The organism is Streptomyces sp. NPDC046915, from assembly GCF_040644935.1.
Lineage (GTDB): Bacteria > Actinomycetota > Actinomycetes > Streptomycetales > Streptomycetaceae > Streptomyces.
Genome location: NZ_JBEYXB010000006.1, coordinates 1 through 57,671, shown reverse-complemented (window position 1 = coordinate 57,671; position 57,671 = coordinate 1). Strand labels below are relative to the sequence as shown.

Genomic DNA, 57,671 nt, shown 5'->3' with positions numbered 1-57,671 from the left:
GTCCGCTCTTCTGGTCGATCTCGTGCGCGCCGAGCCGGCGGAAGCGGGGCAGGATCTCGGCGGCGGCCGCCTCGCGGATCGCCTCCTCCACGTCGGCCGCGCGGCGGGTGAGGAACGTGCCGAGAAACTCGTCGATGGTTTCCGTGTGTCCGATCATGCCTCCATGAGAGCACGTGGCACTGACAATCCCCGCCGGGGTGGTGGACACCAGGTGGAATCGGGTTGAAGAAGCGGGGCGTCCTCTCGGGGAGGAGGCGGTGTCACCGCCCCACCGCGTACCCCTGCATGCCCCGCGGATTGGCCGCCGCCGACAGGATCCCGCTCTGCGGATCCCGGGCCACCGCGCACAGACGGCCCTCCGACCAGGCGGGACCGACCGTGACCTCGTGGCCGCGGCGCCGGAGCTCCTCGACGGTCCCGGGGGCGAGGCGGGACTCGACGGTCACGCTGCCGGGGCGTCTGCCGCGCGGGTAGAAGGAGCTGGGGAAGCTGTCGTTGTGCCAGTTCGGGGCGTCGATGGCGCCTTGGAGGTCGAGGCCGCCGCGGACGGGGGCGCACAGGGCGACGGCCAGGAAGAAGTGCAGCTGCCACTGGTCCTGCTGGTCGCCGCCGGGGGTGCCGAAGGCCATGACGGGCACGCCGTCGCGCAGCGCGAGGGAGGGGGTGAGGGTGCTGCGGGGGCGGCGGCCGGGGGTGAGGGTGTTCGGCAGGCCCTCCTCCAGCCAGGTCATCTGGAGCCGGGTGCCGAGGGGGAAGCCGAGTTCGGGGACGACCGGGTTGGACTGGAGCCAGCCGCCGCTGGGCGTGGCGGCGATCATGTTGCCCCAGCGGTCGACGACGTCGAGGTGGCAGGTGTCGCCGCGGGTGCCGCCGTGGGCGGTGATCTCGGGCTCGCCCGGGATCTTCATCACGGTGGGCTCGCCGACGCCCATCGGGTCGAAGCCGGGTTCCGTGCCGGCCGTCACGCGCGCGTGGACGGGCAGCCGGGGCACCCGTCCGTCAGGGTTGCCGGGCCGCAGCTCGTGCGAGGCCCGCGGGCCGACGAGGCGTCGCCGCTCGGCGTTGTACGCCTGCGACAGCAGTGTGCCGAGCGGCACCTCGGCGGCGTCCCCGTACCAGGCCTCCCGGTCGGCCATGGCGAGCTTGCAGCCCTCGACGAGCAGGTGGACGTAGTCGGCGGAGCCGTACGGGGGCAGCTCGGGCGGGAGCAGGGCGAGCTGCTGGAGGAGGGCGGGGCCCTGGCTCCAGGGGCCGGCCTTGCACACGGTCCAGCCGTTCCAGTCGTACGTCACCGGCCTCTCGTAGCGCGCGGACCAGCCGGCGAGGTCGGTGGCGGTGAGCGTGCCGGTGTGCCGCTCGCCGCTGGTGTCCAGGGTGGGGCGGGCGGCCTGCCGGACGAGCGCCTCGGCGATGAAGCCCGTGCGCCACACCTCGCGCGCGGCCTCGATGCGCGCCTCGCGGTCCCCGGCCCCGGCGGTCTCGGCGAGCAGCCGTTTCCAGGTGGCGGCGAGGGCTGGGTTGCGCAGCAGCTCGCCGGTCCGGGGTGCCCGGCCGCCGGGGAGGTACAGCTCCGCCGACGAGGTCCACTCCGTCTCGAACAGTTCCCGTACGGTCTCCACGGTGGCGCCGACGTTCTCCACGGGCGGGTGCCCGTGCTCGGCGTATCCGACGGCGTACTTCAGGACGTCGTCGAGGGACTTGGTGCCGTGGTCGCGCAGGAGCAGCATCCAGGCGTCGAACGCGCCGGGGACGGCCGCCGCGAGCGGTCCCGTGCCGGGTACGAGATCCAGACCGAGGCCCCTGTAGTGCGCGGCCGTCGCCCCCGCCGGCGCCACGCCCTGCCCGCACAGCACGCGCACCCCGCCGCCCGCCGGGGCGAGCAGGATCGGCACCTCGCCGGCGGGCCCGTTGAGGTGCGGCTCGACGACATGGAGCACGAAGGCGCCCGCCACGGCCGCGTCGTAGGCGTTGCCGCCGTCCTCCAGCACGGCCATCGCCGTCTGCGAGGCCAGCCAGTGCGTGGACGACACCATGCCGAAGGTGCCCTGGAGGGTGGGCCGGGTGGTGAACATACGGCGCAGGCTACCCAGTTGCCCCGCGAGATCGCCGGAGGCGACGGCAGGGACACCGGGGCAGACAGGGTCATGTCCGTAAGAGTCACAGCCCGTCAACAGCACTCCACCGTCACCGCGCAGGCACGGAGAGAGTTCGCACTTCCGCCCCACAGGGAGTCGTGTGACACTGGCGTCCCGTCCGCGGTGCGGACCCCCCATCCGCACATCCCTCCCCCACGAGAAGTGCGCCGTGCCCCCTCTTTCTCTGCCGCTCGCCCTGACCGCACGCCTGTCGCCGGTGGCCGTACTGGCCACGGCCGGCTGGGCGCTGGCGTCGGGTCCGTTCGCCCCGGCCCCGACCGCGACCGCCGGGCACCAGTCGGCCCAGAAGACGGCCGCCCAGTCGCCCTCGGCGCCGTCCTCGACGGCCGCGTCGACGACGTACGCCGGTGCGCCCGCCCCCTGCGGCAGCGTGACGGCGGCGACGGTCAAGTCGCTGGTGCCGGGTGCCAAGACGGCCGGGAAGGAGATCCCGTCCACCGACACGAAGCTGCGCCGCACCTGCTCCTGGAACGCGCTGAAGGGGTACGACTACCGCTGGCTCGACGTGTCCTTCGAGATAGCCGCCTCGGATCAGGCGGCACAGAAGGAGTACAAGGACCGTATAACGGAGAAAAGCGGCGGCGGGGATGTTCCGGGCGTCGGTGACGCCGGGTACTCCGTGGTGAACCTCACCACCGAGGACAAGCAGCAGACGCGCGAGGGCACGGTGCTGGTGCGCGTCTCCAACGCGCTGGTGGTGGTCACGTACAACGGCAGCGACTTCGAGACGAAGAAGGCGCCCGGTACGGACGAGATCAACAAGGGGGCCATCAAGGCCACCAAGGACGCGGTGCGGGCCCTGGAGGGCGGTCGGGCCGGCTGACCGCCCTCCGGGTCGCTCCGGTCGCTGCTCAGAACCCGGAGTGCGCGGTGGCTTCCTTCCGCCCGGTCAGCAGCATCAGCGCCAGGTAGAGCACGAACGAGGTGCCGAGGCCCACCGCCCAGCCGTAGTCGGCCAGCGAGGACAGGGCCGGGACGGGCCGGCCGTCGATCAGCGGCTTGAAGCTGGCACCGCCGACGGCCAGCACACCGCCCGCCACGAAGGCGACGACCGCCCGCCAGTTCCAGCCGCCCTCGTACCAGTACCGGCCGCCCGTGCGGTAGAGGTCGGTCAGGTCCAGCCGGGTGCGGCGCAGGAACCAGTAGTCGGCGATGAGGATGCCGGCGACCGTGCCCAGCAGACCGCCCACCAGGCCGAGCCAGGTGAAGATGTAGCCCTGCGGGTCGGAGTACAGCTTCCAGGGGAAGATCAGCACGCCGAGCACACAGGTGGCGAGGGCGCCGGTACGGAAACTGATCCTGCGGGGCGCGATGTTGGAGAAGTCGAAGGCCGGCGAGACCAGGTTGGCCGCGATGTTGACGGACAGGGTCGCCACCAGGACCGTCACCAGGGCGTACAGCAGACCCACCACGCTGTCGGTCTGCGCGGCCAGCTGTACCGGGTCCCAGATCGGCTTGCCGTACACCGCCTGCGAGCCCGAGGTCACCAGCACGGAGAGGAACGCGAAGAGGGTCATCGTGGTCGGCAGGCCGAGCGCCTGGCCCCAGGTCTGCGCCTTCTGGCTCTTTCCGTAGCGGGTGAAGTCCGGGATGTTCAGGGACAGCGTGGACCAGAAGCCGATCATGCCCATGAGGGAGGGCCAGAACAGCTTCCAGAAGTCGCCGCCCCAGCCCAGCTTGGAGGGCTGGTCGAACAGCGGGCCGAGGCCGCCGGCCTTGTCGCTCATCCACCACAGCATCACGAAGGCACCGACCAGCACGAAGGGCGCGGCCCAGTTCTCGAAGCGGCGGATCGTCTCCATGCCCCGGTAGATGATCGCGACCTGGATCGCCCAGAAGATCGCGAACGACAGCCACATCGTCCAGGCGTAGCCGCCGATGTGCGAGGCGTTCGACCAGCTGTCGCCGATCAGCTTCCCGGCGAGGAAGTAGATGGCCTCGCCGCCGATCCAGGTCTGGATGCCGAACCAGCCGCAGGCCACCAACGCCCTTACCACGGCGGGCAGGTTGGCGCCGCGCACACCGAAGGAGGCGCGGGCGAAGACCGGGAAGGGGATGCCGTACTTGGGTCCGGCGTGCCCGGTGAGCAGCATCGGCACGAGCACGATCAGGTTGGCCAGGGCGATGGTGAACACCGCCTGCTTCCAGTCCATGCCCACGGCGATGAGCCCGGAGGCGAGGGTCCAGGAGGCCGTGTTGTGGGCCATGCCGACCCAGAGCGCGGAGAAGTTGTAGGTGGTCCAGGTGCGTCCGGCCACCGGGACCGGGAGCAGGTCCTCGTTGGCGTAGGGGCCGCTGGGCTGCGGCGCACCGGGGGCGATCTCCACCCGGCCGTCGGCGAGGGTGACTTGGGAGGTGGGCGGTATGGCGGTGGGAGCGGTGTCGGTCATGGGCAGGCCAATCGAACGAGGTGGGACGGGAGAGGCCGTGCGGGCACTCGCCCCTCCCCGGGGACGGCGGGGAGGGGTGACCAGGAGTGGGGGGTTTACCGGAAAGCGGTGGTGGGGCTCAGGAGTTGACTGCGGGGATCACCTGCGACCCGTAGGCGTCGATGACGGTTTCCTGCGCGTCGTGCATGTCGTACACCGCGAACTGGTCGACGCCCAGCTCGCGGAGGGCGTTCAGTTTCTCGATGTGCTTCTCGGCCGGCCCGATCAGGCAGAACCGGTCGACGATCTCGTCCGGCACGAACTGGGTGTCGGGGTTGCCGCTGCGCCCGTGGTGGGCGTAGTCGTAGCTCTGCCGGGACTTGATGTAGTCGGTGAGTTCGTCGGGTACGGCCGCGGAGTGCTCACCGTACTTGGCGACCAGGTCGGCGACGTGGTTGCCGACCATCCCGCCGAACCACCGGCACTGCTCGCGGGCGTGGGCGAGCGCCTCGGGCGAGTCGTCCTCGGTGACGTAGGCGGGGGCGGCCACGCAGATCTTCACCTCGGACGGGTCGCGTCCGGCGGCGCGGGCCGCGTCCTTGACGGCCTTGACCATGTATTCGGTCAGATACAGGTCGGCCAGCTGGAGGATGAACCCGTCGGCCTCCTCGCCGGTCATCTTCAGCGCCTTGGGCCCGTACGCGGCCATCCACACGGGCAGTTCGGCGCCCGCCCTGATCCACGGGAATCTGATCACCGTGCCGCCGAGGTCGGCCTCCTCGCCCCGGCCGAGCGCCCGGATGACCTTCATGGCCTCGCTGATCCGGGCGAGGGTGTTGGGCTTGCGGCCCGCGACGCGCATCGCGGAGTCGCCGCGGCCGATGCCGCAGACGGTGCGGTTGCCGAACATGTCGTTGAGGGTGGCGAAGGTGGAGGCGGTGACCTCCCAGGTGCGGGTGCCCGGGTTGGTGACCATGGGGCCGACCTTCAGCCTGTCCGTGCTCGACAGGATCTGGCTGTAGATCACGAAGGGTTCCTGCCAGAGCACGGCGGAGTCGAAGGTCCAGCCGTAGGTGAAGCCGTTGCGCTCGGCGCGCTGCATCAGGCTGACGACCCGGGAGGCTGGAGGGTCAGTTTGTAGGACAAGTCCGAAGTCCATCGGTCTCCTTGCAGAGATCTAGTAGCGTTTCTTTCGCCCACCAAAGGGCCGGTTCGGGCTGGACCGCAATCTTCGGATTGGAAGCCCCCTCGGGGGCGGAGTCACGAGCGCCACTCCTAGTTGCTGTGGCGACACCTCATTGGAGGTACTGGCAAGTTGAGCGGGGCGTGTACAAGCCATGGCCGGCGCGCCCCGCAAACTGCCGCTGGTCGATGACTAGTTCGCCGCGCGAGAGCACGGTCTCGACCCGGCCGGTGGTGCGCCTGCCCTCGTACGCCGAGTAGTCGACGTTCATGTGGTGGGTCTCGGCGGACATGACCTGCTCGGCGTGCGGGTCGTAGATGACGATGTCGGCGTCGGCGCCCGGGGCGATGGTGCCCTTCTTCGGGTACATGCCGAACATGCGGGCCGGGGTGGCGCAGGCGATCTCGATCCAGCGGCGGCGGCTGATGTGTCCGTCGACGACGGCCTGGTGGAGCAGGTCCATGCGGTTCTCCACGCCCGGCAGGCCGTTGGGGATCTTGGAGAAGTCGCCGCGGCCGAGCTCCTTCTGGCCCGTGAAGCAGAAGGGGCAGTGGTCGGTGGAGACGACCTGGAGGTCGTTCGTCCTGAGCCCCTGCCACAGCTTGGCCTGGTGCTCCTTGGGGCGGAGCGGCGTGCTGCACACGTACTTCGAGCCCTCGAAGTCGGGCTCGGCGAGGTTGTCGGTCGACAGGAAGAGGTACTGCGGGCAGGTCTCGCCGAAGACGGGGAGCCCCTCGTCGCGTGCCCGCGCCAGTTCGGCCACCGCCTCCATGGCCGAGACGTGCACCACGTACAGCGGGGCGCCGGCGACCTGGGCGAGCCTGATGGCGCGGTGGGTGGCCTCGGCCTCCAGCAGGGCCTTGCGGACCTCGCCGTGGTACCTCGGGTCCGTCTCCCCGCGGGCCAGTGCCTGTTCCACCAGCACGTCGATGGCGATGCCGTTCTCCGCGTGCATCATGATCAGGCCGCCGTTCTCGGCGGAGCGCTGCATGGCGCGCAGGATCTGGCCGTCGTCGCTGTAGAAGACGCCCGGGTAGGCCATGAACTGCTTGAAGGAGGTCACGCCCTCCTCCACCAGCAGGTCCATCTCCTTCAGCGTCTCCTGGTTGACGTCGGAGACGATCATGTGGAAGCCGTAGTCGATGGCGCAGTTGCCCTCGGCCTTGGCGTGCCAGGCGTCCAGGCCCTCGCGCAGGGAGTGGCCGACGCTCTGCACCGCGAAGTCCACGATCGTGGTCGTGCCGCCCCAGGCGGCGGCCCGGGTGCCGGTCTCGAAGGTGTCGGAGGCGAAGGTGCCGCCGAAGGGCAGCTCCATGTGGGTGTGCGCGTCGACGCCGCCCGGGATGACGTACTTCCCGGTGGCGTCGATGACCCTGTCGGCGGTGAAGGCCTCGGCCGCCGGGGTGCCGGAGGCGGCGAGGGCGGCGATGCGGCCGTCCTCGATCAGGACGTCGGCGTGGATCTCGTCGGACGCGGTGACGACGAGGCCGCCACGGATCACGGTACGGCTGCTCATGGTCCCTCTCCTGCCAGGGTGAACGGTGCGGTCAGGGTGCGGTCAGCGGGGGGTATGCGTCGGGGCGGCGGTCCCGGTAGAACTGCCAGCGGTCGCGGACCTCCCGCAGCTTGGCCATGTCCAGGTCGCGGACGACGAGTTCGGGCTCCTTGTCGGAAGCCGGCTCGCCCACGAACTGGGCCTCCGGGTCGACGAAGTACGTCGTCCCGTAGAAGTCGTTGTCGCCCAGTTCCTCGACACCGACCCGGTTGATCGCGCCGACGAAGTACTCGTTGGCGACGGCCGCGGCCGGCTGCTCCAGCTGCCACAGGTAGGCGGACAGGCCGCGCGAGGTGGCCGACGGGTTGAAGACGATCTCGGCACCGGCCAGGCCCAGGGCCCGCCAGCCCTCCGGGAAGTGGCGGTCGTAGCAGATGTAGACACCGATCCTGCCGACCTTGGTGTCGAAGACCGGCCAGCCGGCGTTGCCGGGACGGAAGTAGAACTTCTCCCAGAATCCCGGCACTTGGGGAATGTGGTGCTTGCGGTACTTGCCGAGGTACGAGCCGTCCGCGTCGATCACGGCTGCCGTGTTGTACAGGACGCCTGGCTGCTCCTCCTCGTACATCGGCAGGATCAGGACGATGCCCAGTTCCTTGGCGAGCGCCTGGAAGCGCTTGACGATCGGACCGTCCGGGACCGCTTCCGCGTACTCGTAGAACGCCTTGTCCTGGACCTGGCAGAAGTAGGGTCCGTAGAACAGTTCCTGGAAGCACAGCACCTGGGCACCCTGCGCGGCCGCGTCGCGGGCCGCCTGCTCGTGCACCTGGATCATCGATTCCTTGTCGCCGGTCCAGGCGGTCTGGAAGAGGGCGGCACGGATCACTCTGCTCATCGGGACCTCCGGTCGCTCGGTGTGCGGCGAGCCTAGGAAGTCCGAAAGTCCACTTTGAGTTGCAGCGTGTCACGTCTGCGGGTGGGCGGCGTGCCACTGTGTCACGTGTTGCCGAGCCCATGTTTCACCGCCGTTTTCGCAGGTCATCCTATGTTTCAGCCCTGTTGCGCGTCGTGTGCGAGGAGTGCGATGTGCACGGAGGCGGCCTGCTCGAAGTCGTCCAGGTCGACGCCGAGGCGGCCCTGTATCGCTTCCAGCCGGCGGTAGAGCGCGGGCCGGGAGACGTGGTGGAGCTGGGCGGTACGGGACTTGTTGCGGCCGGTGGCGAGGTAGGTGCGCAGGACGTTCAGCAGGTCCTGGCCGGTGTCGCACAGCAGCCCGTCCAGCTCCCGTTCGGCGAAGGACTGCACGTGCGGGTCGTCCCGCAGCAGCCGGACCAGGCCGCGCAGATGGACGTCCCGGAGGCGGACGACGGCCGGGAGGGCCAGGGCGGCCGAGGAGTCGGCCACGGCGTCGGCGACGTGCTGGGCCTCGCGCAGCCCGGCGGGCACGTCGTCCCAGGCGGTCCGCGGATCGGCGGCGGCGACCACCGTGCGGGCCTCCCCGGTCTCGGTGCGCAGCCGGGCCGCGAAGTGTCCGGCGAGCGCGTCGGCGTCCTGGTCCCGGGCGAGGCTGAGCAGCACGGCGGTGGCCCCGTCGGCCAGCTCGGCGACGAGCCCCGGCAGGCCCAGCAGCCTGAGCAGGCGGTCGAGCCCGGCGGGTTCCGTGTCCCGCACGACCAGCGGCACGAAGGTGCGCCGGTTGACCGGCAGCCCGGCCGCGCGGGCCCGGGGCAGCAGGTGGCGGGCCGGTACGACGCCGGAGACCAGGTCGGTCAGCAGGCTCTGCGCGGACTGCTCCTCCCAGGTGTGGGCGGCGGCGCCGCCGAGCATGCGGTGCAGGACGAGGGCCTCGGCGGCGCGGTCGGCGAGCAGCCGTCCGGTGGCGGTGTCGCCCCGGTATCCGCACAGCACGAGCCGGCCCCACCGCTCCCCGCGCCCGCCGAGGTCGGCGCGGATCCAGCCGTCGCCGGGGCCGCCGCCCGCCTGCCGGGCGATGCGTTCCCAGTCGCGCAGTACGTCGTCCACCGCGGACCGCTCCCCCGCCGTGGCCAGCACGCGGTGGGCGAGGTTGGTGACGACGACGGGACAGCCGCTGTGCTGGGCCACCTCGTCCAGCAGGCCTTGCAGCGGGGCACCCGCGGTGATGAGCCCGGTGAGGGCGGTGCGTACCGCCTCCGACAGGCTCACGGCGGCGAACTTCCGCCGCACCAGCCGGGACTGCACCTCCTCGGTGAGTTCGGCGAAGGGGAACGGGCGGTGCAGGACGACCAGGGGCAGCCCGCACCGCTCGGCGGCCCGGCGCATGACGTCCGGCGGGGCGGGGAAGGCCCGGCCGAGCCCGAGGACGACGGCCGCGGCCTCCGCGCGGTGCAGCGACTGGATGTACTCGGCCTGCTTGCCCTCGTCGCCGGCGAGCAGCACTCCGGTGGTGAGCACCATCTCGCCGCCGCTGAGCATCACGCCGACGTCGGGGGCCTCGGCGACGTGCACCCAGCGCACGGGCCGGTCGAGCTGGGCGGCGCCGGCCACCACCTCCGGCTCCCCGGCGAGCACCCGCTCCAGATTGAGGACCTGCCGGACCGACAGGGCGGGCTCCAGGCTCTGGAGGGTCTCGAAGGTGGTGGCCATGACCTTGTTCCCTTGCTCATGTGCTGCCCGGGGCAGCCCGGTCGGTGCTACCAGGTGCTCCTCAGAGCGCGTTCGAGGATCGCGGCGCCCTCCTCGGCCTCCGCGACGGTCAGGGACAGCGGCGGCGCGATGCGCAGGGCGCTGGTGTTGTGGCCGCCGCCCTTGCCGAGGAGCAGTCCGTCCGCGCGGGCCGCCTCCAGCACCGCGGCGGCCGCCTGCGGATCGGCCCGGTCGGTGCCGGGCTTGACCAGTTCGACGCCGATCATCAGCCCGCGGCCGCGGACCTCCCGTACGCCGGGCAGCTGCGCGGCGACGGCCCGCAGCCGTTCGATGAGCAGCCCGCCCACGCGCCGGGCGTTGCCCTGGAGGTCGTGCTCCAGCAGGTACGTCAGGTTGGCCAGGCCCGCCGCCATGGTGATCTGGGTGCCGCCGAAGGTGGAGATGCTGTTGGCGTCCAGGCAGTTCATGATCTCGGCGCGGGCGACGACGCCGCCGATGGACATGCCGTTGCCGATGCCCTTGGCGAAGGTGAGCATGTCCGGCGGTCCGCTGCCGGCGTGCGCCTGCCAGCCCCAGAAGTGGTCGCCGGTGCGGCCCCAGCCGGTCTGCACCTCGTCGGCGATCCACAGGATGCCCTGCTCGCGCAGGACCTCACGGAACGCGGCGTACAGGCCGTCGGGCGGGGAGGTGAAGCCGCCGACGCCCTGGATGGGCTCGGCGATCAGTGCGGCGGGCGGGCGGGTGTGCCCGAGGATGTCCTTCAGGTCCTCGACGCAGGCGGCGATGAACTCGTCGTCGCCCAGCCCGGCGTACGGGCCGCGGGTGCGCACACCGCCGTGGACGTACAGGGTCTGGAGCGGGGACAGGGAGGTCGGGGACCAGCCGCGGTTGCCGGTGATGCCGACCGCGCTGAAGGAGCGGCCGTGGTAGCTGTTGCGCATCGCCAGGACGGTGTTGCTGCGCCGGTAGGCGGTGGCGAGCAGCAGGGCGGTGTCGTTGGCCTCGGTGCCGGAGGTGGTGAAGAAGACCCGGGCGTCCGGGATGCCGGACAACTGGGCGATCCGTTCGGCGAGTTCGACCAGCGGCCGGTTGAGGTAGAGCGTGGAGGAGTGGATGATCCGCCCGGCCTGCTCGCTCACCGCCTTGGTCACCTCGGGCAGGGCGTGCGCGGTCATCGTGGTGAGGATGCCGCCGAAGAAGTCGAGGTAGCGCTTGCCTGCGGCGTCCCAGACGTACCGGCCCTCGCCGTGGGTGAGCTCGATCGGGTCCTCGTAGTAGAGGGCGAGCCAGTCGGGCAGGACGGCCCGGTGGCGGCCCAGCAGGTCCTTGGTCACGGCTGCACCAGCCCTTCGTAGGCGTCGGGGCGGCGGTCGCGGTAGAACGCCCACGTCTGCCGCACTTCTTCGATGAGGTCGAAGTCGAGGTCGCGGACGAGTAGTTCCTCCTTGGTGTCGCTGGCGGTCTCGCCGACGAACTGGCCGCGCGGGTCGACGAAGTAGCTCGTGCCGTAGAAGTCGTTGTCGCCGTATTCCTCGACGCCGACCCGGTTGATCGCGGCGACGAAGTACTCGTTGGCGACGGCCGCGGCGGGCTGTTCCAGCCGCCACAGGTGGGAGGACAGGCCGCGGTGGGTGGCGGACGGGTTGTAGACGAGCTGGGCGCCGTTCAGGCCGAGTTGCCGCCAGCCCTCCGGGAAGTGCCGGTCGTAGCAGATGTAGACGCCGATCCTGCCGACGGCGGTGTCGAAGACGGGCCAGCCGAGGTTGCCCGGCCTGAAGTAGTACTTCTCCCAGAAGCCCTTGACCTGCGGAATGTGGTGCTTGCGGTACTTGCCGAGGTAGCTGCCGTCGGCGTCGATCACGGCCGCGGTGTTGTAGTAGTGACCCGACTGCTCGATCTCGAACACCGGGACGACGATCACCATGCCTGTCTCGCGGGCCAGTTCCCGCATACGGCTGACGGTCGGCCCGTCGGGCACCTGCTCGGCCCAGCGGTAGTGCTCCGCCTCCTGGACCTGACAGAAGTAGGGGGCGTTGAAGACTTCCTGGAACCCGATGACCTTGACGCCCCGCCGGGCGGCCTCGCGGGCGTGCTCCTCGTGTTTCGCCACCATGGACGCGGTGTCGCCGGTCCAGGTGGCTTGGACCAGTGCGGCGCGGACGACGTTCGCCATGAGCTGCTCCTTCGACGGGACGTTCATCCCTCTACGCCCGTAGACGCGGGGCCGTAGAGGCTCGAACGTAAGCCTCCCGGACGGCCTTGCCAAGACCATCGCCGTCAACCCGCGGAGTCGACCGTGTTTCGCACTCCAGTGGGCGATCGGGGTTTGCGCGCGGGTACGGCGTTCAGGCGGTGAACCCGGCGACCCGGACGGCATGCAGCAGGTCCCAGTGCCGCTCCTGGGAGACGCCCCGCGCGGCCTGGAGCAGCAGCGGCAGGAGACGCCGCGGGTCGGCGGCGACGCTGCGCGCGGCCTCCTCGGGGGTGCGGACCCGGACGTAGGCGTCCAGCAGGACCCGCACCTCGCGCCCGCGGCCCTGCGCGTCCAGTGCCAGCACGGCCTCGGCTATCTCGGCGGCGGGCCGGGCGACGCCCTGCCGCAGGATCTGCTGCCCGTCGGCGGAGCGCCCCGCCGCGTCCAGGGCGTCGGCCGCGGCCACCAGCCGGTCGGCGGGCAGCGAGGCGGCCTCCCAGAGCAGGGTGGTCCAGTCGGCGCCGAGCCCGGCGCGCCGGAGTTCCGCCGCGAGCGGCGGGAGGCGGGAGGCGGGCCAGTACGCGGCCTCGGCCAGCAGGGCGTGCGCCTCGCCGCTGCGGCCCTCCGCGCGCAGCCGTACGAGCCGCTCGACGGCCCCCGCGACGGCCCGCGCCGCCTCTGCGTCGCTGGCGTCCGTGGCGTCCGTGGCGTCCGTGGGCTCGGCCCGCGGCATCGGCTGCCGCACCTCCTGCGCGGCTCCGGCGAACCGGGCACCGCGCGGCGTGCGCCGGGGCGCGGGCGCCGGGTCGGCGGCGAGCGGCCGCGACGGGGTCCGCGTCACCTCCGGCATGACGGCCGGCGCCGCCTCGTCCTCGGCCATCCCGGCGAAGCGGGCACTGCCCCGGCGGCGCTTGCGCTGCTTGGGGGCGGTGGGGGGCGGCTCGGGGGCGGGGGCCCATTCGGGCGTGGGGTGCGCGGACGGGGCCGGGGCGGTGGCGGCGGGTTCGGGCGGGGCGGGGTGCTCGTGGCCGGCGTCCGGTGTCCGGTCGGGGCGGCGGAAGGGATGGAAGTCGGTGGGGTCGGGTGCGGTGGTCCGCCGGCCGTCGGCCGGGGCCGCCTCGCCGCCGTCGGCCGGGGAGCCGTGCTCGACGCGGAGGACATCCCCGTCCGCGTCCCGCCGGGCGGCCGGCGTGCCGCCCGGCGCACGCCGGTCCAGGTCGGCCATGCGGGACCGGAGCTCCGCGCACCGCGCGGTGGCGCGTTCGTGGTCGTCGTGGGCCCAGGCGAGGTCGAGGCGGAGGGCGTCGGCCGCCTGAGGCGTGGTCGCCGCGGCGAGCAGCCCGTTCAGTTCGGCCTGCCGTTCGGCGGCGTACCGCTGCTCGCGCAGCATCGTGTCGAGCCGGTCGCCCAGTTCCGCCCGGACGCCCGGCAGGGAGTCGTATGCGGCGAGCGCGGCCTGGTGCAGCACCCGGGCCCGTCCCCCTTCGGCTTCCGCGGCCGGGGCGCCGTACGTCACCGCGAGGTCGTGCAGGAGCGCGTCCACCACGTCCCACGGCGGCACCTCACGCCCGCCGAGGCAGGCCCGCATGCCTTCGGGGTCGCGCTGCCAGAACACCCCGCACCAGCCGCCGCCCTGGTCCAGGCGCGTCAGCAGACCGTCCAGGTAGTTCGCGAACTCCCGTACCTGCCCAGGGAGTTGATCCACAGCCATCGCCCAACTCCCGCCAGACCGGAGCACTCCGGCTCCGTAGGCAACACCAGTCGTGTTACAGCGCTGCTACGTCCAGTTTTCGGCGAAGCTGCGCGAGCCGCCCATTACGGGTTCTTGACCGGCAAGCCGGCGAGCTCGCACCGCTCCGCCACGTGGTCCATCGACAGACCGAGCGCCCGGGCCAGCGCGGCCACCGTGAAGAACGCCGGAGTGGGAGCACGGCCCGTCTCGATCTTGCGAAGGGTCTCGGCCGAGATGCCCGCCTCGGCGGCGACATCCGTCATGCTCCGCTGGCCACGCGCTTCACGCAGCAACCGCCCGAGCCGCTCGCCGCGCTCGCGCTCCTCGGGGGTGAGAGGGGTACGCACCATGCCGTCATTCTAATACCGGTATAGTAATTGGCATGATGGAACTGAAGACGGACACGTCGATCGAAGCGATGCACGCGGCGGGCCAGGTCGTGGGGCGGGCCCTCACGGCCGTACGGAAGGCCGCCGCCGTGGGCGTCACCCTGCTGGAACTGGACGAGGTGGCACGGGAGGTGCTGCGCGAGGCGGGCGCCACCTCACCGTTCCTCGGCTACCGCCCCTCCTTCGCCCCGACCCCGTTCCCCGCGGTGATCTGCGCCTCCGTCAACGACGCGATCGTGCACGGAATCCCGGACCGGTACCGGCTGCGCGACGGGGACCTGGTCTCCATCGACTGCGGCGCCGTGGTGGACGGCTGGGCCGGAGACTCGGCGATCAGCTTCACCGTGGGACGGGCCCGCCCGGCCGACGTGACACTGATCGAGACGGCCGAGCGGGCCCTGGCGGCAGGCATCGCGGCGGCGGTCGTCGGCAACCGCATCGGCGACATCGCCCACGCCGTCGGCACGGTCTGCCGGACGGCGGGGTACGGCATCATGGAGGACTACGGCGGCCACGGCATCGGCCGCCGCATGCACGAGGACCCCCCGGTCCCGAACGAGGGCCGCCCCGGCCGGGGCCTCCCCCTGCGCCACGGCATGGTCCTGGCGATCGAACCGATGCTGATCGCCGGCGGAACCGACGCCTACCACGCGGCTCCGGACGGCTGGACACTCCGCACGAACGACGGCTCCCGGGCGGCCCACACGGAACACACGGTGGCGATCACAGAGGCGGGCCCGCGCATTCTCACGGAGCGGTAGACCAGCTGACCTAGGGGCGCGGGGCTGTATCGATATACGGCTCCGCCGCGTGGGCGCGACAAACCCCCACTCAGCCGCACTCGCAGAACGACCTGAAAGCCCCAAATCATCGGCGCTCCGAACATGCCACCAGAAACAGAACGTGCCATCGTGGCATGAGCGCACCCCAACCCGGTTACCCGGCGGGAGCCACCCGTCAGCGAAGGAAACGGAAACGATGACCAGCGGCTTCATCGGCCCGGAGGGCGACCCCTTCGGCGAATTCCTCGCCCGCTTCTTCGGCGGATCCGGCCCCGGTACCGGACCCCGCCAGATCGACATCGGCCGTCTGCTGAGCCAGCCGGCCCGGGAACTGGTGAGAGGCGCCGCCCAGTACGCCGCCGAGCACGGCAGCCGGGACCTGGACACGCAGCACCTGCTGCGCGCGGCGCTCTCCGCCGAACCCACCCGGAGTCTGCTCAGCCGGGCCGGCGCGAACCCGGACTCGCTCGCGACGGAGATCGACGAGCGGTCCGGCCCGGTCCAGCATCCGCCGGGCGAGGCACCGCCGCCGACGACGCTGTCCCTGACCCCGGCGGCCAAGCGCGCCCTGCTGGACGCGCACGACCTGGCCCGCTCGCGCGGCGCCGGGTACATCGGCCCCGAGCACGTGCTGAGCGCGCTGGCCGCGAACCCGGACTCGGCCGCCGGGCACATCCTGCACGCGGCCCGTTACGCGTCCTCCGGTCTTCCGCCCGGGGCCCCCGAGGCCGCCGAGCGGACGCAGACCGCCGAGCGGCAGCGCCCCACGTCCACGCCGACGCTGGACAAGTACGGCCGCGACCTGACCGAACTGGCCCGGCAGGGGGGCATCGACCCCGTGATCGGGCGGGACGACGAGATCGAGCAGACCATCGAGGTGCTCTCCCGGCGCGGCAAGAACAACCCGGTCCTGATCGGTGACGCGGGCGTCGGCAAGACCGCGATCGTGGAGGGCCTGGCCCAGCGGATCGCCGACGGGGACGTGCCCGACGTCCTCCTCGGGCGCCGCGTGGTCGCCCTGGACCTGACCGGGGTGGTCGCGGGCACCCGCTTCCGCGGCGACTTCGAGGAACGGCTGAACAACATCGTCGGCGAGATCCGCGCCCACTCCGACCGCCTGATCGTCTTCATCGACGAGCTGCACACCGTCGTCGGCGCGGGCGGTGGCGGCGAGGGCGGGGCGATGGACGCCGCCAACATCCTCAAGCCCGCGCTGGCCCGCGGCGAGCTGCACATCGTCGGCGCGACCACGCTGGAGGAGTTCCGGCGGATCGAGAAGGACGCGGCGCTGGCCCGCCGCTTCCAGCCGGTCCTGGTGCCGGAGCCGACCGTCGCGGACGCCGTCGAGATCCTGCGCGGGCTGCGTGACCGGTACGAGGCCCACCACCAGGTCCGCTACACCGACGAGGCGCTGGTGGCCGCCGTGGAGCTGTCCGACCGCTACCTCGCCGACCGCCGCCTGCCGGACAAGGCGATCGACCTGATCGACCAGGCGGGGGCGCGGGTGCGGCTGGGCGCCCGGACCAAGGGCACGGACGTACGCGCCATGGAGCGCGAGGTCGAGCAGCTGACCCGGGACAAGGACCAGGCGGTCGCGGACGAGCAGTACGAGCAGGCGACCCAGCTCAGGGACCGCATCACCGGGCTGAAGCAGCGGATCGCGGAGACCGCCGGCGAGGACCGGGCCGACGAGGGCCAGGACCTGGAGGTGACGACCGAGGCCATCGCCGAGGTGGTGGCCCGGCAGACCGGCATCCCGGTCAGCCGCCTCACACAGGAGGAGAAGGAGCGGCTGCTGGGCCTGGAACAGCACCTGCACCAGCGGGTGGTCGGCCAGAACGAGGCGGTCGCGGTGGTCGCCGAGGCCGTGATGCGCTCGCGGGCCGGGCTGGCGAGCCCCGACCGGCCGATCGGCAGCTTCCTGTTCCTGGGCCCGACCGGTGTCGGCAAGACCGAGCTGGCCAGGGCGCTGGCGGAGGCGCTGTTCGGCAGCGAGGACCGGATGGTCCGCCTGGACATGAGCGAGTACCAGGAGCGGCACACCGTCTCCCGGCTGGTCGGCGCCCCGCCCGGCTACGTCGGTCACGAGGAGGCCGGCCAGCTCACCGAGGTGGTGCGCAGGCACCCGTACTCGCTGCTGCTCCTGGACGAGGTGGAGAAGGCGCACCCGGACGTCTTCAACATCCTGCTCCAGGTGCTGGACGACGGGCGGCTGACCGACTCGCAGGGCCGCACCGTCGACTTCACCAACACCGTCATCGTGATGACCAGCAACCTCGGCTCCGAGGCGATCAACCGGCGCGGCGCCGGCATCGGCTTCGGGCCGGGCGGCGCCGAGGCCGACGAGGAGGCGCGGCGGGAGCAGATCCTGAGGCCGTTGCGCGAGCACTTCCGGCCGGAGTTCCTGAACCGCATCGACGAGATCGTCGTCTTCCGTCAGCTCAGCGCCGAGCAGCTGCGGCGGATCACGGATCTGCTGCTGGAGCGGACCCGCCGGATGCTGCACGCGCAGGGCGTCACGGTGGAGTTCGCCGACGCGGCCGTGAACTGGCTGGCCGAACGCGGCTACGAGCCGGAGTACGGCGCCCGGCCGCTGCGCCGCACCATCCAGCGCGAGGTCGACAACGAGTTCTCCCGGCTGCTGCTCGACGGCCGGATCGGGGAGGGCAGCCGGGTGACGGTGGACGTGGCGGACGGGCGGCTGGTGTTCCGCACGGAGGATCTGGCCGAGAAGCCACCCGCCTCCGAGTTGTGAGCCCGTCCCCGATGGGGTGAGCCCGTGGGCCCGGCCTACGGCGCCGGGTCCACCACCATCGCCGAGCCGCCGCCGCGCCGTACCTTCTCGGCGGCGGCCAGCCATTCGCCGTTGCCCAGCCGCTGCACGCCGGTCGCCGCGCCGATCTCGGGGTTGAGCGAGAAGGAGTGCCCGATGGCCTCCAGCTTGCCGCGCAACTCGCCGTTGTAGAGGCCGGGTTCGAGTTCGGTCTTGGCCGCGTTGCGCAGGCTGGCGCGGGGTGCGGCGATGGCGTCGACCAGGGGAAGGTGCCGGTCGAGGAACCCGGTGAGGGTCTGGAGCACGGTGGTGATGATGGTCGCGCCGCCGGGCGACCCCAGCGCCACCACCGGCCTGTCGTGCCGGTCGAGCACGATGGTCGGCGAGATCGAGGACCGCGGCCGCTTTCCGGGGCCCGGCAGGTTCGGGTCGTGCACGGCCGGGTTGGCCGGGGCGAAGGAGAAGTCGGTCAGCTCGTTGTTGAGCAGGAATCCGCGGCCGGGCACGGTGATGGCGCTGCCGCCGGTCTGCTCGATGGTGAGCGTGTAGGAGACGACGTTGCCCCACTTGTCGGCGACGGTGAGGTGGGTGGTGTTCTCGCCCTCGTACGTCGTCGGGGCGGCCGTGCCGCCGGCGGAGCAGGCCGCGGGGTGGCGCGGGTCGCCGGGGGCGAGCGGGCTGGTGAGGACCGAGTCGTCCTGGATCAGGCAGGCGCGCGAGTCGGCGTACTTCTGGGAGAGCAGTTGCCTCGTCGGTACGTCCTCGAAGGCGGGGTCGCCGACCCAGCGCCCGCGGTCGGCGAACGCGATGCGGCTCGCCTCGATGTAGTGGTGCAGGTACTGGACCTCACTGGCCTTGGAGAGGTCGGTCCTCTCCAGGATGTTGAGGGCCTCGCCGACCGTGGTGCCGCCCGAGGACGAGGGGGCGATGGAGTACACCTTCAGTCCGCGGTACGAGGTGTTCGTGGGCGCCTGGAGCTTGGCGCGGTAGGCCGTGAGGTCCTTGGCGGACAGCTTGCCGGGGCGGGCGTTCCAGCCGGAACCCTTGCCGACCGGCGGGTTGTTGACGGTGGATACGACGTCCTTGCCGAGGTCGCCGTGGTAGACCGCGCCGACGCCCTTCTTCGCCAGTTCCTCGTAGGTGCGGGCGAGGTCGGGGTTCTTGAAGGTGGAGCCGACGACCGGGAGCTGCCCGTTGGGCAGGAACAGCTTGGCGGTGTCCGGGAAGTAGCGGAAGCGGGTCTCGTTGGCCGCCGTCTGGGAGCGGAAGGTGTCGTCGACGGTGAAGCCGTCGCGGGCGATCCGCTCGGCGGGTCCAAGGACCGTGCCGAGTCTTCTGCTGCCCCACTTGTCGAGCGCCGTCTGCCAGGTCGCGGGCGTGCCGGGCGTGCCGACGCTCAGGCCGCTGCTGACGGCGTCGGCGAAGGCGAGGGGCTTGCCGTTCTCCAGGAAGAGGTCGGAGCCGGCGGTCAGGGGCGCGGTCTCCCGGCCGTCGATCGTGTGCACCGTACGGGACTTGGCGTCGTAGTAGACGAAGTAGCCGCCTCCGCCGATGCCGGAGGAGTAGGGCTCGGTGACGCCGAGCGCGGCGGCCGTGGCGACGGCGGCGTCCACGGCGTTGCCGCCCTTCTTCAGCACCGCGATGCCGGCGGCGGAGGCGTCGGCGTCGACGCTGGCGACGGCACCGCCGTACCCGACGGCGACCGGGACCTTCCCGGGGACGGCACCGGCGGCGGAGGGTGGCGCTGCCGCCCCCACCGACACCATGGCGGCCGAGACCGCCAGGACCGACAGTTTCCGTGCGACAGGGCGACGCATCCGCACCTCCAGCCAGAGACCGTCCAGGCAGCTTAGTGCATCGTCATGGTCACGTCAGGAACGCGTCGAACACCGGTACGCCGGACCCGCTACCATGCGCGCCCATGAACGACGACGTGCGCAATATCGTACTGGGCGTGGTGGCAGCCGGCATCAGCGCCGGGCTGGGCTGGATCGCCCGCACGTATCTGTGGAAGCGGAAGCTCCACCGCAAGCAGGGCTTCTTCGGTCTGCCGGAGAACTCGGAGTCGTTGCTCGTCGTCAACCGCGACCCCGCCACGTCCGAGCCGGCGGTCCATCGTTTCGACGTGTTCGCCCTCCTGGAACTCGCCGCGCTGATCAAGGACTGCGGGGCGCACCTTCAGGTGGTCACCCAGGACACCGTCCAGCAGGGATTCGGCGAGCGCACGGAGTTCTGCGTGGGCGGTCCCGGCTCGAACCGGCGCATGCTGGCCCACATGTCGGCGATGCTGCCCGGCATACGCGTCAACGTGGATCCGGAGCCGGGCCCGGACCGCGGCGCCTTCCAGATCGGCAGCGAGCGCTACCGCATGGAGCCGGGCGTCACGGAGTACGTCCTGCTGGCCCGGCTCACCGCGGGCGAGCGGCGCGAGGCCCGGCCGGTGTTCCTGTTCTGCGGGCAGCGGGCGATCACCAACCAGGCGGCGACCCGGTACCTCGCCCGCAACCACGAACGGCTGACCCGCAAGCACGGCGGCAACTCCTTCGTCCTGCTGCTGAAGGTCGTCAACTCGCAGGCGTACGGCCCCGACGTGGTGGAACTGGTCGCGGACGTGACGCGGGCGGCCCAGGCGCCGCTGCCGGCCCCGGAGGCCTCGCCCGCGCGCGCCTCACACCGCGCCTCCTGATTCCGTTCACACGGCAACAATCTTTACTCGCGCGTAACTTACCGACGGGTTACCTGGAGTAAGTCATCCCGGTTACCGTCGGGTCACTTTGCACTGACACGAGTGAGGAGTGACCCGTGGGAACCCATCGCCAGGCCCTGCGTACGACCGCCGTGGGCGCCGTCTCCGCGACACTGATCGCCGGTGGCGTTCTCGGGCTCGCCCCGACCGCCCTGGCGGCGCAGAACAGCGTCCGCTTCGTCGACATCACCGGCGACGGCGGCACGGTGCTCAAGGCGAACGTCGTCACGCCCGCGGGGGCCGACGGCTCGCGCAGCTACCCGCTGATCGTGCTGCCCACGAGCTGGAGCCTGCCCCAGGTCGAGTATCTCGCCCAGGCCCAGAAGCTCGCCGACTCCGGTTATGTCGTGCTCACCTACAACGTGCGCGGATTCTGGCAGTCCGGCGGCGAGATAGAAGTGGCGGGGCCGCCCGACACGGCCGACGCCTCCAAGGTGATCGACTGGGCGCTCGCCAACACCCCGGCGGACCCGGCGCACGTGGGGATGGCGGGGGTCTCCTACGGCGCGGGCATCAGCCTGCTGGCCGCCGCCCACGACAAGCGGATCAAGGCCGTCGCCGCGCTGAGCGGCTGGGCGGACCTGACCGGTTCCATCTACTCCGGCCGGACCGAGCACGTCCAGGCCGCCGCCCTCCTGGACGGCACGGCCACTGTCACCGGGCGCGAGAGCCCCGAAGTGCGCCAGGTCTTCGACGACTTCTACGCCTCCGACCTGACCAAGGAGCCGGATCTCATCGCCTGGGGAAAGAAACGTTCCGCCGCGACCTACCTCGACCAGCTGAACGAGAACCGCCCGGCGGTCATGATGGCCAACGCCTGGGGCGACACCATCTTCCCCGCCAACCAGTACACCGACTTCTACGAGCGGCTCACGGGCCCCAAGCGACTGGAACTCAGGCCCGGCGACCACGCGACCCCCGAGCTGACCGGCCTGTTCGGGCTGCCCAACGACGTGTGGAGCGACACCGACCGCTGGTTCGACCACTACCTCAAGGGAGCGGACAACGGCGTCGACCGTGAGCAGCCGGTCCGGCTCAAGTCCCGTACCACGGGCGGTTACGAGGGCTACCCCGACTGGAAGTCGGTCACCGCGACCCGCCGGAAGATCGCCCTCGAGGGCTCCACCACCATCCACGCGAACGTCGACTCGGGCGCGGACGGCGGGGTCGTCTTCCTCTCCAGCATCCTGGACCAGGTGGCCCAGCTGCCGCCCGTCGCGTCGCTTCCGCTGCTCCCCCGCCGCTGGGCCGCGGTGTGGCAGTCGGAGAAGTACGCCTCCGCCCAACAGGTGCGCGGCACCGCGCGCTTGCACACCACGCTCACCCCGACCAAGGAGAGCGGCACCCTCGTCGCCTACCTGTACGACGTGGGTCCGCTCGGCCTCGGCAAGCTGGTCACCCACGCCCCGTACACCTGGCACGGACGGACGCCCGGCCAGTCGTTCGACGTGGACCTGGATCTGTTCTCCACCGCCTACGACGTCCCGGCCGGGCACCGTCTCGCCCTGGTCGTGGACACGGTCGACCCGCTCTACATCGAGCACAACCCGTCCGGCGCGCAGCTGACCTTCTCCTCACCGGCGGACGACCCGTCATACGTGTCCGTACCGCTGCGCGAGCAGTGATCGCCGGCTGCCGCCGGCCGGGTCTGGCTATGTGAACCGCCACCCCACGAAGGGCACATCCTATGCGACGACCACCGGTCGGGGAGCCGACCGGGGTCGCCGCCCGGTGACCGGGGGCCCAACGGGCGGGCTGTGCCTAGGACTCGGCGACCTCGGCGTAGAGTTGCGAGAGCTCCGGCACCCCGCTCGCGGCCCACTCGTGGCCGGACGCGACGACGTCGAACTCACGGCCGGACGCCAGCCGTACGACCGGTCCGGCGGGCCGGATGTCCCACAGGGCGCCGGGCACGGTGCGCACGATCACCGTGCCCAGGTAGAAACCGGCGTCGTTGCCCAGCCAGGGCAGGGTCTCCTCGTCGTCGCGCCAGCGCGGCAGCACCTGGTCGAGCGCCTCCAACGAGGCCGGGGAGTCGTCGAGTCTGACCCCCGCCTCCTCCGCCTGGGAGCGCAGCAGCTCGCACTCGGAGAGGAGGTCGGCGACGCCCTCGGGGTCGGTGGGGAGCATCGCCTCCCCGGTCTTGGGGTGCCGGTGGCCCAGGAAAGGGATGTTCATGCCTCCAGCGTGGCATTCGCAGCGCCGTGCGCACCACAGCCCGGGCGCTGGTGTCGTGTCCTCTACACGTCCTCCACGTCTACGCGTCCTGCACGTCCAGGTCGACCACGACGGGCGCGTGGTCGGAGGCGCCCTTGCCCTTGCGCTCCTCGCGGTCCACGTAGGAGTCCTCGACCGCCTTCGCGAACGGTGCGTTGCCGTACACCAGGTCGATGCGCATGCCACGGTTCTTGGGGAAGCAGAGCTGGCGGTAGTCCCAGTACGTGAAGGGGTGGTCGTACTTCAGCGGGCGCGGGACGACGTCGGACAGGCCCGCCTCGCGCAGGGACGCCAGGGCGGCGCGCTCGGCGGGGGTGACGTGGGTGCTGCCCTCGAAGGCGGCCACGTCGAAGACGTCGTCGTCGGTCGGCGCCACGTTGTAGTCACCGAGCACCGCGAACGGGCGGCTGCCGCCCGCGTCCCCGGCGACGGCGGCCTTCAGGGCCTCGAACCACTGGAGCTTGTAGGCGTAGTGCGGGTGGTCCACCTCGCGGCCGTTGGGCACGTACACCGACCAGACGCGGACCGGGCCGCAGGTCGCGGCGACGGCCCGGGGCTCCACCGCGCCGTCGTAGCCGGGGTCGCCGGGCAGGCCCTTGACGACGTCCTCGAGGCCGACGCGGGAGAGCACCGCCACGCCGTTCCAGCGGCCGGTGGCGTGGACCGCCGCCTCGTAGCCCAGCTCGCGCAGCTGGTCGAACGGGAACTGCTCCTCGGCGATCTTGGCTTCCTGGAGGCAGAGCACGTCGGTGCCGCTGCTCTCCAGCCAGGCCAGCAGCCTCGGGAGGCGGGCGGTGATCGAGTTCACGTTCCAGGTCGCGATGCGCATGTCTCACAACCTACCCGGCGGGTCCGACAACGCGGTCCGCCCGGCCTCCCGCGGTGGTCAGACCTGGGCGGACGAACCGGGTGCGAGCCGCAGGTGCTCGGCGCCGCCCAGGGCGTCGATCTGGCGGTCGTAGATCGGGCGGGCGAGGTCGGTGAGCAGGGCGTCGTGGATGTCGTAGGCGCGCTGCGGGCGCACCTCGCGGACGTAGTCGATCACCTCCGAGATCTTGTTCCAGGGGGCCATGACCGGGAGCATCAGGGTCTCGACCGGCAGGCCGGGGACGGTGAGGGCGTCGCCGGGGTGGAAGACCTTGCCGCCGTCGACGAGGTAGCCGACGTTGGTGATGCGCGGGATGTCCGGGTGGATCACCGCGTGCAGTTCGCCGTGGACCTGTACGTCGAAGCCGGCGGCGGTGAAGGTGTCGCCGTGGCCGACGGTGTGCACCCGGCCGGGGAAGGCCGCGGCGAGCTGGTCGGCGACCGACTCCAGGGTCCACAGCTCGGCCGCGGGGTTGGCCTCCAGAGCGGTCCGCAGCCGGCCCTCGTCGAAGTGGTCCGGGTGCTCGTGGGTGACCAGGAGGGCGTCCGCGCCGGCGGCGGCGTCCTGCTCGCTGAAGCCGCCGGGATCGACGACGAGCGTCCGCCCGTCCTTCTCCAGGCGGACGCAGGCGTGGGACATCTTCGTGAGCTTCATGGCTTCCATCCTGCCTCCCGCCGCCCCGCGGACGCCGTCCGGACCGGATCAGCCCTCGGGCGTGGTCTCCTCGCGGATGACCTGCTGGGCCACCCGGAAGGCGCTGTTCGCCGCCGGTACGCCGCAGTAGACGGCCGCCTGGAGCAGCACCTCCTTGATCTCGCCGGGGGTCAGTCCGTTGCGCAGGGCCGCCCGGGTGTGGACGGCGAGCTCCTCCAGATGGCCGCCGGCGACCAGCGCGGTGAGCGTGACGCAGCTGCGGGTGCGGCGGTCGAGGCCGGGGCGGTCCCAGATCTCGCCCCAGGCATAGCGGGTGACGAACTCCTGGAAGTCCCCGGAGAAGTCGTCGGCCTGGGCGAGCGCGCGGTCCACGTGCGCGTCGCCGAGGACCTCCCGGCGGGCCTTCAGACCCGCGTCGTAGGGGTCGGGTCGCCCGGGCAGCTGCTGCGGTACGGCGACGGCCGGGGCGATCTCGGCGATGGGCCGGGCCTGCGGCGGCACGGCCAGGACCGGCTGGGGAGCGATCGCCGGGAGGGCCGTATGGCCGGTGGCGTGCTCGTGGGCGGGCTGCCAGGCGGTGGAGAAGTGTCTGACCAGCAGGTCGGTGACGGCGGCGGGCTGCTCGACGGGGACCAGGTGGGAGGCGCCGGGGACGACCGCGAGGCGGGCGTCGGGGATGCCGGCGACGAGGGTGCGGGCCTCGGCCGGGCCCGTGACCTGGTCGTCGGAGCCGACCAGGACGAGGGTCGGCACGCCGACGCGGCCCAGTTCGGGGCGCACGTCGAACCCGGCGAGGGCCTCGCAGGCGGCGATGTAGCAGCCGGGGTCGGTGGTGCGGACCATCTGCACGGCCCATTCGGTGATCGCGGGCTGGGCGGCGGCGAATCCGCTGGTGAACCAGCGGTCGGGCGAGGTGCGGGCGATCGGGTCGAGCCCGTTGGTCCGTACGATCACCCCGCGCTGCCGGAACTCGTCGGCCGTGCCGAACCGCGGCGAGGCGGCGACCAGCGCGAGCGAGGCCAGCCGCTCCGGGTGGCGCAGGGCCAGCTCGATGCCGACGGCACCGCTGAGCGCGCAGCCCGCGTAGCCGAAGCGGTGCACCCCGAGCCCGTCCAGCATGGCCAGCAGCCGCGCGGTCAGCTCGGAGACGGACCCCGCCGGGTGCGCGGGGGCGCCGCCGTGCCCGGGCAGGTCGAACCGGAAGATCCGCCATTGCCGGGCCAGTTCGGGGACCTGCCGGTCCCACATGTGCCATGTGGTACCCAGTGAGGGACCGAGGATCAGGACCGGGGCGTCTTCTGGCCCGTCAAAGCGGTATTGCAGGGTGTTCATCGGTGTCTCACTCACCCGCCTGACCCTCTCATCTGTCACGACAGCCCTTATGAGCGGGGTGCTGGCCGTACCTGTTTGACCAGGTCGAAGACCTCCCGGGCCGCGTAGCGTTTGAGGCATCAGACGATTTCGCGCCGGGTCTTGCCTTCCTTGATCCGGCGCTCGTAGTAGTCCTGAGTACGCGGGTCGACCCGCAGACGGGTGAACACGATGCGGCGGAGCGCGGCATTCCCCTGCCGGTCGCCACGCCGGTTGAGGCGACGGAACTGCCGAACGCCGTCTTCGGCGAGGACGTCATCGCCCACTACACCGAATTCCTCGACCGTCGCCGGGCCAAGCGGCCCCCGACGGAGTACCGCCGACCCACTGACGAGGAATGGAGTGACTTCCAGGAGCACTTCGACAAGCGCAAGGTCGAACTCGGCTCCTGCGGACGCCCTTACGGCACGCCCTGCGCGCATGAGCACGCCTGCATCCGATGCCCGATGCTGTCGATCAACCCCGAGATGCTGCCCCGGCTCGACGAGTTGGAGGCCGACCTGCTGGCCCGCCGCCAACGCGCGATCGAACGAAGGCTGGCGCGGTGAGGTCGAAGGACCCGACCTCACCCTGAAGTTCCTGGCCAGCAAGCGCGCCCAGGCTCGCCGGGCCGCTGCTGCCACAGGCAGCGTGGACCTGGGCATGCCCCCACGGCCCGGGGCCCGAGAAGGCACAGAACCGAGAACCGGAATGGATGGGTTCAGGGGGGTGTGAGGGTGTCGAGCCGGGCGGCGAGGTCGGGGTGGGCGGCGGCCAGGTGGGGGCGGGCGGCCGTCAGGGGGGCGATGAGGTCGGCGGGGTCGTCGTGGGCGAGGGCCGCGTGGAGCTCACCGAGCGGGCGGCGGGCGGCCGGGGGAAGGTCGGTAAGGGCGGTGATCTGGCCGGCGAGGCGGCGCAGGTCAGCGGCGTTGGCGCGCGCCCACGTGGCGGTGGTGCGTTCGGCAGCCCGGGCCTGGCGGGTGGCCGTAACCCGTTGCTCACCGGTGGTCCCGGCCGGGCCGGGACGGCCGCGCAGATAGCGGCGCTCGGCGGCCTGGCGGCTGGCGACGCCAAGGGGATGTGCGAGGTCCGCCCAGCTGGCTCCCGCGTCCCGGGCCGTTTCGATCAGGCCGGTCTCCCACCTGGCGAGCTGCTCGCGCACCTGCCGCAGGAGCATCAGGGAGGCCAGCGCATGCTCGGCGCCGGGGCCGGGCGCATCCGGGGTGTCCGGGGACTCTCGCTGGGCGTCGCGCAGGGCGTCGTCTATGGCGTTGAGAGCGGCCGCCGCGGCGAGGAATGACGCCGGGCGGTGGGCGTTCGTACTGGTCGTGGGCGGTTGGTCGGCTGCGGTCACGGGCACCTCCCTCAGTTGGTCATCACATAGACGACATCGTGTTTGTCATCCATTGGATGACATGTTACAACGGTGTCAGTGAGGCGCATTGGCAGCCACTGCCTGAACCTGCTGGAGGTGTTTTCACGATGTTGATGCGCACTGACCCCTTCCGTGAGCTGGACCGGCTGGCGCAGCAGCTGATGGGCCCGGGCACCTGGTCCCGCCCGTCGGCGATGCCGATGGACGCCTACCGCGAGGGCGACGAGTACGTGGTGGCCTTCGACCTTCCGGGCGTCCCCGCGGACGCGCTCGACATCGACGTCGAGCGGAACATGCTCACCGTCAAGGCCGAGCGGCGGCCAGTGGCGAAGGCCGACGACGTGCAGATGGAGCTGTCCGAGCGGCCGCTGGGCGTCTTCTCCCGCCAGATCGTGCTCGCCGACACCCTCGACACCGAGCACATCCAGGCCGACTACGACGCGGGCGTGCTCACCCTGCGCATCCCGATCGCCGAGCGCGCCAAGCCCCGCAAGATCTCCATCGGCGTCGGCTCCGGCCGCAAGGAGATCTCCGGCTGACACCGGCCGGACGGGTGCGGAGGACGGGCACCTGATCTCCCCCTCACCCCGCCCTCCGCACCCCTCTCGGGCAAGCCGAAGAAGAGGGGTGGCGGCTGAGATGATTCTGCGACGCGAAGCGTTCCTCGGCCACGTGACCGAACGCGGCGAGTACGACACTCTGGAGGAAGCCGAGCGCGCGGCCCGTGTGGTACTCGCCCTGCTCGGCGCGCATCTGGTCGGCGACGTCCGCGCCCGGCTGGCGGCACGCCTGCCCGAGACGTTCGCCTTGATCCTGCTCAACCCGCTGCAGAGCGCCGAGCCGCTGCCCCCGGAGCGGTTCGTCCGCGCAACCGCCGCGTGGATCGAAGGCGCCACCGAGCAGACCGCGGCCTGGGACGTCAGTGCCGTGCTGTCGACGGTCGCCGACGCCGCCGGCGAAGACCTGCTGGGCCAGATCCTGCTCCAGCTCCCCGTCGGCTACGACCTGCTCTTCGGCCGCCCCCAACCCACCTGACCATCCCGTCCCCCGGTGCCCGAACACCGGCCACAGCAAGAAAGGCAACCACCCCCGTGATCTCCGACCGGCACGCACCGTCCCAGCAGCCGTACGGGACGGCATACGAGCAGATGCTGGAGAAGGTCCGCTACGAGGGCGCCTACCCCACCCGCGAGACAGCCGACGAAGCCGTCCGCCTGGTTCTTGCCGGCCTGGGGCGCCAGGTGACCGGCGACGAACGCGTCGACCTGGCCGCCTGCCTGCCCCTGGAAGCCGCACGCGTGCTGACCGCGCAGATCCCGGACACCCAGCCGCTGACCGGCTGGGCCTTCGTCAAAGACCTCGCCGCCCGCACCGGCGCCTCCCTGGCCACCACCCGCTGGGACACCGGATCCGTCTTCTCCGCCGTCGCCACCTACGCTGGCCCCGACCTGATCACCCGCATCCTCCACCAGCTCCCCACCGGCTACGCCCTGCTGTTCGGCCGCGCCGAACTCACCCCCGCCGCGTAGACCGCGACGTACGTGCTCGGAGGGTGATCAGGGGCCGCGCAGCCATTGCTGCGCGGCCCCTGATCTTGTGCCGGCCCGGCACGAGATCAGGCGCCTTCGTCCACGTGGGCGGCAGGGCCCGCACGGGCGGCGGCCACCGGACGCGGCGTGCGCGATCCCTCGGGCAGGTCTGCGAGGTCAGGCCGGGTTGATGTTCTCGGCCTGCGGGCCCTTCTGGCCCTGGGTGACGTCGAACGTCACGGCCTGGCCCTCCTGGAGCTCACGAAAGCCTGTGGAGTTGATCGCGGAGTAGTGCGCGAAGACATCCGGGCCGCCGCCGTCCTGGGCGATGAAGCCGAAGCCCTTCTCCGCGTTGAACCACTTCACAGTTCCCGTAGCCATGGTCATGCCTTCCAGTCGATGAACGCCTCCCACTCCATGTGGCAGACGGAGGTGATCGCCCTGGTCCCTGCGGCACAGCACAGCAAAACGCCCACACCAAAGGCGTGGGCAAGAGGGAATTCCGAACCACGACAGCTGACGCAGACGCTACACGCCCACACGCCGCGTCACCACAGGAAAAGATCAATCCGCACACCGAGACCGTGCGCGCGATGCCCGCCGGCGCTGACGGGCACGCTCATCTCATTCTGCTGCCGTCGGGTTCGCTGATTCGGCGGCGCGGCGATATTCGGCATTGATGCGCTGGGCTTCCTCGAGCTGGTCTTCGAGGATGACGATGCGGCAGGCGGCCTCGATGGGGGTGCCCCGATCGACGAGTTCCCGGGCGCGGGCGGCGATGCGCAGCTGGTAGCGGGAGTAGCGGCGGTGGCCGCCTTCGGAGCGCAGGGGGGTGATCAGGCGGGCTTCGCCGAGGGCGCGGAGGAAGGCGGGGGTGCTACCGAGCATCTCGGCGGCCCGGCCCATGGTGTAGGCGGGGTAATCGTCGTCGTCGAGACGGCCGAACGTGTCATCTGCTGTCATTGCACCTCTCTGTGGAACGCGTCGAGGGGCCCTGATGCCAGACGGCACCAGGGCCCCGAAGGAACTACTACACCATCTGCCGGCCCTGACACTGCACCGGCCCTCTGTTTCCGCAGACCCGACCGAGACGCTGTCGGGGTCGCGGGGATCGCGGTTGCTTGACCGGAGACCACCTCACTATCGATGTCCTGCGGTACCCGGGTCCTGGACTTCCACCCGGGCGATCCTGATGGCGCTCGGCTCCTCCGTTCTTCCCTCTTGATCAACTACTCACTAACGGAAACCGCGGACTGCTGGTACTGCAAACTGCTGGCGGCCTCGAACAGCGCCACCTTCGGCAGCCGGCCCCGTCGCCTGTCCTGCGTCTGCTCTGGCTTGGAACCCCACTGCCGAACCTCCCGGTGCGCGCGCCCGCAGCCGACGCCTTCACCGAGGTACCGCTCACTGACTTCACTGCTGGGTACCGCGAACTTGCACTTACGGGTACTGCCACTGCGGTACTGCTCATGGCGGCCCCTGATCACTGCGGGCCACCCGGTCCGGTCGTCAGTCCCGTCGCCGTCCTGCAACCGCTCTGGCTTCGGAACTCCACCACCGCACCGTCCTGCGCACTGCAACTGCGGTACTGCTGCCCGGCAGTTCATCTCTGCCGGGCCTCGCTCGATCTCGGCTACGAGAGAAACCATAACCACACCGCCACCCAATGTCTACTCTGGCTGGCATAGATTTCCGCATGCTCGAAGACTAAGTAATCCGCCTCGACCGGTCCATGGGTGGTTCAAGCAGCTCCGAGGCCCAGTCCGGCGCTCACAGTGACCCACCGCCGCGCAGCACGTCGGGCCGAGCGTGACGTCGCCGACCGCGCCGCGGCTACCGTCGGCGGGCACCGGCCATCACCGCGTCTCGTGAAGGACACCACCGAGCGGGACGGACGCTTCCAGCCGTGACGCCCCGCAGGCCGGCCGTTGACGGGCGCGGCACGAGGGTCTGCACCGCCCTCGACGATCCCGGGATGATCGAGCAGCTCGTGGAAGTGTGCACGCGGGTGCCGCGATCCGCGGGTCGACGCTCCTGCTGCCGCCTCAGCGCCTTGGCGAGGATCGGCTTCCTCGTCCCGGGGCACTCTCCCGCGCTCGCCCAGCCGGTGGCATCGCCGCGGATGGGCCGCTTGCGCGAACCGGCACGTCCCCGACTCGAGCCAGACCATGGCTGCCGAGACACGGACTCACGGCAGCAGGTGCCGTCATGCGTCGACCGTGGTTCTCAGTCCCCTTCAGGCAAGCACTGTGGCTCTGCGGGGTTGGCGGGTTGAGGGGGCGGGCACAGGGGTTGGCAGGCACGCGCAGGGCATGGCCGAACCAAGGACCGGGGTGACCCTGGTGATCACGGTGATTGCCGGCGCCACAGCCGTCCGTTCCACAATGGCCGTCGCCGACGCACACTGCTGGTCAAATGTCGGCACGTGCCCGTTTACCCAATCAGACCGTCACGGGGGTGCCGAGCATCGCGGAGGCGTGCTGCAGCGAGCCGGGGATGCCCACAGGCGCGGCCTCGGGGAGAGCGCGGCAGGTGAAGCCGAGCTGGGTCATGGCCCGGAGAACTTCTGCGGCGCTGAAGTCACGGCGGTCCTGGCGGGTGATGACTTGGCCGACTTGCTTGACGGGGTAGTGGCGGCGGCCGATGATCACCGATTCTCCGGTGACCGGTTCGGGCTTGATGCCCTTCATCGATTCCAGCACTCCGCCCTTGGTGAGCTCGAAGGGGAAGCGGGCGATGACGCAGCGCATGTGGCCTCACAGGGAGAAGGAACGGTCCGACCAGGGGCGAGGCGTTTCAGTGGGAGAGGGCGAGGATGCCCAGGGCGCTGCCTTGCTCGTCTGCGACTCGCAGAGCACCGAGCCGACGGGAGCGCATCACGTGCTCGGCTTCGCCATCGTGGTCACGGGTGAGGTGGACGATCCGTGGTCGCCGAGGATGTCACGCAGACGGACGCGGTCCGTGTGAGCGCCGCTGTCACGGACGGCGGTGAGGTCGGTTCGGGTCACCAGGCCGATGCGCTGGTCGTCCTGGTCGCAGACGACCAGTCGGCCCGTGCGTGCGGCGGCCATGACGGCCAGCGCCACCTCGACGCTCATATCGTCACAGACCTGCGGTCCGGCCGCGTCCATGACCTCCACCGCCGTCCTGTGCACGGGGTCGGCGTCCGCCGAGCGGGGCTGCGTCTGAATCAGCGACAAAAGGTGCCTCCTGCGGAGATGGGTCAACTTTCCGATCACGAAGGTTCTAGGCCACCGTGTCGAGGACTGGACGGCGTACGGGGGCGCGCCGGGTCGCCGAGGAAGGGCGGCGTCGGCCTCGGGAGGAGGCGCTGCGCTTGGGGCGTTCGACCACCGGTGCGGCGATGACGACCGGGATGCCGGACGGGGCCTGGGCGCCGGTGATCCGGCTCAGGGCCTCGTCTCCCGAGCGGATCTGGGTGGTCTGCGGCCGGATTCCGGCGTCCGACATGAGGCGGACCATGCCGCGGCGCTGGTTCGGTGTGACCAGCGTGACGACGCTGCCGGACTCGCCGGCGCGGGCGGTACGGCCGCCGCGGTGGAGGTAGTCCTTGTGGTCGGTCGGCGGATCGACGTTGACGACCAGGTCGAGGTTGTCGACGTGGATGCCACGCGCCGCGACATTGGTCGCCACCAGCACGGTGACGTGCCCCGTCTTGAACTGCGCCAGCGTGCGGGTGCGTTGCGGCTGCGACTTGCCGCCATGCAGCGCGGCGGCGCGTACCCCGCTGTTGAGCAGCTCCTGGGTCAGCCGGTCGACGGCGTGCTTGGTGTCCAGGAACATGATCACGCGGCCGTCGCGGGCGGCGATCTCGATCGTGGTGGCGTGCTTGTCGGCGCCGTGAACGTGCAGGACGTGGTGCTCCATCGTGGTGACCGCACCGGCCGACGGGTCAACCGAATGCACGACGGGGTCGGTCAGATAGCGGCGCACCAGCAGGTCGACGTTGCGGTCCAGGGTGGCGGAGAACAGCATGCGCTGCCCCTCCGGGCGCACCTGGTCGAGCAGCGCGGTGACCTGGGGCATGAAGCCCATGTCGGCCATCTGGTCGGCCTCGTCCAGCACGGTGATGCCGACATGGTTCAGCCGGCAGTCGCCGCGGTCGATAAGGTCCTTGAGCCGCCCCGGTGTCGCGACGACGACCTCGGCTCCGCCGCGCAGCGCGCCGGCCTGCCTGCCGATCGACATGCCGCCCACCACCGTGGCCAGCCGCAGCCGCACGGAACGGGCGTACGGGGTGAGCGCGTCGGTCACCTGCTGCGCCAGCTCACGCGTGGGTACGAGGATCAGCCCCAGCGGCTGGCGGGGCTCGGCACGCTGTCCGGCGGTGCGGGCGAGCAGGGCGAGGCCGAAGGCGAGGGTCTTGCCGGAACCGGTGCGGCCGCGGCCCAGGACGTCACGGCCCGCCAGGGAGTTCGGCAGCGTCGCTCCCTGGATCGGGAACGGTGCGGTCACACCCTGCCTGCCGAGTTCGGCCAACAGCTGCTCGGGAATGTCGAGATCGGCGAAGCCCGCAACGGCGGGCAGCGCGGGGGTGATCGTCCTGGGCAGCGCGAACTCACCTTGCGCTGCGGCTGACCGGCGGCCGTAACCGCCGGAGCGGACGAGGCCGCCGGAACGGCGCGATGCCTGCGAGCCCATGCGACTGCCGCCCTTTCCGGCGTCGGCACTGCCGTGACGGGAGCGGTCGAAGCGATCGTTCGTGCGTGTGCGGTTCATGCGGAACCTTCCTCGATGTGGCGCATATCAAGGAATTCCCACGGCAATGAGCGGCATGGAGAATTACAGGTATGGACCGGTGGCAAAAGAAAACAGACTCGAGCCGCCGGAAATATCCGGGGCGCAGGTGCTGAAATGGGTGACGCAACGGGGACCTTGAGATCCAGGCGTCGGCTGCGGCGTAGCTCTTCAGCACGCTCCTACATCACCGAAGGAGGAGCCGCACGTGACGAGACTGCCAATTCCCCCGAGTCGCCCGCAGTTGAAATCACTGCGGGAGATGCGTGCAGCTGGGGCCCGCACCCCGAAGGATGCGGGCCCCAGCTACAAAATGTGCGTCAGCGTCAGGCCGGAACGATGTTCTCGGCCGTCGGACCCTTCTGGCCCTGCGCGATGTCGAAGGTTACCTTCTGGCCTTCGAGGAGCTCACGGAAGCCCTGCGCGGCAATGTTCGAGTAGTGGGCGAACACGTCGGCGCCGCCACCGTCCTGCTCGATGAAGCCGAAGCCCTTTTCCGCGTTGAACCACTTCACAGTACCCGTAGCCATGCCATATCTCCTTCGGGGCAGTACATCGGGATCCGCACTGCGCGGACGCCGTGTCGCCGCAATGATTACCCCGTCCGGAAATGACCGGAAATACAGAAGCGCCTCCAACCGACAGAACCCGGTGGGGCACTTGAAGTTTCGGGAACCACAACTGCAACCGAGATCGACAGTAGCACACTGGAACGGCCCGTGCACATTCCGAAATTCCGCTCCACTCAGTGCGACAAAAACTCTCAATACGCGGTCCGCCAAAGCCTCACTTCGCAAGCACAGATATTGCCCCACTCGGAGTGCTGCGTTTCAGGAAGAGCGGTCTCACAAAGTGCAACCCTGACCGCCAGGGCGGCGACGACGTACGCGGCTGTCCGTAAGACGCCTTCGAAAGGCGTCCAGCAGCACCCTCGCCTCGCTCCTGATGCGGGGGACAGGCCGCCGGCGCAGGCGGTCCCCCACCAGGGCAGAGACGACGGCACACACGGAGCGCGCCATGCGGGCGAAGCAGGTGCCCTGCGAACCGGCACATGGCGTCATTCCGAAGGAATGCGGAACTCGAATTCGGGACGGTCCCACGGCACGGCGGGCGGGTTCGCGAGCGCGGTCCCGGTCCGCACTGCACCGGCGCGGTGGTAGAAGTCCTCGGCGGGACGATGCGACACGACCTTGACGCGGTCGAGCCCGGCGGCACGGGCCTCGGACTGCATATGCGCGACGAGCAGTCGTCCAATACCCCGTCCTTGCGCTTCATCGGCGACGAACAGCAGGTCGAGCTCCGGTGGAGCGAGGACGAGCGAGTAGAACCCGAGGACCCGGCCTCCATGCTCGTCGGCGCCGACGGCTACGAAGGCGCGGTGGGCCTCGATGTAGTCAGGACCGACCCGGTAGCCCGCGACTGCGGCTGCGTACTTACCCTCGTAGGCGCCTGAGCCACGCACGAGCCGCGTGAGCCGTTTGGCATCCCGCGCGACGGCCCTCCGTATCGTGATCGACTGGCCGATCGGGGAAGTGCGTGAACTCATCGGGAGAGTATTTCGCACCGGTGGGTGCCTTCCTGCGGCGGGCCTGCTGCTCGGGCAGGCGTTCCCGCACCGCTCCCGGGAACCGCTCGCCCAGGCCCCGACCGACCACGTCACTGCCGCCGGAACAGGTCGCCCGCCAGCAGCAGCTGGACGCCCGAACCGCTGCGGAGTATCCGACACCAGGCGAGACACCACCCACTCGGAAGCCTCGCCCGGCCGCGCCTTGGGGGCTTCTCGTCGAACTCCGCTGTCACGCGCCTGTCACCGACTGCGTCGACTCCCCGGAGCGTATGCCCTGACCTGGCATGACGCGGTCTTCTTGGACTGGCCTGGACACCCACGGACAGGGTTTACAACCTGTGCCATGTCGTGCCCAGTGAGGGACCCAGGATCAGGACTGGGGCGTCTTCTGGCCCGTCAAAGCGGTATTGCAGGGTTGGTGTCTCGCTCACCCGTCAGACCCTCTCATCTCTTACGGGATCTCACATGGCCGGTCCCAACCTAACGGCTCTTGTCCCTCTCGCTACGACGTGCCCGCACCGCCGAAGGCCTCGAGGGTCCAGGTACGTGTTCTCCCGCGTGTACTCGTGACCGGGTCGACAGCGGGTCCTGCGGGCGCGTGCCCTTTCCCGGGCCCGGTGTCCAAGAGCTTCCTGCCTCGTCACAGCATCCGAGCGATGCAGGTTGCAGCTTGAGTGCCCTGGTGGGCGACGGGCCGTAGCCGGACGGACCCTCCCGATCACAGCTATCGGCCCACAGCCGGTAGCCGGACTCCGGGTCAACCTCGATCTTGCCGGCCGTACGGCTTGGCAACTCGCTCGCCCGGTGGACCGCCCGGTGCACGCCCGCCCCTCCACCGCACCCCCGTGCAAGGATTCCCACACTGTGGCGGCTTCGCGAAGATTCGCGGCATCCGGCTTCACGTACCACTTCTCGGTGGCCTTCACATGCGTACGTCCCCCCCCCAGCGGTCACAGAACCACTGGTACTCCGCCAGCGACCAGGTCGTCATCGACGCCGACGCCCGGCTGATCGTCGCCGTCCGCCGTCCTCGGCATGATGGTTCACAAGGTGGGTGCGCTCACACCAATTCCCGGGTGGCGAGCAAGTGCCACACATCGTTCACCGACTCCCGGATGCTCTGGGTGTGCGACTGGATGCGCAGGTCAGGAGCCCCCGGCACCTCGTACGGGTCGTCGACCCCGGAGAGCCCGGACGTCTCACCCCTCGTCTGCTTGGCGTACAGGCCCTTCACGTCTCGCTTGCGGCACACCTCGACCGGAGCTGCCACATGCACCTCTACGTATGCCACCCCGGCCTCCTGGTGTCGCTTGCGCACCGCCTCACGGCCGACCGCGTACGGGGCGATGACCGGAACGAGAACAACGATGCCGTTCCGGGCCAGAACTTCCGAGAGCACCCCTATGCGCTGTACGTTCGTGTGCCTGTCCTCGCGGCCGAAGCCCAGGCCCGCCGCCAGGGACTTCGGCAACTCCTCGCCGTCGAGCACCGCGACTCGGCGCCCGTCAGTCAGCATGCGGGCCGCGAGCTCGTGCGCGATCGTGGACTTGCCGGCGCTCGGCAGTCCGGTGAGCCAGACGGTCATTCCTGGCCGACACCTGCAGAACTCTTCCTGCTTCAATCTTCTCCGCCCCTCAACCGGCCGACCGCAGACGGAACCAGGGGATTTCCGGTCCCGACTCTGTTCGGGCTACTGGTAGGAGTCCAGATAGTGGCGGTTCGGCGAGCCGACACCCGTGGTGTTGTCGTAGCCGGGGTCGGCCCGGAGGGCGGCAGCACCTTCACCGTCGTGTCCGGTGGTCGCGAGGTAGGTGAGCAGCGGACCCTTGGCGTTCCGTTGGTCGGTGTACTTCCTCATCACCCAGGACAAGGTGTGGTTCGGGCCGAGCGGAGTGTCAGTCACGTCGTTGTACGCGGACGTTCCGTAGCGGAGGTAGATCGCGGGATTGGCGAAACCCAGCGGCCTGCCGTGCTGTGCCTGTTGAACCAGTGCCTGGATGCCGGCGAAGAGCGGGCAGGACAGACTCGTCCCGCCGGACCGGCCCTCTGTGTATCGCAGCGTCTTGCCATCCGGCATCCGCACGGTTTCGCCGACCGTCATGCCAGTGAGTGGATCTGCGTCGAGCGCTACGTCCGGAACGACTCGCATGGGCTTCGCACTCCTACGCCCGCCGGGAAGACCGCGGCTGAGCGCGGTGGGTACGACAGCCGCTTGATACCAGGGCTGCTCGTACATGATGCTGGTGCCGCCCCCCGACCCTCCGGACCAGTCCTGCGGATACCTGCCGGGCGGGGGAGCCGTCCAGTTGGTCCCGCCTTCTGCGAGCTTGATCCTGTACTGACCCCAACTTGTCTCGTAGGCATAGCTGTTGTTCGCATTGAGCATGAGGGATGTCCCTCCGACCGCGGTCACCATGGGGTCCGAAGCCGGATAGTCCACCTGGAGACGTCGGGATCCGCTTCCGTGACCGGCGCTGGTTGCGGGGTCTTCGTAGCCCGCGTCTCCCGACGAGACGTAGAAGCCGATGCCTTCGGCCGCGCCTTGTTCGAAGATGCTGTGTGCCACCAGACGGTCCTGCACGGGATAGCCGTCCGTCGGCGATCCCCAGGAGCAGCTGACGATGTCGGCCAGGCGCTGGTCGACAACCTTGACCAGGGCATCATTGAGGGCACTCGTGGTGCAGTTCTGGGCGCCCACATAGACGATGCCGGCATCGGAGGCCATCGCATGGACGGCTTCCACGTCTTTGGCTTGCTCCGAGTACCAACCGGGGGCGCCGCAGGTGTTCATCTGGTCCCATGTGGGACTGAGCACTTCGCGGTACTGACCGGGATTCAGGGGAATATGGTGGTCGCGTGAGTACCGGGCAAGGTCGGTGGCCATGGTGGGTGAGGAATAGGCATTCACCACGGCGACCGTGACGCCATGACCATTCAATCTCCGTCGGTCCGCTCCGTACGCGGCGCGCAGTTGCTCCGGCGTATACGAACAGGGCACCCATGTCGGCTTGTTCCCGTCCTGGCTCGCGAAGTCAGCCTCCTGAGGTTCTCCTCCAGAACTGCAGCGCTTGGGCCACCAACGATTCTTGGGCGGCGGTGGGAGGTCTTTGGAGCTCTTCGCTGTTTCGGTCTCGTGGTCCAGCCCGGTCACTGTCAGAACTGCAGGTGCAAGCCTCCTGGGGATCCTGGGCAGCGTTACGGGCGCGATGCCGGCCCTGCCGTTTCCGGAGAAGGAGTGCAGGGAGACCGACAGCGCCTTCTGGGTTTTCACTACGGAGCCGCTGACGGTCACATAATGGTCCGTCTCGCCCGTCACGCGCAGCCCTTGCGAACTGGCCCATGATGTAATCGACGACATCTGAGCGGCGGTTGGACCGAACCGGCTATGGAATTCCCTCGGTGACAGGAAGTGCCGGTACAGAGGGTCCCGAGGACTTGACACTGCCCGCACATACCGCGACAGGCCGGCTCGATCGCGTGCGGCAAACCATATGCGCGCCTCGACAGGAGCGTCGCCCGCCGCCGGCCCGTGGTCGGCGGCGGGAGTGGCCCAAGCGGGTCTGCTGACGGGTACCTCGTAGGTCTCGGCGTGGCCCGCGAGCCCGCCCGGCCCGATGACGATCGACGCCGTGGCGACGGGAAGTGCTATGGCCCCTGCCAGTCGGGCGGACTTCCACCACTTGTCACGCACTTCGCGTTACCTCCCGCACTCGGCTTTGGCTGTTCCTGGAGGTGACACCCCTTGTGAACATGGCGGCATAGGCACCACCGCGGGAGACGAGGTCCTCGTGTGTACCACGCTCTTTGATCTTGCCTCGGTCCAGGACGACGATTTCATCTGCATCGCGCGTTGTGGAAAGCCGATGCGCGATGGTGATCACGGTCCGGCCGGCCGACAGCGTCTTGAGGGCTTGCTGCACAGAACGTTCGGTCTGGGTATCCAGGGCACTGGTCGCCTCGTCCAATACCAGAACCGGAGGATTACGCAACAAGGTACGGGCGATGGCGATGCGTTGCCGCTCTCCCCCTGACATCCTGAGCCCGCGCTCACCGACGACCGTGTCGTACCCCTCCGGCAGTGCCGCAATATGCCCGTGAATCTGAGCGGCTTTGGCCGCTTCGATCAATTCTTCATCGCTGGCGTCCGGCTTGGCGAACCGGAGATTCTGCGCGATGGTGGCGTGAAACAGGTACGTCTCCTGGGCTACGACCCCCACACTGGATGTCAGAGTGGCGAAGCTCAAGTCACGGATGTCCGCGCCGTCCAGCGTGATGCGTCCAGCAGTTACGTCGTACAGCCTGGCCATGAGATAGCCGATCGTGGTCTTTCCCGCACCTGTTTCACCAACTATGGCGAGGCTGTTGCCGGGCAGCACGTCGAAACTTATCCGACTGAGCGTCTGAGCGGCGTCCGAGTACGCGAAATCGACGTTCTCGAACCGCACGTGACCCTTGATGTTCACGAGCGTGGTGGGCTGGTCTGATTCAACGATCGTGGTCGGAAGATCGAGGTACTCAAAGATCCGCTCAAAGAGTGCCATTGATCCCTGAATCGCGACTCCGATTCCGAGGAGGGTCAGTGTAGGATTAAAAAGACCCTGCTGTAGAGAAACAAATGCGATAAGAGTGCCGAGCGAGATGGCTGCGTGTCCGTTGGCCGCGGTGATGCCACTGGACCAATAGATGGCCACCGGCATGAGTGCCATGACCGTCTGGATCACCGACTGCCGCCAGCGGCCCGCCATGTTCGAGTGCACCTGAAGGTCGCTGAGGGCCTTGGACTCGACAGCGAACATCTCGGCCAGCTCTTTGGAGCGTCCCATGGTGCGAGCCAGCAGAACGCCACTGACGGAAAGCTGCTCCTCCACCATGGCGGACATCGATGACATCTGCTGCTGCCGCTGGCGAGTGAATGCTCTTCGCAACTCTCCGACCCGGCGGCTGATCAAAATGAACAGAGGCAGGACCGACAAGGAGACCAATGCCAGGCGCCAGTCCATGATCAGCAGCGCAATGACGCTGGCAGTCACGGTGGTGAGGCTGGACACCAGAGAACTTGCCGTGGAGGTCACCGTCGCCTGCATGGCGCCGATGTCATTCGCGATACGTGACTGGACTTCGCCGGTGCGAGTTCGCGTGAAAAACGCGAGTGGCAGTTCCTGGAGATGGGTGTAGATCTCCGTTCGGAGATCGTGCATCACCCGTTGTCCCACGAAGGTGGAAATGAACGACTCCAGTACCGAGATGGCGCTGCCCGTGACGGATGCGAGTGCCATACCCAGAGCCAGTGCGGACAGCAGGCCGGTACGCCCCTGGGGCAGGGCGACATCGAAGAGTTCACGCACCATGAGCGGGACCGTCAGGGCGATGAGTGATGAACTTCCTATCAACGCTGCAATGAGGACGAGGCGGCCTCGATATGGGCGAAATAATCTGATTATTCGCAGCAGTGAAACTCTTGAGGAACCCTCCGGCAGTGCATGATGCTTCAATGCCCCGTAACCTCGTCCAGTCGTTCTCTGGCGTAGTGCCAGATGAGTCTGTTGATCTTGTAGTGCCCGGGTTTTTCGCTTTCGATCAGGTTCTCCTCCGCGAGCCAGTCGAGAGCATCCATGAGAATTTCCTCCCCCATGCCAGAATATGGCCGAACGGAGAGTAGCTGCGTGACGGTAAAAGTTCTCTGACGTACATTGCCCAGGCCGTCGAATATCCGGGCAGCAGGTGCGGGGAGATTGCGATAGGACCAGGACAGGAGTTCTCGGATGCTGGACTGCGGATCGCCCGGAGTGTCGAAAGGACTGAGTTGGCTCAGTCGACCGGCCAGGCGTGTGACGATCTCCCGCAAGGCGGCGTGCGGCTGGTCTCGTGCCCGCTCCGCCAGGACGCGCAGGGCAAGTGGTGAACCGTCGCACATGGCCAGCAGTCCGGCAACGGCCTCTGGCTCGCGCTTGCTGCGCGCCTCTCCCACGGAGCTCTCGAACAGCTCCCGAGATTCAGCGTCGGTGAGGGAGTCGACGCGGATGCGTTGTGCGCCGTCGCGCACCACCAACCCAGTCATCGAATTTCTGCTGGTAACGACGACCGAACAGTGGGGAGCCCCAGTGAGCAGGGGGCGGACCTGCTCGGCCGAGGCCGCGTTGTCGAGCACGATGAGCATGCGGAGATCGGCCATTTTTGACCGATACAGGGCAGAGCACTCCTCCTTCGACAACGGCACACGGTGATCGGGGACGCCCAAAGCACGCAAGAAGCGCCGGAGAACTGATTCCGGGGCGAGTGGGGGCTGCGCGTGGTAACCCCGGAGGTCCGCATAGAGCACACCGTCAGCGAATCGCCCCGCTACTTGGTGCGCCCATCGCAGAGCGAGTGCCGTCTTGCCGACTCCCGGCGCTCCGTCCAGGAGTGCGACCGCGGAGGCATTGACCGAGCCGGCTCCAGGTAGAGCGTCCAGCTTCTGCAGCGCGTCACGGCGTCCGACGAAGTTCAGGGGTGCAGGCGGCAAATGCACCAGTGCCACCCTTGGTACGGCCCGGCCCTTGGCGTGCTCCCGTGGTCCGGCTCCGGAGCCTCGATGCCTGAGGTTTGGTGGCACGTAGACGGTCCCGATCAGCTCGTTGGTGTCCTGTTCGCTCAGCCCCATGGCCGCTGCGACAAGTTCAAGTGAATGGCGATAGGGACGCTGGGTCGAACCCCGCTCTATGTCTCTGATTGCACGAATACTAAGTCCGGAAGACTCCGCTAACTGTTCTTGGGTCATTCCGGTTGTTATTCGCAGTTGTTTAATACTGGTTCCAATATCCCCCATAAAGAGAAAGTTACATGAGGCCATACCCGCGTTGGTAAATCTCGAGTAAAAATACAGACGAGATACGGTCAGTCGCGATGCAGACGGCCTTGATTCGGGTGGTTTGGGTCAGTTTACGGCACAACTCAGCTTCGAGAGCCGTTCCTCGATGCCAGCCGTCAGGTCGCGTATCTGCCGCGTCGTTTCCCGGTCCAAGGGTATTGAGGTAGTTGATTGCTGAAACTTCTTCGTCCCACTGGGGTCCTTGGAGTAGAAATGGCGGACCTGCGCCGCTCGTTCCGCTTCCTCGGCTGTCACCGGGATGCCGAAGTGACCGGCGATGGCTCGAATTGAGCCGGCCAGATCGCTTCGCACTGTGTCGTAGGCCACTACGAGATCGCCTCGTTCGCCGAGCTCAATACCCTTTGTGGCGGTCGACAACCAGGCCGCCAGGCTCAGGGCTTGCGCCGTCGGGAGACCGGTGAGGCCCGCCTCCCGCATCAAGGCCCTCCCAGTGCTGAACATCGAATGGTTGACGCGGCCCTTCCCGTTGGCCCACAGCGGAGGGGCCGCGATCTCGGACGCCATGACCTCCGCGCAGGGGCGCCACATGAAGACACGAGCGCTGTCTGGGAAGGCGGTCGGCCAAACAGGGTCGGCGAGGACGTTCCAGCTCGCGAACTTCCAGATCTGGTACTTCTGTTCCGCGGTCGTGGGGGGCAGGCAGCTCCTCTGCAGGGCTCGGAGCAACTCGTGTGTCATGGTGCCGTCCGAGTCGGCCGACATCGCCTTGGCCGCCGTAGCGGAGAGGAACGGAGACTCTTTGAGCGTCATGGCCTGCGGCATGGCGGAGAAGGCGTTCGCCATCAAGGTCGACCCGCAGCGGCCGGTATGAAAGATCATGCCCCGCAGGGGCAGTGACGGCTGATCCTGGAGAACGTCACACACTTCCCCCCACTCACCGGCCAGAGCGAACGGGCGTGGCCGTTCACGCAGCCGCCGCTCGATCGTGTCGATCATGAAGGGTTCGGTGAACGCCTCACCTGACATGTCGAGGCACCCGGCTGTCGAACTGTCCGTGTCGAAGTCATACATGACCATCGAGCGTCCGGTTGGCTTGAGCATGAGCTTCTCCACAGGTGGGGGAGCCCGCGCAGAGCGGGCTCCCGGACGGAATCAGAACGTGAGGAGGCCTTCCCGCACGAAGGTCTGCGCCAGGACCATCCGCCCCGGCAGGTCAAGACGGCCAGGGATCTCGGCGGGGCTGAACGTCGAAGTGCTGCCCGACACGACCCACATCACCTGCTCCGCCACCTGGGCCGGCAGCTCGACCGACTTGTTGTGGAAGGTGACGCTCACTGTGGAATCGCTCTGCGACACGTGGCAGAGCACACCTTCTCGACGACGCAGACGGGTCTCGGGAGTCAGATCCCTGAGGTGCTCCAAGTCACGCAGATGCCCCGAGAGCTTCGGCGAGTTGAAGGAGACAGCCTGCGCCACCGTCTCGTCCATGACCTGTGCCGGAGACAGCTGCTCCTGCAGGGCGTTCAGCAACTCGCGGAATGTGCCGCCTGCGATGCCCTGAAGGTCCGGGTTTCCGGCAAAGCCCAGGGGCAGGCCACGACGAAATCGCACGTCCTCGTCGAAGAGCTTCTGCATGGCCGTCTGCAGTATCGAAGCCCAGTTGGCCTGGTGTACGCCGATGGTGAGATGGATCGACGCTTCGTCGTTGGACGAGGCGGCGTGCACCTCACCGCGAGGAAGGTAGAGGAAGTCGCCGGACTGCAACGTGAGTTGCCGGGCGGGGGTGGAATCGTTGTCGAACTTCTCGCCGAACTTGGGGCGTCCGGCCAGCGGCAGTTCGTAGGGGGCTCCGTACAGGCGCCATTGCTTGCTTCCGTGGACCTGCGCGACGAGCACGTCGTGGGTGTCGTAGTGGGGCTTGAAGCCTTGCGCCTTTCCGGCAGGCGTCAGATAGACGTTGACCTGGAACCCCGCACTTACCTCAGCGCCCAGGGCGTGGGTCAGGCGCTGCAGCGGCTCCCACCGGTCGTCGAGGGAGTTCAGTACCACGGTTGAGCCGGAACGATAGTGGTCGTAGATGGCTTCCAGGGTGTTCGTACGCCCTTGTGGGCCGCGCTGAGTCATCTCCGAGATCGGTGTTTCATGGCCGTCGACGACCACGCGTATGGTGTCGAAACTCGGGCCGGCCAACATCAGCAGCCGGTCCACGTCGTCGAGCGTCAGCAAATCGGCGTAGTAGTTCGGATCCTGCCGTTCTATGTACAACGGCTTCTGTTCCCAGTAGTCGTGCTGGAACTGCTTGGTCTCGACGGGGGAGATCAACCGCGACAGGTCAAAAGCCGTGGTGGTTTCTTCGCGATGATTCATTTCGATCCGTTCGTGTTCGTGACAGCTCTTCTTACTGCATTGCTCGGGCGTGACGTTCCAGGATCTTGCGCACGGCGAAGTCGTAAGCGAGGCGTTCGAGACGTTGGATGTCGACCGTGAAAAGTCTGTTGAAATGCATGTGCATGATCGCGCGAAAGACCTCTTCCTTTCCGCCGCAGCCTGAGGTTTCAGCGATCCCAGGCGGCGGTGGTGTGTGTCGGACTCCTCGAAGCGCGGCATGGGTGCGAACGTCTGCTTTGCCGGTAGCCAAGTAGTCGTCCAGGTTCTTCCTCTGTTCACGGAAGAACTCGCCGTAGCGACGGCCGAGTTGGCGTCCCGACGTCGAGGGGATCCCTCTTCTTCTCAGAATTTCGATGAGTCGTTTCTCGTGATATTCCGGGAAGAAGGTCTCCGACCACTGCAAAATATCTGCGATTCCTCGGAACAAACGCTTTTCTTCGGTCGGCCGTTGCGCGAGGAAATCGCATACGCAGTCGCTGTCGACCGTGAAGAGCTCCTCGGCGCGTGCAAGACCTTGAGGTCCTCCGAACCTTGCAACTTCCGGTACGTACTGATCTGTTGTCGCGCGAGTCACCAGTCCGGAACCGATGAGGCGAAGTCCGAGAGCGTCGAGTTCTGCCACCACATCTGCCCGGTTCCCGTCACCGGACGGACGAAGGCGTACGCGTACATGGTTTCCGCCCTTTCCATATCTGACGAAGAACCAGGCGGATACTCGCCCGTCCTCACGGAGGCGATCCGCGCACTCACGTGCCTGAAGAACGACCTCGTCGGCGGTCAACACACTGCAGTAGTAGGTGAAGTACACCCATGAGGCACCGCTTACACGGGGGGCATGGCCCTGCGGGGAGCTTGACGCCCGTATTCCCATGGTGGACAGAGGGAAGCAGACCTCTGCCACATGGTGTCCCTGAGCACTCGACACCGCCGGGCTCTCCACGTGAGGAAGTTCAGTGAGGTCGATCGCCCCGGTACGGGCCGCACGGCCGATCAGCGCGGAGACTGCACGCGAGGAGTGAAGGTCGACGGGAATCAGCCGGTCCTTCGTGCCGCAGCCGACCCATCTGCGGTCCTCCAGGCCGGGCAGTAGTGCCTGCAAAGCGGCTGCCGGAGAGGAGGATTCGAGCACGCGGTTCACCTCGTCCGGACCCAAGCGCCACCGCTCGGGCTGGACGATGATCCGCCCGCAGGTGACCCGGGGCAGGTGCGACATCCGTGTGAGTCCGCCCCATCTCCAGCCGATGCCGGCGACGCCACTCATGTTCGCGAGGAGTCGATAGCGAGGGTCATTGCCCGGATGGTCCACGGAGTGAGCCGAGTTGAGTTCCAGCAGGACCGGCCTGCCGGTCAGGGCATGTCGCAGGACGAACTGGTCCCCCGCAAGTGAGACCAGCAGATGATTCGGATTCAGAGTGGCACCCGACTGCTGCCCCGAGCCCATGCTCCACTGGTGCAAGCGCGGACGGAGCAAGATGTTGCCGACTCGCCCCCTGGACGTATGGACGAGCTCGGCGACGATCGGGTCTTCCGGCCCGTAGTCACGGGACGCGAGCCAGCCGCGCAACGCTGCCTCCCGGTCCGGTCGTGAAAGAGCGAACCGCGCCAGGGAAGCCAGTGGGGACCGCTCCTGGCCGCTGATCAGCACGGCGTCGTGTCCCTCCGCCTGAGGTCCGACGAGCGCTGCTTGAACCGATCGGGCCACACCATGCGGTGCGACCGGCTGGTCGGTGAGGTCGTACGGCCGTCCCGTCGAGCGCCAATGGTCGTACGCCGCGATCGAGATATCTGGAACGGTCGATTCACTCGTGGACGTTCGCCTTCGTTCCACGCCCGCCCTGTCGGCCAGCTGTGATGTGACGGCGACACTCTTTTCCATGAGGCCATGCTTGAAATCAAGAACCTCACGAAGCGGTACCGCCCCATCTTCGAAACGGCAGCGGAATTCTTCACGAAAATCTTTCAGCGGGTCGCTCGAACGGAAGAGCAGTTGCAGTCGCCGAAGAGCAAGGTCGAGTTCTTCGGCCAGGCACCCTTCGACTTGAGTCGCAGTGAGCACGAGGTCCAGGTCTACGTGGAACCTCTTCTTCTCGTGAATTCCGGCGAGCTCGGGCAGCATTGCTGCTGCAGCGTGCCAGGCCATGTTGAGCTGGTCCGTTGATATCTGGGCCACTGGCCGGGGTCCGCACACGGACGATGCGAGTGCGTGGAGGGCGTCGGCTTGTGGTGTGGCGCCAGCCTGCCTCAGCGCGGACAGAGTCAGCGCAAGGGGTTCCTCCCCGGGCCGCAGAAGTGTGGTCGGGGCGGAGGGGCAGTAGGCGGCGACGAGCAGCTCCAGTGCAGCGATGTCGATCCTGACGAATGCCTGGTGGGAGCTGCGGTCCGCAAGTTCTAGACGGCGCGTGGCCCCGGTGTCGACAAAGGCCGTGCCAGCCAGCAGTCCGAATGGTGTTGCCCGCCCACCCATTCTTGACACGTATCGCTCGATGGCTTCCTCGATGCGCTGGCTCGAACCGTTCAGAATGTCATGGCCGGCAGCGAGACCGATCGCCTGCCTGACGAGAGATTCACGCAGGCGATCGGCTCCGGAGTCGCCCCGTGAAATCTCTTCGACGCTCAGGCTTGCAACCCGAAGGAGAGCGGCATTTGATTGCACGAAGGCTTCTCTTTCTTAGTGCTGGTTACCGCTGAATGACCAGGTGTTACTTACCAGTCCCGGTCGTCCTTGTGGTCTTCGTTCCAGTGGGCGAGGGAAAAGTCCTTGTCACCCTTATTGGCGTCGTTCGGCGTCACAACGCCCGCCGGGTAGGAAATATTGATACTGGCGGCATCGAGCGAGTATTCGTCAGCCATCACTGCTCCATTTTTCGTGATCCACGACCGATCCGCGGATTCTCACGCCCTTGATCTTGCTCGGGGCCTCGATCTCCAACCAGGCAATGTGACCGGCAGAGTTTCCGGCGATCTTGGTCTGCCTGCCACAGGTCACATCGGATGTATGGAGCATCCAGGTGGATTGGCCGTGAGTGCTGGCATGGGTCTCAAAAATCCCTGGAGGTGACGAACGCGCCGGAACGTACCTGGGCAAGCAAAAGAGCCCAGAACTTCCGGGCGGCTTCCACGCCCTGAAACTCGCAGCCCGCCGGGGCGGCGGTGCCGCTGCCGCAGACCGTGCCGGTGCCCTTCGACATCCCCCGGGGACGACGACGAGCGGTCGGTGGCGCACCAGACCCGTTCTTCTCCTTCGAACCGACGCTGATGCGCCCGGAGCGGGCTGTGGGTGCACATGCTCGCCGCCGCTCTCAGGCTGTCGCTGATCGCCGCCCGTTCCCCGGTCCTCTACGACACCATCAAGCTGCTGGGCGCGGCCTATCTCGTCCACCCGGGCATCCGGGCGGTGCCGGCCGCCCGGCGGGCCGGTTTCACCCGGGGTTCCTCACCAACGCGCTCAACCCGAAGGCGGCGCTGTTCCTCAGCGTCCTGCCGCAGTTCGTCCACGGCGGCGGCTCCACGGCGCGGCAGATCTTCTTCCTCTGCATCCTGGACGTCCTGATCGGCCTCGCCTACTGGTTCGCCCTGGCCGCCGTCGCCGCACGGCTGCGCAAGCTGCTCGCCCTCCCGAAGATCCGCCACCGTCGGGAGCTGACGACCCTCGGCGTCGCCGCGGCCGGCCGGCCTCACGCCTCGCCGGAGGTGCCCAGGCCCGTCAGGGCGCCGACCGGATCCGGATCGGGCGTGCCGCGCGGCCACCAGTCGTCGTGGTCGGGCTCCGACTCGTAGGCGTACCACAAGCCGTCGCGGCCGAGCCGGAGTTGGACATGGCCCCGGGGGTGGGTGAGGCGGTTGCGCCAGGGGCGGAAGGCCGGGAGGTCGGCGGCGAGCAGGAGCGGGCGGGCGCGGTCGAAGCGGCCCGCCGGCGGGTCCCAGGGCTCCTCCAGGACGGTGAGCCCCTCGATGCCGCCCTGCCGCCAGGCGGCGACCGCGCGCGCCAGTTCGGCCGGGGTGCGGTCCGCGGCGGCGGCCAGTGCGGAGTAGAGCGCGCGGGTGCCGGCGGTCAGCCCCGAACCGGGGCGGGCCGCGGCCTGGCGCACCGCGTCCTGCCAGAGGGTGAGTTCGCCGACCGGGTCACGGCCGGTGGTCAGCAGGGTGTGGGCGCGGGCCGCTGCGTCGGTCGCCAGCTGGTCCAGCGCGAAGGGGTCGGGGCCGCCCGGTGCCGCCGGGTACACCGGGGGCTGCTGGGGGTGCGGGGGTGCGGGCAACGGCGGCGGCAGGGGCGGGAGTTCGCGCGGGGCGAGGGCGTCGGTGGCGCGGACGCCGGGCAGGGACGCCGGCTGCCGTTCCCGGGCGGCGCGGGCTGCGCGGGCGGCGCTGCGGCGGGACAGCGCGTCGAGCAGGTCGCGCTCGCCGCGGCCGCGCAGCAGGAGCAGCGTGAAGGGGTCGGCGTCGAGCAGGCGGGCCGTCTGGTAGCACAGGGCCGCCGCGTGCTTGCAGGGGTGGCCGGAGTCGGGGCAGCTGCACCGGGGCGCCAGGTCGCCGGGGCCGGGCAGCAGGGGGACGCCGCAGTCGGCGAGGGAGTGGGGCAGCTCCTTGTCGAGCAGGGCGACGATGTGTCCGGGCCGGTCGGCGGCCGCGTCCAGGAACCGCTCCCAGCCGGCCTCCTCCAGCGTGCGCAGCCGCACCTGGACGCGGTACGGCCGGGGGCGGCTGCCGCGCACGTACGCCAGCACGAGCCCCGGCGTCACGGTGATCGCGTCCACGTGCCCCTGCTCGGCGTACCCCCGGCCGCGTGCCAGCCGCTTCACGTCCAGCGCGCCCTGCTCCAGCGCGTCGACCCAGGCGTTGCCCCACCATGTCTCGGCGAACCGGGCCTCCTGCGACGGGCGGGCCGGGAAGGCGGGGAAGGTGCGGCGCAGTTCGTGGTCGCGGTGGGGGGTGGACATGGTGTGGGGGACGGCCGGGAGGGGCGGTGCCGTCTTAGAGGGGGGCGTGGTGGCCGGTGCCGGGGTGTCCGGGGGTGGGGCCTCGGTGGGCGGACGGTCCGGCGGGCCGGGTGCGGTCGCCGGCGTCGGTGGGTCACCGGCGTCGGCCGTCTCGCCCGGCTCGTCGGACATCGAGGGCATCCGGAAGGCCGTCGCGAGGAACTCCCGCATGTCCTGGGCCACTTTGCGCCGCTCGACGCCCTGTGGTGAGTCACGGCGAGCCGTAGCCGGTCGGCCCGCGGACTCGGTGCCGTTCGCGGGCTCCGTCTCGCGAGTCGCGCGGCGAGCGGCGCGCAGCGCCTCCCGGGCGATGTCTCCCGGGCGCCCGCCCGGCTCGACCGCGCCGCGGTCGCGCGGTGCCGCCTCCGGAGCCGGGTGGTCCCCGGCGTCCGGTACCGGCTCCTGCGGGGGTCTCGCCGGCGCGGCGGGCGCGGCCGGTCCGGCGCCGCTCTCGGCCGCCGCACCCGCACCCCGCCGGGCGAGGACGGCCGACCGGAGCGCCGCACGGGCGGCATCGCCGGGCCTCGGCGCGTCGCTCCCGGACGCCGAGCCCGCCCGCTCGGCCGCACCTTGCGGCGACGGCTCCTCGTCCCGGGCAGCCCCGACCTGTGTACTGGCCCCGGGCGTCCGCTCCTCGTCGCCGGCCGCGCCCTCCGTCGGCCCAGGGCCGGCCCCCGGTCCTGCCCCGGGTACGGTCCAGGTCCCGCCCTCGGCGGCCACGGCCTCCTGCTCGCCCCCCAGCGGGCCGCTCCCCCGTTCCCGGGCGTCCAGCGCCTCCCGCAGCGCCCGTCGCGCCACGTCCCCCGGGCGCCGGTCCCCGCCCGTCTCCCCGCCCGTCACGACGGCCTCCTCAGCGACACCAGGTCGGACAGCTCACGGTCGGTCAGTTCGGTCAGGGCCGACTCGCCGGAGCCGAGGATCGCGTCGGCCAGGGCGCGCTTCGCGGCGAGCATCTCGGCGATGCGGTCCTCGACCGTGCCCTCGGTGACCAGGCGGTGGACCTGGACGGGCTGGGTCTGGCCGATGCGGTAGGCACGGTCGGTGGCCTGTTCCTCGACGGCCGGGTTCCACCAGCGGTCGAAGTGGACGACGTGGCCCGCGCGGGTGAGGTTCAGGCCGGTCCCGGCGGCCTTGAGGGAGAGGACGAGGACCGGCGTCTCACCGCTCTGGAAGCGGTCCACCATGCGCTCGCGCTCGGGGACGGGCGTGCCGCCGTGCAGGAGGTCGACCGGGACCGCGCGGGCGGCGAGGTGGGCGGTGATGAGGCGGGCCATGCCGACGTACTGCGTGAAGACCAGCGCCGAGCCGTCCTCGGCGAGCAGGGTGTCCAACAGCTCGTCCAGCAGCGCGAGTTTGCCGGAGCGGGCGGCGAGCCGGTCGTCCCGTGCCTCCTCCTTCAGATAGAGCGCGGGGTGGTCGCAGATCTGCTTGAGGGCGCCCAGCAGCTTCAGCACCAGGCCCCGGCGCGCGATGCCCTCCGCGGTCTCGATCGCCAGCATCGACTCGCGCACCACCGCCTCGTAGAGCGCGGCCTGTTCGCGGGTCAGGGGGACGGGGTGGTCCGTCTCGGTCTTGGGCGGCAGTTCGGGCACGATGCCGGGGTCGGACTTCTTGCGGCGCAGCAGGAAGGGGCGGACCAGGCGGGCGAGGCGGGTCACCGCTTCCTCGTCCTCGCCGTTCTCCACCGCGCGCGCGTGCCGGGCGCGGAAGGCTTTCAGGGGGCCGAGGAGTCCGGGGGTGGTCCAGTCGAGCAGGGCCCACAGTTCGGAGAGGTTGTTCTCCACCGGGGTGCCGGTCAGTGCCACGCGCGCGGGGGACGGGATGGTGCGCAGGGCCTTGGCGGTCGCCGAGTACGGGTTCTTGACGTGCTGGGCCTCGTCCGCGACGACCATGCCCCAGGGCTGGTCGGCCAGGCGGGTCGTCGTCGAGCGCATGGTGCCGTACGTGGTGAGGACGAAGCCCGTACCGAGGCCGTCCAGGGTGCGGTCGGGGCCGTGGAAGCGGCGGACGGGGACGCCGGGCGCGAACCGGGCGATCTCGCGCTGCCAGTTGCCGAGCAGGGAGGCGGGGCAGACCACCAGGGTCGGGTCGGTGCGGGCCCGCTTCAGATGGAGGGCGATCACCGTGATGGTCTTGCCGAGGCCCATGTCGTCGGCGAGGCAGCCGCCGAGGCCGAGCGAGGTCATCAGGTCGAGCCAGGCCAGGCCGCGCAGTTGGTAGTCGCGGAGCGTGGCGTCGAGGCCCGTGGGCGGCTCGGTGGGCCGGATCCCGGCCGTGAGGCGGTCGCGCAGGACGGCCAGCGCGCCGACGGGCACCGCCTCCACGGTCTCGCCGTCGACCTCGGCGCTGCCGGTGAGCGCGACGGACAGTGCGTCGACGGGGTCGAGCAGGCCCAGTTCGCGCTTGCGGGCCTTGCGGACGAGGGCGGGGTCGACGAGCACCCAGCGGTCGCGCAGCCGGACGACCGGGCGGTGGGCCTCCGCGAGGGCGTCCATCTCGCCCTCGGTGAGCGGGTCGCCGCCGAGCGCGAGCTGCCAGCGGAACTGGAGCAGTTCCTCGCTCTCGAAGAAGCCGGTGCCGTCGGTCGCCGAGCCCGGGGCGGGCCGGACCACGGCGGCGGCGCTCAGGTCCTGTGCCAGGTCCCTGGGCCAGTGCACGGCGACCCCGGCCGCGGCGAGTCGGCCGGCCGCCACGCCGAGCAGTTCGCCGAGCTCGTCCTCGGACAGGGCGAGGACGTCGGGCACCTCACGCTCGGCGAGCCGGTCCAGCGGCGGCCACACCCGAGCGGCGCGGCGCACCGCGAGAGCCGCGTCCACGCGCGCGCGTGGGCCGAACGCGGTGTCGGCCTCCCCCGCCCACAGGGCCGCCGCGTCGGACATCAGGGTGGGGTCGGCGAGGCTGTGCACCTGGATGATCGCCGCGCCCGCGCCGCGTGCCCCCGCGCTGTCGGCGTCCCCGCCGAAGAGGTCGTACGCCGACAGGTCCAGGCGCAGCGAGATCCGCACGCCCGCGTCCATGCCGGCGGCGACCTCGGCGGCCCAGTCGTGGGCGTCGGGCAGCGACTGGGGTTCGCGGGCGGCGAAGGGCCTGCCGGAGGTGTGGGGCGCGGCCGGGGTGCGGGGCAGGGTGTCCGCGACCGCGTCCAGGAAGGACCGCAGCAGCGCCTCCGGCTCGGGCAGCCGCAGCGGGCCCGGTCCGGGCAGCGGCACGGCATGGCCCTCGGCGGGCAGGGCCGCGGCGACCGCGCGCAGGTGGGCGATGTCGTCGGGGTCCAGGGGGCCGGCGCGCCAGGCGTCGTGCCCGGCGGGGGTGAGCCCGGGCAGCAGGCGGCCGCGGGCGGCGAGCCGGAGCGCGTGCAGGGCGGCGGCGCCCCAGCAGGCCGTGGCCGGGTGGGCGGCCGGGTCCCGGCGGGCCCGCACCAGCAGCGGAAGGGCCTGTTCGAGCGGCAGGGACAGGGCGGGCACCTGCCTGCGGCGCACACCCGGGCCGTGCCGCCGTACGACCGTCAGCTCGTCCCGGCGCACGCCCGCCGGTTCCCCGGCCGTTTCGTGGGCGGCCGGTCCGTCGTCGGGGTCCCAGAAGGCGATCCGGCCCTCGCGCGGCAGGGGCGCGGGCAGGTAGACGGCCGCGAGCCGCAGCGGGACGGCCTCCCCGTCCCCGGGGGATCGTCCCGCGCGTCCGGCCGTCGCAGCCGTGCCGCTCATACGTTCTGCCACCTCCCGCCCGTGCGTCGGATCAGATGTCTCCGACTGTACGGGCGGGGTCTGACAATCGGCCCCGGCGACCGTCCGGAGCCCGCCTCGTCAGGGGACGGTGCGGGAGACGACGTACACGACCGGGAAGTTCGGATCGGCCAGGTTCACGATCACGTCCTCGGTGGGCGCCGGGTTCTTCTGCTTGTGGGTGAGGCCCCACCAGGGCCCGGGGCCGGTGAAGGTCCAGCCGGTGATCTTCCGGTCGCGGGCGCCGATGCTGATGTCGCCCTTCTTCAGGTCGTCCCGGCTGACCTCGATGCTCTCGAGGAAGCTGTCCAGGCCGGCGCTGTTGGTCCGGAACTGCACGTAAAGGCGGCTGGTCTTCCAGTTGTTCGTCTCGTAGTAGGCGATCTGGTCGGCCGGGTGCGGGACGGGCACCTGGTAGAGGCGGCGCTGCACCTTCGACGGCCAGCCCGCGGCGAGGCCGGTCGCCGAGTACTTCTGCTCCTTGTCCTTGCCGCTGTTGCGGCTCTGGTTGGCGGAGATCACCAGGTAGCCGGCCGGGACGCCGATGAGCAGCACGATGATCAGCAGGGTGAGTGCCCTGCGTTTCGCCTTGTGGCGCGGGTCCTCGGCCGGACTCCGCTCTTCCGGGGGCGCGGCCTGGCGGGGCAGCGAGGCGGTCATGCCGTGTCCTGCGCGCGTCGGGCCTCGGCGTACCGCTCGTAGCGCTCGAACCGTTCCACCCGGCGCCGCTTGGCGCGCCGGAAGCGGCGGGCCACCAGGCGGGCCAGGTCGGCGGCGCCGACCATGCCGGCCTCCGGGCCGAGCTGGGCGCGGGTGATGCGGGCCTCGGGGCGGTAGCCGCGGCCGGTGAGGTGGCGCTTGAATGCGTCGCGGGCCGGGCCGATGAGCAGGTCGTCGGCGGCGCTGACGCCGCCGCCGATGACGAAGCAGGAGGGGTCCAGGGCGGCGGCCAGGTTGGCGATGCCGACGCCGAGCCACTGGCCGATGTCCTGGAGCAGTTCGACGCACATCGCGTCGCCGTCCCGGGCCAGTTCGGTGATCATCGGCCCGGTGATCTCGGTGATGTTGCCCTTGACGTGCTCGATGATCCCGTAGGCGACCGGGGAGTCGGCGGCGGCCAGCTCGCGTGCCTCGCGGACCAGCGCGTTGCCGGAGCTGTACTGCTCCCAGCAGCCGCGGTTGCCGCACGGGCAGCGGTGGCCGCCGGGCACGACCTGCATGTGCCCGAACTCGCCGGCCACGCCGTACTTGCCGCGCTTGACCTGGCCGTCCTCCAGGATCGCGCCGCCGATGCCGGTGCCCAGCGTGATCATGACGAGGTGGTCCTCGCCACGGCCGGCGCCGAAGCGCCACTCGGCCCAGGCGGCGGTGTTCGCGTCGTTGTCCACGAGGACCGGGACGGACAGCCGCCCCGACAGGCGGTCGCGCAGCGGCTCGTTCCGCCAGGACAGGTGGGGGGCGAACAGGACGCGGTTGCGGTCGGCGTCGACCCAGCCGGCGGCGCCGATGCCGACCGCGTGCACGTCGTGCCGGTCGGACAGGTCCAGGACCAGTTCCACGATGGTGTCCTCGACGACCTTCGGGCTCTTGGACTTGTCCGGGGTCTCCGTGCGCACCTTCTCCAGGATGTTGCCGTCGGCGTCCACGACGCCCGCCATGACCTTGGTGCCGCCGATGTCGATGCCGACCGTGGGCACGCGGGGCGCGGTCAGGTGTGACCGGCGCTCCCGTGTGCCCACGGTGCGCAGCACGGTGGCCCGGCGGGAGCCGATGGGGGCGGTGAGGTCGCGGTAGGTGCTCATCGGCCCCGATTCTGCCTCACCCCGCGATGCGGTGCCGTATGGGGGAGATAAGGACGGCGCGCGGCCGTCGCCGGGCGCGGGGCCCCGCCGGGTGCGGGGCGCCGAGCCCCTCAGACCCGCCGCAGTTCGTGGCGTAGATCGTCCAGATCGGTTCCGCCCGCCATCTGCCGGGTCAACTCGTCCAGGGTCGTCTCGTCCCGCGTGCGGCTGCCCGCCATCGTGCCCCGCTTCAGAAGCACGAAGCGGTCGCCCACGAGGAAAGCGTGATGAGGATTATGGGTGATCAATACAACACCCAATCCCTCGTCCCGTGCCGCCGCCACGTACTTCAGGACGCACAGGGCCTTCTTCCTCCCGCGCTCGTTCAGCTCCTCGCCGACCGCCTCACCGGCGACGGTCTCGTCCTGGCCGATGTGGGCGAGCGCGCCGAAAGCCTTGGACCGAGCCGAACCCGAGTTCACTGTGATCACCGGGATGCCGGCTTTCTCGGCGCGGGCCGGCGCCGCCTTCAGGGCGTCGGGCTTGGCGAGGGTGACGATGATGCCGTCGACCTTCTTGTCGACCGCGGCGTCCACGAGCTGGGCCTGCTGCTGGGCCTCGTCGTCGTGCGAGTACAGGAAGTGGATGTTGTCCTTGACGGCGGCCTGCTCGGCGCCGCTCCGCACGATGTCCCAGAAGGTGTCGCCGTCCCCCGAGTGCCTGATCATCGCGAAGGTCCAGCGGGGAGTGTTCACCGCCGCCCTGCCCTGGGCGGCGGCCTCGCGGGCGTCCTCGGCCCGTTTGCCGCCGGTGCTGCTGCACCCGGCGAGGGCCAGGCCCAACGCCCCCGCCACCGCGATGCCTACCCAGGTCCGAAACCGTGCCACGAGGCCGCGCCCCTCTTGCTGTTGCTCCAGCTGTGTCCGCCGGCTGTGCTCCGACGTGCGCAAGGGGCCGGTGATCACACTCGATGATCGGCTCACCAGCCCCAAGCGCACCATTGTCGGACACAGGGAACAGACGCCTCATGACGGGGAGGAACTTTCGGTCACATTGTCCGGACATGTAGACGATGCAGGCGATGCGACCGATAGACGATGCAGCCGGTGTAGACGATGCGACCGCCCCGGCGTCAAGGCCGTACGAGCAGCTGGAACTCGAACGAGTAGCGCGTGGGCCGGTAGGTGTGGTCGCCGAACTCGACCGCGCGGCCGGTGTCGTCGAAGGTGGTGCGCTGCATCGTGAGCAGCGGCGCGCCCTCCGTCTCGGCCAGCCGCTCGGCCTCCGCGGCCGTGGCGCCCCGGGCGCCGATGGACTGCCGGGCGCTGTGCAGGGTGATCCCGGCGGAGCGCATCAGACGGTACAGACCGGTCGCCTCCAGCTGGGCGGTGTCCAGGTCGAGCAGGCCGGGCGGCAGGTAGTTGATCAGGTACGCCATCGGCTCCCCGTGCGCCAGCCGCAGCCGCTCGATGCGGTGCACCTCGCTGTCCTCGACGACGCCGAGCGCCGCCGCGACCTCGGCGGACGCCGGGACGACGGTGTTGACCAGCACCTTCGTCGCGGGGCGCTGCCCGGCCGCCTCCAGGTCGTCGTAGAGGCTGCTGAGCTCCAGCGGGCGCTTGACCTGGCTGTGCACGACCTGCGTGCCGACGCCGCGACGGCGGACGAGGAGGCCCTTGTCGACGAGGGACTGGATGGCCTGGCGGACGGTGGGCCGGGACAGGCCGAGCCGTGCGGCGAGCTCGATCTCGTTGCCCAGCAGACTGCCGGGGGTCAGCTCGCCGTGCTCGATCGCGGCCTCCAGCTGCTGGGAGAGCTGGAAGTACAACGGCACCGGTGAGCTCCGGTCCACACTGAGGTCGAGCGACACGGTGGGGTCCACATCTGGTTTCGGCACGGGCCGAGCGTAGCTCCGTGGCCGGTTGACGGGAAGTTGTGTAGTCCGATTGTCCGGACATACACATTGACAGCGTACGGGGTCGGCCCTCACTTTGTTTCCATGCGCATCGGGGTCATCGGGACGGGCCGCATCGGCACCATTCATGCGAACACGCTCAGCCGCCATCGCGAGGTCGGTTCCCTGATCCTCACGGACACGGAACCGGCGCGGGCGCAGGAGCTCGCGCACCGCCTCGGCGAGACGGCGGCGCCGGGGGTGGACGAGATCTTCAGGTGGGGTGTCGACGCCGTGGTGATCACGACGGCCACCTCGGCCCACGCCGAACTGATCGGCCGGGCGGCACGCTCCGGCCTGCCCGTCTTCTGCGAGAAGCCCATCGCTCTGGACCTGCCCGGCACGCTGCAAGCGCTGTCCGAGGTCGACGCGGCCGGCACCGTCCTCCAGATGGGATTCCAGCGGCGCTTCGACACCGGCTACGCGGGCGCCCGCGAGGCGGTCCGCTCGGGGCGACTCGGGCGGCTGCACACCGTACGGGCGCTGACCTCCGACCAGTCCCCGCCCCCCGCCGCCTGGCTGCCGCTGTCCGGCGGGCTGTACCGGGACACGCTGATCCACGACTTCGACGTACTGCGCTGGGTGACGGGCCGGGAGATCGTCGACGTGTACGCCACCGGGTCGGACGCCGGGCCCGCGATGTTCCGGGAGGCCGGTGACGTCGACACGGCCGCGGCCCTCCTCACCCTGGACGACGGCACGCTGGCCACGGTGACGGCGACACGGCTGAACGGCGCCGGCTACGACGTCCGCATGGAGCTCGCCGGGGAACGGGACCAGATCGTGGTCGGCCTGGACGACCGTACGCCCATCGCGTCCACCGAGCCGACCGGGCCGCCGGCCGCGGACAAGCCGTGGACCGGCTTCCTGGAACGCTTCGGCCCCGCCTACGAGGCCGAGCTGTGCGCCTTCGTCGAGGTCATCCGCGGCGAGCGTGCCAACCCCTGCGACGGCCGGGAGGCCTTGCAGGCCCTGCGGGTGGCCGAGGCCTGCGAGCTGTCCCGCCGGGAGCACAGGCCGGTACGGCTGGCGGAGATCCCGGGCGCCGCGGAGTCGGCGTACGGGTGAGCGACGGGGCGCGCGCGCCCGCGATCACCATGCCCGACAGTCGTCCATATGTCATATTTCGGACATATTCCCGACGAAGGGCACGACATGAAGTTCGCGGTCATCGGCGGCACCGGACTGATCGGGTCGCAGGTCGTCAAGAAGCTGAACGCCGCCGGACACGAGGCGGTGCCGCACTCGCACTCCACCGGAGTCGACGTCATCAGCGGCCA

At 69.9% G+C, this 57,671-nt stretch carries 48 protein-coding genes and 2 pseudogenes (1 of these 50 running past the window's edge); 11 read left to right on the top strand and 39 right to left on the bottom strand.

Annotated elements, in window-relative coordinates:
• Positions 1-157, bottom strand: partial view of an inositol monophosphatase family protein gene (locus ABZ915_RS16825; RefSeq protein WP_361802629.1) — the 5' portion only. Its footprint begins 701 nt before the window's first position; 157 of the gene's 858 nt are visible here — the first part of the coding sequence; it begins with the start codon at positions 155-157; the stop codon falls past the left edge of the window.
• Positions 158-260: 103 nt separating this feature from the next.
• The gene (locus tag ABZ915_RS16820; protein ID WP_361802626.1) at positions 261-2,072 is read right to left on the bottom strand and encodes a gamma-glutamyltransferase; all 1,812 of its coding nucleotides are present in this window, start codon (positions 2,070-2,072) and stop codon (positions 261-263) included.
• A gap of 232 nt (positions 2,073-2,304) precedes the next feature.
• Between ABZ915_RS16820 and ABZ915_RS16815 the strand changes: the two genes are divergently transcribed.
• The gene (locus tag ABZ915_RS16815; protein WP_361802623.1) at positions 2,305-2,979 is read left to right on the top strand and encodes a hypothetical protein; all 675 of its coding nucleotides are present in this window, start codon (positions 2,305-2,307) and stop codon (positions 2,977-2,979) included.
• A gap of 28 nt (positions 2,980-3,007) precedes the next feature.
• Here the strand turns inward: ABZ915_RS16815 and ABZ915_RS16810 are convergent, their stop codons facing one another.
• From ABZ915_RS16810 to ABZ915_RS16770, 9 genes are all read right to left on the bottom strand, one after another.
• Positions 3,008-4,546, bottom strand: a complete 1,539-nt coding sequence (locus tag ABZ915_RS16810; protein WP_361802620.1) for an NCS1 family nucleobase:cation symporter-1 — start codon at positions 4,544-4,546, stop codon at positions 3,008-3,010.
• 118 nt (positions 4,547-4,664) lie between these two features.
• Positions 4,665-5,684, bottom strand: a complete 1,020-nt coding sequence (locus tag ABZ915_RS16805) for a TIGR03842 family LLM class F420-dependent oxidoreductase (protein ID WP_361802617.1) — start codon at positions 5,682-5,684, stop codon at positions 4,665-4,667.
• A gap of 136 nt (positions 5,685-5,820) precedes the next feature.
• Positions 5,821-7,224, bottom strand: coding sequence for a dihydropyrimidinase (hydA, locus tag ABZ915_RS16800; protein WP_361802614.1), 1,404 nt, complete (start codon positions 7,222-7,224; stop codon positions 5,821-5,823).
• Positions 7,225-7,255: 31 nt separating this feature from the next.
• Positions 7,256-8,098 carry a nitrilase-related carbon-nitrogen hydrolase gene (locus tag ABZ915_RS16795; RefSeq protein ID WP_361802611.1) on the bottom strand — a complete coding sequence of 281 codons (843 nt, stop codon included), beginning with the start codon at positions 8,096-8,098 and terminating at the stop codon, positions 7,256-7,258.
• A gap of 155 nt (positions 8,099-8,253) precedes the next feature.
• Complete coding sequence (locus tag ABZ915_RS16790; RefSeq protein ID WP_361802608.1) at positions 8,254-9,828, bottom strand: PucR family transcriptional regulator; 1,575 nt, start codon at positions 9,826-9,828, stop codon at positions 8,254-8,256.
• 47 nt (positions 9,829-9,875) lie between these two features.
• Positions 9,876-11,162 (bottom strand): aspartate aminotransferase family protein, encoded by a 1,287-nt coding sequence (locus ABZ915_RS16785; protein ID WP_361802605.1) that lies wholly within the window; start codon positions 11,160-11,162, stop codon positions 9,876-9,878.
• A complete protein-coding gene (locus tag ABZ915_RS16780; RefSeq protein ID WP_361802602.1) occupies positions 11,159-12,001 on the bottom strand; it encodes a nitrilase-related carbon-nitrogen hydrolase in 843 nt (280 codons plus the stop codon). The genes ABZ915_RS16785 and ABZ915_RS16780 overlap by 4 nt, the downstream gene beginning before the upstream one ends.
• A gap of 172 nt (positions 12,002-12,173) precedes the next feature.
• Positions 12,174-13,733: a hypothetical protein gene (locus ABZ915_RS16775; protein WP_361802599.1), complete on the bottom strand. Its 1,560-nt coding sequence runs from the start codon at positions 13,731-13,733 to the stop codon at positions 12,174-12,176.
• A 104-nt stretch (positions 13,734-13,837) separates the two neighbouring features.
• Complete coding sequence (locus tag ABZ915_RS16770) at positions 13,838-14,104, bottom strand: helix-turn-helix transcriptional regulator (protein ID WP_361802596.1); 267 nt, start codon at positions 14,102-14,104, stop codon at positions 13,838-13,840.
• 32 nt (positions 14,105-14,136) lie between these two features.
• Between ABZ915_RS16770 and map the strand changes: the two genes are divergently transcribed.
• A complete protein-coding gene (gene map / locus ABZ915_RS16765) occupies positions 14,137-14,904 on the top strand; it encodes a type I methionyl aminopeptidase (RefSeq protein WP_361802593.1) in 768 nt (255 codons plus the stop codon).
• A 217-nt stretch (positions 14,905-15,121) separates the two neighbouring features.
• Complete coding sequence (locus tag ABZ915_RS16760; protein ID WP_361802590.1) at positions 15,122-17,680, top strand: ATP-dependent Clp protease ATP-binding subunit; 2,559 nt, start codon at positions 15,122-15,124, stop codon at positions 17,678-17,680.
• A gap of 35 nt (positions 17,681-17,715) precedes the next feature.
• Here the strand turns inward: ABZ915_RS16760 and ggt are convergent, their stop codons facing one another.
• On the bottom strand, positions 17,716-19,515 hold the full coding sequence (gene ggt, locus ABZ915_RS16755; protein WP_361802587.1) for a gamma-glutamyltransferase: 1,800 nt from the start codon (positions 19,513-19,515) through the stop codon (positions 17,716-17,718).
• Positions 19,516-19,619: 104 nt separating this feature from the next.
• Between ggt and ABZ915_RS16750 the strand changes: the two genes are divergently transcribed.
• Together ABZ915_RS16750 and ABZ915_RS16745 are read left to right on the top strand one after the other, a co-directional pair.
• On the top strand, positions 19,620-20,384 hold the full coding sequence (locus tag ABZ915_RS16750) for a hypothetical protein (RefSeq protein WP_361802584.1): 765 nt from the start codon (positions 19,620-19,622) through the stop codon (positions 20,382-20,384).
• Positions 20,385-20,500: 116 nt separating this feature from the next.
• A complete protein-coding gene (locus tag ABZ915_RS16745; RefSeq protein WP_361802581.1) occupies positions 20,501-22,069 on the top strand; it encodes a CocE/NonD family hydrolase in 1,569 nt (522 codons plus the stop codon).
• A 136-nt stretch (positions 22,070-22,205) separates the two neighbouring features.
• On the opposite strand, the gene ABZ915_RS16740 is transcribed toward ABZ915_RS16745, so the two are convergent.
• The 6 genes from ABZ915_RS16740 to ABZ915_RS16715 form a co-directional block, all read right to left on the bottom strand.
• Positions 22,206-22,622 carry a DUF6278 family protein gene (locus ABZ915_RS16740; RefSeq protein WP_361802578.1) on the bottom strand — a complete coding sequence of 139 codons (417 nt, stop codon included), beginning with the start codon at positions 22,620-22,622 and terminating at the stop codon, positions 22,206-22,208.
• Between the two features lie 79 nt (positions 22,623-22,701).
• Positions 22,702-23,490: an exodeoxyribonuclease III gene (locus ABZ915_RS16735; RefSeq protein WP_361802575.1), complete on the bottom strand. Its 789-nt coding sequence runs from the start codon at positions 23,488-23,490 to the stop codon at positions 22,702-22,704.
• 57 nt (positions 23,491-23,547) lie between these two features.
• On the bottom strand, positions 23,548-24,183 hold the full coding sequence (locus ABZ915_RS16730; protein WP_361802572.1) for an MBL fold metallo-hydrolase: 636 nt from the start codon (positions 24,181-24,183) through the stop codon (positions 23,548-23,550).
• 48 nt (positions 24,184-24,231) lie between these two features.
• A complete protein-coding gene (gene pcaC, locus ABZ915_RS16725; protein ID WP_361802569.1) occupies positions 24,232-25,530 on the bottom strand; it encodes a 4-carboxymuconolactone decarboxylase in 1,299 nt (432 codons plus the stop codon).
• A 104-nt stretch (positions 25,531-25,634) separates the two neighbouring features.
• Entirely contained in the window at positions 25,635-25,820 is a 186-nt protein-coding gene (locus tag ABZ915_RS16720) for a hypothetical protein (RefSeq protein WP_361802566.1), read from the bottom strand.
• Between the two features lie 434 nt (positions 25,821-26,254).
• Positions 26,255-26,887, bottom strand: a complete 633-nt coding sequence (locus ABZ915_RS16715) for a type III effector protein (RefSeq protein WP_361802563.1) — start codon at positions 26,885-26,887, stop codon at positions 26,255-26,257.
• Between the two features lie 128 nt (positions 26,888-27,015).
• On the opposite strand from ABZ915_RS16715, the gene ABZ915_RS16710 reads away from it, so the two are divergent.
• The 3 genes from ABZ915_RS16710 to ABZ915_RS16700 all read left to right on the top strand — a co-directional run bounded on the left by ABZ915_RS16710 (position 27,016) and on the right by ABZ915_RS16700 (position 28,437).
• Entirely contained in the window at positions 27,016-27,447 is a 432-nt protein-coding gene (locus ABZ915_RS16710) for an Hsp20/alpha crystallin family protein (protein ID WP_361802560.1), read from the top strand.
• A 100-nt stretch (positions 27,448-27,547) separates the two neighbouring features.
• Positions 27,548-27,943 (top strand): DUF2267 domain-containing protein, encoded by a 396-nt coding sequence (locus tag ABZ915_RS16705; RefSeq protein WP_361802557.1) that lies wholly within the window; start codon positions 27,548-27,550, stop codon positions 27,941-27,943.
• A 56-nt stretch (positions 27,944-27,999) separates the two neighbouring features.
• A complete protein-coding gene (locus ABZ915_RS16700) occupies positions 28,000-28,437 on the top strand; it encodes a DUF2267 domain-containing protein (RefSeq protein WP_361802554.1) in 438 nt (145 codons plus the stop codon).
• Between the two features lie 177 nt (positions 28,438-28,614).
• Here ABZ915_RS16700 and ABZ915_RS16695 read toward each other — a convergent pair whose 3' ends face one another.
• The 15 genes and pseudogenes from ABZ915_RS16695 to ABZ915_RS16625 all read right to left on the bottom strand — a co-directional run bounded on the left by ABZ915_RS16695 (position 28,615) and on the right by ABZ915_RS16625 (position 46,808).
• Positions 28,615-28,818: a cold-shock protein gene (locus ABZ915_RS16695; RefSeq protein ID WP_123545149.1), complete on the bottom strand. Its 204-nt coding sequence runs from the start codon at positions 28,816-28,818 to the stop codon at positions 28,615-28,617.
• Positions 28,819-29,061: 243 nt separating this feature from the next.
• Positions 29,062-29,400, bottom strand: coding sequence for a MerR family transcriptional regulator (locus tag ABZ915_RS16690; RefSeq protein WP_361802551.1), 339 nt, complete (start codon positions 29,398-29,400; stop codon positions 29,062-29,064).
• A gap of 1,478 nt (positions 29,401-30,878) precedes the next feature.
• Positions 30,879-31,187, bottom strand: coding sequence for an SCO5918 family protein (locus ABZ915_RS16685; protein ID WP_361802548.1), 309 nt, complete (start codon positions 31,185-31,187; stop codon positions 30,879-30,881).
• A gap of 46 nt (positions 31,188-31,233) precedes the next feature.
• Positions 31,234-31,637, bottom strand: a pseudogene (locus tag ABZ915_RS16680) (CBS domain-containing protein).
• A gap of 46 nt (positions 31,638-31,683) precedes the next feature.
• The gene (locus ABZ915_RS16675; protein WP_361802545.1) at positions 31,684-33,177 is read right to left on the bottom strand and encodes a DEAD/DEAH box helicase; all 1,494 of its coding nucleotides are present in this window, start codon (positions 33,175-33,177) and stop codon (positions 31,684-31,686) included.
• Positions 33,178-33,521: 344 nt separating this feature from the next.
• The gene (locus ABZ915_RS16670; protein WP_006136369.1) at positions 33,522-33,725 is read right to left on the bottom strand and encodes a cold-shock protein; all 204 of its coding nucleotides are present in this window, start codon (positions 33,723-33,725) and stop codon (positions 33,522-33,524) included.
• Between the two features lie 527 nt (positions 33,726-34,252).
• Positions 34,253-34,741: a GNAT family N-acetyltransferase gene (locus tag ABZ915_RS16665; protein WP_361802543.1), complete on the bottom strand. Its 489-nt coding sequence runs from the start codon at positions 34,739-34,741 to the stop codon at positions 34,253-34,255.
• A 1,081-nt stretch (positions 34,742-35,822) separates the two neighbouring features.
• Entirely contained in the window at positions 35,823-36,383 is a 561-nt protein-coding gene (gene cysC / locus ABZ915_RS16660; protein ID WP_361802540.1) for an adenylyl-sulfate kinase, read from the bottom strand.
• A 69-nt stretch (positions 36,384-36,452) separates the two neighbouring features.
• Positions 36,453-38,453, bottom strand: a complete 2,001-nt coding sequence (locus ABZ915_RS16655) for a S53 family peptidase (RefSeq protein WP_361802537.1) — start codon at positions 38,451-38,453, stop codon at positions 36,453-36,455.
• Positions 38,446-40,212: an ABC transporter ATP-binding protein gene (locus ABZ915_RS16650; protein ID WP_361803837.1), complete on the bottom strand. Its 1,767-nt coding sequence runs from the start codon at positions 40,210-40,212 to the stop codon at positions 38,446-38,448. The genes ABZ915_RS16655 and ABZ915_RS16650 overlap by 8 nt, the downstream gene beginning before the upstream one ends.
• 38 nt (positions 40,213-40,250) lie before the next feature.
• On the bottom strand, positions 40,251-41,567 hold the full coding sequence (locus ABZ915_RS16645) for an NB-ARC domain-containing protein (RefSeq protein ID WP_361802534.1): 1,317 nt from the start codon (positions 41,565-41,567) through the stop codon (positions 40,251-40,253).
• Between the two features lie 108 nt (positions 41,568-41,675).
• A complete protein-coding gene (locus ABZ915_RS16640; protein WP_361802531.1) occupies positions 41,676-42,671 on the bottom strand; it encodes a hypothetical protein in 996 nt (331 codons plus the stop codon).
• A 51-nt stretch (positions 42,672-42,722) separates the two neighbouring features.
• The gene (locus ABZ915_RS16635; protein ID WP_361802528.1) at positions 42,723-43,937 is read right to left on the bottom strand and encodes a cupin domain-containing protein; all 1,215 of its coding nucleotides are present in this window, start codon (positions 43,935-43,937) and stop codon (positions 42,723-42,725) included.
• 31 nt (positions 43,938-43,968) lie between these two features.
• Positions 43,969-46,611 carry a thiopeptide-type bacteriocin biosynthesis protein gene (locus ABZ915_RS16630; RefSeq protein WP_361802525.1) on the bottom strand — a complete coding sequence of 881 codons (2,643 nt, stop codon included), beginning with the start codon at positions 46,609-46,611 and terminating at the stop codon, positions 43,969-43,971.
• 50 nt (positions 46,612-46,661) lie between these two features.
• Positions 46,662-46,808: a hypothetical protein gene (locus ABZ915_RS16625; protein ID WP_361439423.1), complete on the bottom strand. Its 147-nt coding sequence runs from the start codon at positions 46,806-46,808 to the stop codon at positions 46,662-46,664.
• A gap of 423 nt (positions 46,809-47,231) precedes the next feature.
• On the opposite strand from ABZ915_RS16625, the gene ABZ915_RS16620 reads away from it, so the two are divergent.
• Entirely contained in the window at positions 47,232-47,735 is a 504-nt protein-coding gene (locus ABZ915_RS16620) for a LysE family transporter (protein WP_361802522.1), read from the top strand.
• Here the strand turns inward: ABZ915_RS16620 and ABZ915_RS16615 are convergent.
• The 6 genes and pseudogenes from ABZ915_RS16615 to ABZ915_RS16590 form a co-directional block, all read right to left on the bottom strand.
• The gene (locus tag ABZ915_RS16615; RefSeq protein WP_361802519.1) at positions 47,633-49,774 is read right to left on the bottom strand and encodes an SWIM zinc finger family protein; all 2,142 of its coding nucleotides are present in this window, start codon (positions 49,772-49,774) and stop codon (positions 47,633-47,635) included. The genes ABZ915_RS16620 and ABZ915_RS16615 overlap by 103 nt on opposite strands.
• Positions 49,771-52,638, bottom strand: coding sequence for a DEAD/DEAH box helicase (locus ABZ915_RS16610; RefSeq protein WP_361802516.1), 2,868 nt, complete (start codon positions 52,636-52,638; stop codon positions 49,771-49,773). Before ABZ915_RS16610 ends, ABZ915_RS16615 begins: the two co-directional genes overlap by 4 nt.
• 99 nt (positions 52,639-52,737) lie before the next feature.
• Positions 52,738-53,316: a sugar kinase gene (locus tag ABZ915_RS16605; RefSeq protein ID WP_361802513.1), complete on the bottom strand. Its 579-nt coding sequence runs from the start codon at positions 53,314-53,316 to the stop codon at positions 52,738-52,740.
• A complete protein-coding gene (locus ABZ915_RS16600) occupies positions 53,313-54,458 on the bottom strand; it encodes an ROK family glucokinase (protein ID WP_361802510.1) in 1,146 nt (381 codons plus the stop codon). The genes ABZ915_RS16605 and ABZ915_RS16600 overlap by 4 nt, the downstream gene beginning before the upstream one ends.
• Positions 54,459-54,787: 329 nt before the next feature.
• Positions 54,788-55,324 (bottom strand): annotated as a pseudogene (locus ABZ915_RS16595) (substrate-binding domain-containing protein); the annotation flags it as partial.
• Between the two features lie 245 nt (positions 55,325-55,569).
• On the bottom strand, positions 55,570-56,307 hold the full coding sequence (locus tag ABZ915_RS16590) for a GntR family transcriptional regulator (RefSeq protein WP_361803834.1): 738 nt from the start codon (positions 56,305-56,307) through the stop codon (positions 55,570-55,572).
• A 129-nt stretch (positions 56,308-56,436) separates the two neighbouring features.
• Here ABZ915_RS16590 and ABZ915_RS16585 point away from each other — a divergent pair, with 129 nt between their 5' ends.
• A complete protein-coding gene (locus ABZ915_RS16585; RefSeq protein WP_361802507.1) occupies positions 56,437-57,459 on the top strand; it encodes a Gfo/Idh/MocA family oxidoreductase in 1,023 nt (340 codons plus the stop codon).
• A gap of 87 nt (positions 57,460-57,546) precedes the next feature.
• The coding region (locus tag ABZ915_RS16580; protein ID WP_361803831.1) for an NAD-dependent epimerase/dehydratase family protein at positions 57,547-57,671 on the top strand (125 nt) is incomplete at its 3' end.

Bases quoted from the DNA above. Each gene is read 5' to 3' on its own strand.
- ABZ915_RS16810 (WP_361802620.1), bottom strand. From the start codon at position 4,546: ATGACCGACACCGCTCCCACCGCCATACCGCCCACCTCCCAAGTCACC.
- ABZ915_RS16675 (WP_361802545.1), bottom strand. From the start codon at position 33,177: ATGAACCGCACACGCACGAACGATCGCTTCGACCGCTCCCGTCACGGC.
- ABZ915_RS16670 (WP_006136369.1), bottom strand. From the start codon at position 33,725: ATGGCTACGGGTACTGTGAAGTGGTTCAACGCGGAAAAGGGCTTCGGC.
- ABZ915_RS16790 (WP_361802608.1), bottom strand. From the start codon at position 9,828: ATGGCCACCACCTTCGAGACCCTCCAGAGCCTGGAGCCCGCCCTGTCG.
- ABZ915_RS16705 (WP_361802557.1), top strand. From the start codon at position 27,548: ATGATTCTGCGACGCGAAGCGTTCCTCGGCCACGTGACCGAACGCGGC.
- ABZ915_RS16625 (WP_361439423.1), bottom strand. From the start codon at position 46,808: ATGGCTGACGAATACTCGCTCGATGCCGCCAGTATCAATATTTCCTAC.
- ABZ915_RS16735 (WP_361802575.1), bottom strand. From the start codon at position 23,490: ATGCGCATCGCGACCTGGAACGTGAACTCGATCACCGCCCGCCTCCCG.
- ABZ915_RS16645 (WP_361802534.1), bottom strand. From the start codon at position 41,567: ATGGGGGATATTGGAACCAGTATTAAACAACTGCGAATAACAACCGGA.
- ABZ915_RS16710 (WP_361802560.1), top strand. From the start codon at position 27,016: ATGTTGATGCGCACTGACCCCTTCCGTGAGCTGGACCGGCTGGCGCAG.
- ABZ915_RS16690 (WP_361802551.1), bottom strand. From the start codon at position 29,400: ATGACAGCAGATGACACGTTCGGCCGTCTCGACGACGACGATTACCCC.
- ABZ915_RS16665 (WP_361802543.1), bottom strand. From the start codon at position 34,741: ATGAGTTCACGCACTTCCCCGATCGGCCAGTCGATCACGATACGGAGG.
- ggt (WP_361802587.1), bottom strand. From the start codon at position 19,515: ATGCGTCGCCCTGTCGCACGGAAACTGTCGGTCCTGGCGGTCTCGGCC.
- ABZ915_RS16605 (WP_361802513.1), bottom strand. From the start codon at position 53,316: ATGACCGCCTCGCTGCCCCGCCAGGCCGCGCCCCCGGAAGAGCGGAGT.
- ABZ915_RS16750 (WP_361802584.1), top strand. From the start codon at position 19,620: ATGAACGACGACGTGCGCAATATCGTACTGGGCGTGGTGGCAGCCGGC.
- ABZ915_RS16770 (WP_361802596.1), bottom strand. From the start codon at position 14,104: ATGGTGCGTACCCCTCTCACCCCCGAGGAGCGCGAGCGCGGCGAGCGG.
- ABZ915_RS16760 (WP_361802590.1), top strand. From the start codon at position 15,122: ATGACCAGCGGCTTCATCGGCCCGGAGGGCGACCCCTTCGGCGAATTC.
- ABZ915_RS16585 (WP_361802507.1), top strand. From the start codon at position 56,437: ATGCGCATCGGGGTCATCGGGACGGGCCGCATCGGCACCATTCATGCG.
- ABZ915_RS16780 (WP_361802602.1), bottom strand. From the start codon at position 12,001: ATGGCGAACGTCGTCCGCGCCGCACTGGTCCAAGCCACCTGGACCGGC.
- ABZ915_RS16740 (WP_361802578.1), bottom strand. From the start codon at position 22,622: ATGAACATCCCTTTCCTGGGCCACCGGCACCCCAAGACCGGGGAGGCG.
- hydA (WP_361802614.1), bottom strand. From the start codon at position 7,224: ATGAGCAGCCGTACCGTGATCCGTGGCGGCCTCGTCGTCACCGCGTCC.
- ABZ915_RS16685 (WP_361802548.1), bottom strand. From the start codon at position 31,187: ATGCGCTGCGTCATCGCCCGCTTCCCCTTCGAGCTCACCAAGGGCGGA.
- ABZ915_RS16600 (WP_361802510.1), bottom strand. From the start codon at position 54,458: ATGAGCACCTACCGCGACCTCACCGCCCCCATCGGCTCCCGCCGGGCC.
- ABZ915_RS16820 (WP_361802626.1), bottom strand. From the start codon at position 2,072: ATGTTCACCACCCGGCCCACCCTCCAGGGCACCTTCGGCATGGTGTCG.
- ABZ915_RS16730 (WP_361802572.1), bottom strand. From the start codon at position 24,183: ATGAAGCTCACGAAGATGTCCCACGCCTGCGTCCGCCTGGAGAAGGAC.
- ABZ915_RS16695 (WP_123545149.1), bottom strand. From the start codon at position 28,818: ATGGCTACGGGAACTGTGAAGTGGTTCAACGCGGAGAAGGGCTTCGGC.
- ABZ915_RS16635 (WP_361802528.1), bottom strand. From the start codon at position 43,937: ATGAATCATCGCGAAGAAACCACCACGGCTTTTGACCTGTCGCGGTTG.
- ABZ915_RS16805 (WP_361802617.1), bottom strand. From the start codon at position 5,684: ATGGACTTCGGACTTGTCCTACAAACTGACCCTCCAGCCTCCCGGGTC.
- ABZ915_RS16640 (WP_361802531.1), bottom strand. From the start codon at position 42,671: ATGCTCAAGCCAACCGGACGCTCGATGGTCATGTATGACTTCGACACG.
- ABZ915_RS16795 (WP_361802611.1), bottom strand. From the start codon at position 8,098: ATGAGCAGAGTGATCCGTGCCGCCCTCTTCCAGACCGCCTGGACCGGC.
- ABZ915_RS16610 (WP_361802516.1), bottom strand. From the start codon at position 52,638: ATGAGCGGCACGGCTGCGACGGCCGGACGCGCGGGACGATCCCCCGGG.
- ABZ915_RS16775 (WP_361802599.1), bottom strand. From the start codon at position 13,733: ATGGCTGTGGATCAACTCCCTGGGCAGGTACGGGAGTTCGCGAACTAC.
- map (WP_361802593.1), top strand. From the start codon at position 14,137: ATGATGGAACTGAAGACGGACACGTCGATCGAAGCGATGCACGCGGCG.